A 48522-nucleotide genomic window follows, 5' to 3' on the forward strand; every position below is an offset into this window, starting at 1 on the left:
CCCATCCAGCACTCCTGGCCCCGGTGATTGTGGATCGCCGAGGCCTGCGCCGGCTCCCAGCCGATCGCCACGACCTCGAACAGGTCGTTGCGGAAGATCAGGTTGCGCGTGTAGTGACTGCGCCGGAAGAACAGGTATGGCCCGAGCGAACCGGGGTCGAGCACCGTCCGGCCGATCTCCCGCAGCACGCGTTCGCGCGTGAAGACGGCCCCCGGAATGCCGCGCAACCCGTCGACCAGCTGCTCGATGGTCCTCTCGGCCAACGCGTCAGGCTGTGGCGTCATCGAATGTCCCTCCTCTCTGGCAACCCCTCGAGACCGGCCAGCCTCCCCACCGGGTAGAGACCGAGACGCGGGTCCCACCACGGCGAGTGGCGGTAGAAGAATTCGAGACGCGCCTCGGGGCTGGCGGCGAACGCCTTGTCCTGGGCGAGGCGCCGCTCGAACTCCTCCCGGAGCTTCGGGTCCTTCGCGAGCATGTCGCGCGCCAGGCTCTCCATCACGTAGGGCTCGGCGTACTCCTTGCGCTCGAAGATCGCGTTGAAGAAGCCCCACGCCAGGAGCGAGTCGGGCGCCTGCGGCTCGAGCAGGTGGACCGCCACGCGCCCCGCCCTCTGATCGAGCGGGACGATCACCGAGCCGGCCGGGAACGGCAGCCGCGCGTGTACCAGGATGCATTCTCCCGGCGTCGCTCCCGGGCGCGCGCCCCCTTCCCCCGGGCTGAACAGAACCTGATGCCCCTCGAACGGCTTCTCGTTCCAGACGGCACCGTCGCAGCGGTAGGTCTCGACCTCCCCTTCCCAGGCTCGCTCCGTCGTCTGGAGGCGCAGGCCGTGCGCCCGCAGCACGTCGATCACCCCCTTCCACTGCGCCGGGACGAAGTACGCCCTTGGGGGTGCGGTCTCCACCGTGACCTTCAGCCCGATCTCGCGCGGCACGGTCATCTCGACCGGCTCCCGGGTGTACTCGATGCGCGCCGCACCCGAGACGTCGCTCGAAGTGGTGCGGGACTTGAACCCGCGGAACGTGAATGGCTCGGTCGTTCCGTCCGGTTGCAGGCGGAGCGGGACGCGCGCCGCCGGGTCATACAAACGGCCCGCGGCGATGGTCGCGGCGTCCGCTGCGCGGTTCATCTCGACGATCGTTCCGGCGTCCCGGTTGGCGATCTGGATGAGAGCGCGCAGGAACTCGTACGATCCCAGGACGCGCGTCCTGTAGTCCTTCAGCATGTGCGTCTCGAGCAGCACGGCGGGGCGGTTCTGCAGATTGATGTATCCCGTCGAGAAGCGCGGCTGGTCCTGGGCCGTCGTGATCCCCTCCGACGGGTCGGTGTCGCTCTTCAGATTGATGTACGGCGAGATGACGTGGCCGGCCTCGCCCACGACTTTCTCAAGATAGGGAGCCAGGACGTCCCGCTTCCAGGCCGCGAGGGCCGGGAAGACGTCCGGCCCGGTGTCGACCGAGTACGTCGTGTCGTACTGGAAGTCGGCGCCGTCGGTCACGTGGGTGTCGACGAACAGGTCGGGGAGCCACCTGGCCCACAGGCGCAGGAAGGCGCGCGTCTCGGGCGCGTCCGCCTTCATGTAGTCGCGGTTGAGATTCAGATTGCGCGCCTGCGTCCGCCAGCCGGTCTCCCGCGGCCCGTTCTGGTTGATGCGGTTGTGGGGTCCGAACCGTTCGTGGCCGTCCACGTTGTAGATCGGGATCACGACCAGCACGGCGCGGTCGATGAGCGCCGCCTTCTCCTTGGTGACGACGATGTCGCGCAGGAGGGCGAGGGAGGCGTCCTTGCCGTCCATCTCGCCGGCGTGGATGGCGTTCTGAACCAGGACGATCGGCCGGCCCGCCTTGTGGATCGCCGCCGGATCGAACACCCCGTCCTTGGAGACGACGAGGATGAACAGGTCGCGTCCCTCGCCGCTCCTGCCGAAGGTCTCCAGGCGGACCTGTCCGGGGGCCGCGGCCTGCAGCCGGCGCGCGTAGGCGATCGTTTCCGCGTCGCGCGGCGTCGTCGCGTAGTCGCTGATCTCCGCCGGCGTGTGCCAGTCGCCCGCAGGAGCCGTCTTCTTCGGCTGGGACTGGATCGGGCCCGCGGCCAGGAGTGCCATGGCGCAGACCGCCGCGAGCGCGTTCCGCCCGCCCGGACCGCTAGCCATAGGTCACCCCCGGGTGCAGGAGACGGTACAGGACCTCGAACGCGGGATGATAGAAGACATCCATGACCTGCCAGGCGATCATCAGGCCGACCAGGGACATCATCGGGTTGCGTCTCAGGCCCTCGATGAGACTCCCGTACCTGTCTGGCAGCAGGCCCTGCAGGATGCCGGCGCCGTCCAGCGGCGGCAGCGGCAGGAGGTTGAACAGGCAGAGCAGGACGTTCAGGCTCAGGGCCACCGACAGCAGAAACGCCAGCGGGTACAGAATCGACTCAGCCGGCGTTCCGACCCTCGGCTCGACCAGCCGCTGGAAATTGATCTGCTCGGGCGGCACCAACACCCCCGACGCCAGGAGCGTCTTCAGCGCGACGAAGGCGAGTGTCGCGATCAGCAGATTTCCAGCCGGGCCCGCCGCGGACATCGCCGCCAGGCGCTTCGGGTGCTGCCGGCCCCATTCCGGGTCGTACGGCGTCGAGGCCCAGCCCATCATCCAGCCGGACGTGATGAAGGTGAGGAGCGGAACGACCATGGTGCCCACCGGCTCGCGCCGGATGTGCGGCCACGGGTTGAGCGTCACCTGACCGCCGTGATAGGCCGTGCTGTCCCCCCCCAGCCAGGCGACGAGGCCGTGGCAGGCCTCGTGCACCGTCAGCGTGAACAGGAAGACGACGAACCAGACGATGAACTCCCCGACGTTCGGCAGCGCATCCACCGGCGTATTCTACAGCCCCTCTTCGTTCAGCGCAGGTCGAGAAGCGCGCACAGGATATGGGCCTGGTAGAGCGCGTCGTAGTCCGCGCGGTGCGCCTGCCTCAGGTCCTGCCGCGGCACGGACGGCAGCAGCGCCTCGAGGTTCTCCTTGCTCGTCTCGAACCAGCCGATGCGCAGACGGCCCATCGCCAGCGATTTGATGTCGAGCGCCTTGTAGCCGAACGGGTTGGGAATCTTGAACAGGGTGAAATAGTAGCTGATGTAGGACCAGTCGAAGGCGGCGTTGTGACCGACGAAGACGGCGCGCGCCTGACCCGGACCGCGCCTGGTCTCGACGAATTCGCGCAGGTCGCGCATCGCCCTGGACGCTTCCGCCCCCTGCTCCTCCAGGTGTTTGCGCGAAATGCCGTGGACCGCCATCGCCTCCTTCTCGAAGGCCCCGCCGATCGGCTTCAGCTCGACGTAGAAGCGATCCGTGTCTGGGCGGTGGGAGCCGCCCGTGAGGGTCACCGGCACGGCGCCGATCGACACGAGGTTGTACAGCCCTGGGACCGGTCCGGACGCCTCGACGTCCACGCTGAAGTAGACGATCTCCGGCCCGCTCCCGCCCGCCATCATCCCCTACGGTCCGAATCCCGGCGGCGCTTCCGACGCTTCGATCGTCAGCGCCCGGCCGTCCGCCACGTTCTGCGCCACCAGGACGATGGCGCGGTCCACGACCTGGAAGGTGACGGCGACCCGCGTCGATCGCCTGGGACCGGGAGGAAGGTCCGGGATGCGCACCCAGCCGAGCGAGCGATTCTGCGCCAGAGTGCCGGAGCGCCCGCGCAGGACGTGCAGCCGGATCTCCTTCTGGTCGTCGGCCCCCGTGCCGAACGTGACCGTCCGAGCGTAGCGGACCGGCGTCCCCCTCGCCAGGACCACCTGGAACTTGCCGCGCGGGGTCTCGATCCCGAGCCCCTCGCCCAGCGTCTCGTCGGGGGCGACGATCGGCGATTCCTGTTCGACGACGTAGAGGGCCGGGGTCTGCGGGACGGCGGGATACGCGGTGGAGGTCCCGGGCGCCGGTGCGGGGCCCGGAGAGGGGGCCGGCCTGCCCAGCGGCGTCGTCCACTCCCCCCACAGCTCGGACGGGTGGGCCGTCCGGAGCGGGCTCTGCGGCAGGACCACGGCCGCCATCGCGACGATCGCCACGACCAGGACGAGGAGCCCCGCCGCCCAGGGGGCGTATCTCACTTGATCCTCTTGATGATGTGCCAGCCGTACGGGCTGCGCGTCGCGTCGAGCTCGCACATGCCGATGCCTCCCGGCGCCAGGGAGAAAGACAGGTCGCCGAAGCAGGGGACCATTCCCTGCCTCGGGTACTCGTCGCGTCCCTGGGGACGCATCCCCCGGTTGAACATCGCGTAGATCCCGGGGTGCTGGTCGTCGGTATACTGCTTCACCAGCGCGTCGAAGTCCTCTCCCTTGCGCGCCCGCTCCAGGAGCTGCCCGGCCAGCTCGCGCGCCTCGCTCTCCGTCCGCGCACTCTTCTTGCCCGGGATCTTGTCCCCGAACGACACCAGGATGTGCTGCACCACCACCCGGTCCGGCTCGGGCGTCTTGGGGGCCGGTGAGGGTGAGGGCTCTGCAGAGGGGGACGGTGCCGGCGTGGGCGCCGGACTCGCCGTCGGCGCGGGCTGGGGCGATGCGGCGAGGTGCGCCATCGCCGCGCAGACCAGGATCAGGATCGTCGCAGGGGCTCGCATGCGCCGGTCATTTTAGAGTAGAACGCGGTCGCGTGGCGACCGGGGCCGGTTTTTCCGCCTTGAATTGGCCCTATAATAGGGCCATGTTATCCCCGGCAGGAGAACCTTGATGGAATCCATGGGCGACGAGGAAGTCAAGACCCGTATCCAGAAGATCCTGGACGAGATGATCAACCCGGCCGTGGCGTCGCACGGCGGCTGGGTCGAGCTCCTGGACGTCAAGGCGAACATCGCCTACCTGAAGCTCGGCGGCGGCTGCCAGGGATGCGGCATGGTCAACGTCACCCTGAAGCAGGGAATCGAGACGACGCTCAAGGAAGAGATCCCGCAGCTCGTCGGCGTCATCGACCAGACCGACCACGCCGGTGGATCCAACCCCTACTACCAGCCCGCGAAGTAGGCCGCCCGTGCTGCGCGCCCGGGGCGCGGTCGTCCTCCTCTCGACCTACGAGATGGGGCGCCAGCCGCTGTCGCTCGCGTCTCCTCTGGCGCTTCTGGAAGACGCCGGCTTCTCCCCCACCGTCATCGACCTCGCCGTGGAGCGCCTCGACCCGGAGGCGATCGCAGCCGCCCGCCTGGCCGCGATCGCCGTTCCGATGCACACCGCCCTGCGTCTGGGTGTGCAGGCGCTCGAGCGCATCCGCGCCATCAGTCCCGGCTGCCGCGTCCTCCTGTACGGGCTGTACGCGACGCTCAACGCCGAGGCGCTGTTCGACCGCGGCGCCGACTTCATCATCGGGGGGGAGTGCGAGGAGCCGCTGGTTCGCCTCGCGACCGACCTGGACCGCGGGGGATCGGGGAGGGGGATCGACGGGGTCAACGTCGCGCCGGCCGCCGCCGGAGCGGGCCCCCCGGCGGCTCCGTGGCTGCGCCGGATCGAGTTTGCGGTCCCGCGGCGCGCCTCGCTGCCGCCGCTGGACCGTTACGCTCTCCTTCTGCACGACGGCGCGACCCGCCTCGCCGGCCAGACCGAGGCGAGCCGCGGCTGCCTGCACTTCTGCCGGCATTGTCCGATCCCGCCGGTGTACGGCGGCCGCTTCTTCGTCGTGCCGCGCGAGGTGGTGCTGGCCGACATCCGCAACCAGGTCTCCGCCGGCGCCACGCATCTGACCTTCGGCGATCCGGACTTCCTGAACGGCCCCGGCCACTCCCTCGCGATCCTGCGGGCGGCGCGCGCCGAGTTTCCGGCGCTGACGTTCGACTTCACGGCCAAGATCGAGCACCTCCTGAAGCATCGCGACCTGCTGCCGGAGATGGCCCGCCTCGGCTGCCTGTTCGTCGTTTCGGCGGTCGAGTCGATCGACGACCGCGTGCTGGCGATCCTGGACAAGGGACACACCCGCGCCGACGTCGAGGAGGCGATCGAACTGACCCGGAGCGCCGGTCTGACGCTGCGGCCGTCGCTCGTGCCGTTCACCCCCTGGACCGGTCTCGACGATTACCTGGGCCTCCTGGCGTTCATCGAGCGCCACGATCTCGTCGATCACCTCGACCCGGTGCAGCTCGTGATCCGGCTCCTCCTCCCCCCCGGATCGCTGCTCCTGAATCACAAGGAGATGCGGCCCCACCTCGGTGGGCTCGACTCCGGGCGGTTCACCTACGACTGGCGGCATCCCGATCCACGCATGGACCTCCTGCACAGGGAGCTGAGCGTCCTGGTCGAGAAGGCGGCGCTCGACGGCGAGGACCCGCGGCTCACGTTCGATCGCATCGTGGCGCGCGCCGCGGCCCGTCCCCTTGGGACCCGCTCGCCGATCGTGCACGACAAGGGGCGCCCGCCGCGGCTGACCGAGCCGTGGTTCTGCTGAGCGGAGCCCACCGAGGGTCAGTTGGATCCTCTTCGCGCCATCGAAACACGCTTCTAGGGCGACCTGCTCCTTCCGAACCCCCAGAGCAGCCCGAAGATCAGCTGTCGGTCGTACTGGAGCCCCTGCTCCCTCCCCGATCGGTAGGTGATCGCGGGCTTGATCTCCGTCCCGGTGTCGTACTGGAGTGTCACCGTGCCGAGCGAGTCCCACTTTCTCTCCGGGCCTCCCGTGGGCTTCGAGCCGGCGTAGTCGGCCTGCAGGACCAGCGGACAGACCTTGTTCTCCCCTTCCCTTCTCCAGCACGCCGGGATCCGTAAGTCGCCCCGCAGGGCGACCTGGACGTGGTGGTCGACGATCCCGTCGGGAAGGTCGTTGGCGGGCTCGGAGCTGCGTGCCACGCCGTAGTAGGTGATATCGATTCGTGGATAGTCATTGAAGTAGCCGGTCCTGTTGGCGGCCTTCCTGTAGGCCTCGTACAGCGATGTGAGCTTGAATTCGACCCCCGCGCCGAGGATCGTCTGGTTCACGGACCGGACGCCACCCGAGATCGGATCCCTGAAGTCTCCCTTGCGCTGCCGGAAATCCAGGTGCGCGAAGAACCAGGCGCCGTGCGAAACCGGTCCACCCCCCTGTCGCCCGATTCTCTGGACGCCCACGGACGGCCGCAGGGTGAGCGAGGCATTGTCGAGCGCATCCCGGCGAGGACTCCAGTTCGCATCGGCCAGGACCGAGGCGTAGGGCGTGACGCGGGTCTTCCTGCCCCATCCGTCTGCGATGAGAAACGTGTCATCCCCCCGCAGGACGGCCCCCTCGGGTCCGATGGTGATCGAGAAGGGCTTCACCCGGTCCCGCCTCGACACATCCGGTTGCGCGCCCAGAAACTTCTCTTCCGGGGTCTCCGCCGGCTGCGCGCGCGCCACCTCGACCCCCGCCCATCCCCACATCGCGAGGATATGAGCGATGACCACACCCGGACGATGCCGGCGCCCGGGGGAGGCGCGCATCAGGAGAATTCCAGCGCCGGCGCCTTCGATCCGGGCGGCGCGGGGGTCGGGGCAGGGGTGAGATGACGGTAGCAGAGCCAGGCGAAATCGCGCACGGTCGTGATCGATTCGAAATCGGCGGCCGTCACGACGGCCCAGCGCCAGGCGGGATACGTGACCCCGACCCATTCAGCGACCGGCCCGTTCAGAAAGTCGGCGACGGTAGCCTTCTCTCCCGGCTCATCCAGCTGAGAGCTGATGTCGACCTCGGGCTCGAGCCCCGGGAACCTCCGCTGAGCGACTCGGACAGCGACCTGCTTCCTCTCCGCGTCGGAACCCGCTCCCGCTGGAGACCTGGCAGCGCGGCTCTTTCCCCGTTTCCTCGGCACAGGAGCCTCCCTCGACGCGAGCGGTTGGACGACGCCGGGTGACAGGCGGTTGCCCGGCATCTAACACTCGCATGTTGACGCTGTCAAGCCGGTGGGTCGTATAATTCCGTCCTCGATCCCCAGGAGGCTACGACGATGTTGCTCTACGACAGCGCGGTCTCGGGAAACTGTTACAAGGTCCGGCTCCTTCTCGCGCACCTCGGAAAACAGTACGAACGCCGCGAGCTCTCGGTCACCGACAGGTCGAAGCGTCCCGACATCCTCGGGGCGCTGAACCCGTCGCTCCGCGTGCCGACGCTGGTCCTCGACGACGGCCGGCCGCTCGCCGAGTCGAACGCGATCCTCTGGTACTTCGGCGACGGCACGCGTTACGTGCCGGAGGACCGCTACGAGCGCGCCCAGGTGCTGCAGTGGCAGTTCTTCGAGCAGTACGACCACGAGCCGAACATCGCGGTGGCGAGGTTCTGGCTCCACTACAGCGGCGCGCAGGTCGACCAGGCGGCGGTGGAGCGCCGGCAGGTCGCCGGCTACCGCGCGCTCGACGCGATGGAGAAGCACCTCGCCCGCAGGACCTTCTTCGTCGGCGAACGCTACAGTCTGGCGGACATCGCACTCTACGCCTACACGCACGTCGCCGGTGAAGGGGGCTTCGACCTGAAGCGCTATCCGGCCATCCGGGCCTGGCTCGACCGCGTCGCGTCCCAGCCCGGCCACGTCAAGATCGACGCGTAGCCCGTCGCCGGGGATTCGCCGAAGGCGTTCTCAGCGCGGCTTCGCGTCGCGCCGCTCGTATGTGGAGATCGTCTCCTCCTGCTGCAGGAGGAAGGACAGCTCGTCGATGCCGTTGAGCAGGCAGTAGCGAGGGAACGGCTCGATAGGGAAGGTCGTGCGCGTCCCGTCGGCCAAGGTGATCGTGCGGGCCTCGAGGTCGATGGTGACCGTCGGTGGCGCGCCGCCGCCCGCCGTCTCGATCATCTTCTTGTGATACGCCGGCTCGACGGCGATCGGCAGCAGACCGTTCTTCAGGCAGTTGTTCCGGAAGATCGACGCGAACGACGTGCTGACGACGGCGCGGAAGCCGAAATCGTGGAGCGCCCACGGCGCGTGCTCGCGCGACGAGCCGCAGCCGAAGTTGTCCCCCGCGACCAGGACGCGCGCCGCGGCCGCCTCCGGCCGGTTGAGCACGAAGTCCGCGCGCGGCGAGCCGTTCTCTGCGTACCGCCAGTTGGCGAACAGATGCCGCCCGAGCCCCGCCTTCCCGGTGACCTTCAGGAAGCGCGCCGGGATGATGATGTCCGTGTCGATGTTGTCGATCGGCAGGACGACGTAGCTCGACGCGATGGTGCGGATCGGGTCCATGGGCCCGATTCTACCGCGCCTCGAGGCCGAACGGCCCGCCGGAAGATGGAGTGGGTGTCGAGCTACGGCTCCGCGAGCTCGGACCGCTTCAATTTCAGCGTGCTACTCCAGGCTCTTCTTACCGATCGCCAGCAGGAGAACCAGAGTGAGGAATACCTTTGTCCCCGGGGCGGTCGGCGCATCGATCGGCCTCGAAGAAGCTCGCTGACAGGTAGAATGTGCCGGAACACGGGAGACTCCAAGTTGGCTGGAACGGATCTGGATCGGGTCGAGTGCGTCCCTGCGGCCGCGGCTGCGGACCTCGTGGCGTCCGGGTCCGTGCGCGTCCTGGACGTGCGTAATCCGGACGAATGGGCCGAGCTCGGGACCATCCCCGGCGCGATCCTACTGCCGCTCGATCTTCTGGCCTGCGCCGCGGCCACGCTGCTGCGCGAGGGGGCGCCGATCCTGGTCTGCTGCGAGCACGGCATCCGCAGCCGGACGGCGGCGCGCTTCCTGGCGACCGCCGGATTCCCGCGCGTGCTCGACATGACGGGCGGGATGTCCTGCTGGACCGGGCCGCGGCAGTTCGGGACGCACGACATCGACCCGGTCGTCGGACCGTCGTCGTGGCTCCTTCTCAATGCCGATCTGCTGCGACCGCCGCCCGACGTTCGTCACGGGGCTGCGACCCGTTCCCGTCGCGCCCTCGACGTCGCGTGCGGCCGTGGTCGGCACGCGCTGCTGCTCGCCGGCGCGGGTCTCGAGGTGCGCGCGCTCGATCGCGACGCCGAAGCCGTGGCGGGCCTGCGGCGGGCGGCCGCGCGCCTGGGGCTTCCGGTCGAAGCAGAGCTCGTCGATCTCGAGGCGCCGGGAACCGACCTGGGCGAGGGGCTCTACGACGTCGTCCTCGGCATCCACTACCTGCACCGGCCCCTGTTCCCGGCGCTGCTGCGGTCATTGAGGAATGGCGGCACTCTGATTTACGAGACGTTCACAACGGCGCAGGCCGCGCGCGGCAAGCCCACGAACCCGGACTTTCTCCTGCAGCCCGGAGAGCTGCGGCGGCTCGTGGCTCCGCTCGAAATCGTGCGCGAGCGCGAAGGAGAGTTCGAGGGACGCTGCGTCGCATCGGTCGCGGCGCGTCTTATCGGGTGAGGATCCACCGGCTCACTTCGTGATCATCTCGCGCGCGTCGGCGATCGCGCCCGCGACGGCGCTGGCCGCGGCGGTGAGCGGGCTGGCCAGGAAGGTCCGCCCGCCGGCCCCCTGCCGCCCCTCGAAGTTGCGGTTGCTGGTGCTGACGGCGTACTGCCCCGGCCGGAGCTGGTCGCCGTTCATGGCGATGCACATCGAGCAGCCGGCCTCGCGCCACTCGCCGCCAGCGTCGCGGAACACGCGGTCGAGCCCCTCCGCCTCCGCCTCCCTCTTCACCTGCTGCGAGCCCGGCACCACGAGCAGCCGCACGTTCGCCGCGACCTTGCGGCCGCGCAGGAGCGACGCCGCCAGCCGCAGGTCGCTGAGCCGCGCGTTCGTGCACGAGCCGATGAACACCACATCGATCGGATGCCCCAGGAGACGCTGCCCGGGGCGCAGCCCCATGTAGCCGAGCGCCCGCTCCATGGACGCCAGCCCGTCGGATGACGGCACGGCGCCGCGAACCGGCACCGCCATCCCTGGATTGGTGCCGTAGGTGATCATCGGCTCCAGCGCCGAGGCGTCGATGGAGACTTCGCGATCGAACGCCGCCCCCTCGTCGGTCGGCAGGCGCCTCCAGTCCGCGAGCGCCCGCTCCCACGCCTCCCCCTGCGGCGCGTGCGTTCGCCCCGCCAGGTACTCGAACGTCGTGTCGTCCGGCGCGATCATCCCGGCGCGCGCCCCCGCCTCGATCGACATGTTGCAGACCGTCATCCGCTGTTCCATCGACAGCACCCGGATCGCCGGACCCGCGTACTCGATCACGTGGCCGGTCCCGCCTCCCACGCCGATCTTCGCGATGATCCCCAGGATGAGGTCCTTCGCCGTCACCCCCGGATGGAGCCGCCCTTCGACCCTGACCGCCAGCGTGCTGGGCCGGGCTTGAAGGATAGATTGCGTCATCAGGACGTGCGCCACTTCGGTCGTGCCGATCCCGAACGCCAGCGCGCCGAAGGCGCCGTGCGTCGAGGTGTGGCTGTCGCCGCAGACGATCGTCATCCCCGGCTGCGTCAGCCCCAGCTCCGGACCGATGACGTGCACGATCCCCTGCCGCTCGCTCCCCAGAGCGTGCAGCCGGATCCCGAACTCCCGGCAGTTCGTCTCGAGCTGATCGATCTGCGCCGCGGCTTCCCTGTCGGTGACCGGTATCCGCCCGTCCGCCCCGCGCGGCGTCGTCGGCGTCGAGTGGTCCATCGTCGCGACCGTGAGCCCCGGGCGGCGCACTGTGCGGCCGCGCTCGCGCAGCATCGCGAACGCCTGGGGGGAAGTCACCTCGTGGACGAGATGCAGGTCGACGTAGAGGATCGCCGGCGTGTCGGCCGACTCGGGGCGCACCAAGTGGGCGTCCCAGACCTTGTCGAAGAGGGTGCGGGGCATGCCTTGAGGGCTCCTGAGAGCACGATTCTAGCGCGGTTCGGGGCGGTGATACGCAGGAAGCGGTCGCAGGAATTCCCGACGGATCATTCGACTTCCGTCAGCCGCCTACTGCATCACGACGACGGTCCTCCCCAGCATGTGACCCTTGTCCATCTCTCCGAGCGCCCCCGCGAGGTCCTGCAGCGAGGCGCGCTTCACCCGCGGTCGCACCCCGTGGGCCGCGGCGAACGCCAGAGTGTCGTGCAGGTCCTTCCGTGAGCCCGCCGGGGTGCCCATGAGACGCCGCCGGCCCATGATCAGGTCGAACGGGCTCACGGTGAGGGGCGCGAACGGAGCGCCGAGGACCATCATGGTGCCGTCGATGGCCAGTCCGGGGAACGCCGCCGTCATCGTTTCGGCGTCCGGCGCGGTCGCGAGCACCAGGTCGGGTCCGCCTTCCCATTCCTTCAGCGCCTCCGTCGGCTTCGACTTCTTGACGTTGATGAACCGTTCGGCGCCGAGTCGCTGCCCCTCGGCCTCCTTGTCGGCGCTCGTCGACAGCACGGCGACCCGACCTCCCATGGCCCTGGCGAAGAGCACGGCCATGTGCCCGAGCCCGCCGAGCCCGATCACGGCAACCTTGTGCCCCGGCCGGAAGCCGGCGTGACGCAGTCCGCTGTAGACGGTGAGCCCCGCGCACATCAGGGGGGCGGCGTCGGAGAATTCGAGTCCCTCAGGAAGCGACGCCACGTAAGCCGCGGGGGCCAGCATGTACTCCTGGTACCCGCCGTCCTTCGTGACTCCGGTGAACTCGAGCCTGGAGCAGAGGAACTCGTCGGCCCCGAGACATTGGGGGCAGGCGCCGCACGAGGAGTAGAGCGCCGACACCCCCACCCGCGCCCCGCGCGTCAGGGTGCCGACCCGCTCCCCCGTCGCCTCGACCGCGCCTGCGATCTCGTGACCGGGCACGATCGGATAGCGGACGAACGGGAAGTGTCCGTCGCGGACCATGAGGTCGCCGTGGCACACGCCGCAGGCGTGCACCCGGATCAGCACCTCGTCCGGTCCGGGCACCGGGCGCTCCCGCTCCTCGATCTCGATGCGTCCGCCGGCCTTGCTGATGACGGCTGCCTTCATGGTCTCCTCCGTGTGTGCCTGACGGACCCGGATGAATCTGTCCTATTTCCCGAGGGCAGCCTTGATCCGGTGTGTCTGCCAATCCCCCCGGCTGTTCGACAGCTTGATCACCCGCTGCCACGTCTCGGCTCCGAAAATCTCCTCCATCCTGTCCTGATTCCCCGTCAGCAGGGCTCCCAGGAACATGTCGACCGCTTCATCATGACTCTTCCCCGTTCGCTTGCCCATCTCATCGAGGACCAGGTCGATTCCCTTGCGCTCGATGGGATAGGTGTCCACGCGCCTCAGGGAGTACGCGGTCAGGAGGTCGTACTTCACGACCAGATACCTCGCGCCGATATCCGCGAGCCCCTCCTCCAAAGGAAGACCGAACACATCCCCTGTCTTGTTGTAGTGCAGGATCTCGTGCGTCAGTACCAGCTCGATTGGAATCGGCCAGTCGACCGAGACGAAAATCGAATCCGGGTAGAACGGGATGAACATCCCGGCGGTGAGGTCTCCCCTGTGCGCCTCGTCGAGAAAGACTTGCGGCGGAAGAAACACGACGTCCAGGGGCTTGTACGGCCACCCTTGCTCCTTGAAATGCTGTCTCAGGATCGAGTCCACCCGTTCGGCGGTCCGATGCGCGGTCTCCATGCGTTTTTCCGGAATAGGTACGAGCGCTGTCCTCACATGATGAATCCAAAGAATGGTCCAGGCTTTCACGTCCTGACTGATTCTTGCGTAGAGCTCGGGGTCCTCTTCTTTGATCTGCTCGGGACTGCGATTTCGATATTGCTCGAGCTCGTTGCGGGTCAGGACGCGCTGGAAGGTATGGTCGAACGAGCGCCACAATTCGTAGATGTTCCTGGGCTGGCGGTCCTCGCCGGTCTCGGGCGTCCTGCCCGCGTGGACGGAAGACGAGAGGCAGACGATCGCGCTCGCGACTGCCAGCAGACATCGAGCGCGCCTGATGTGAATCATGAACATGGGACTGTTCAACTCTGGCCGCACTCTAGCACACACGGGTTCGGGTAGCCCAGGCGACGCCGATGCATTCCGGCAGCGGCGCCGCTCGATGCGCCGCTGTGTTGGCGCGTCGAACGACGCATGGTCCGCGCCGGCGCAAGAAATTTCAGAGAAACTCATTGACTCCGCGATCGCCATCGCGTAAATTACACCCTGGATAGTGACGCTGCTCGATCGCACATTTCCGCCCCCGCGATCGAGCGTTGGATTCCCGATTATGACTGCTTTCCCTCTGCGCTCCGGCGCAGCGGAGGCGCGACGTGATCGAAGCCACGTCTGTCCTCGCGGATGCCGCGTCCGCAGTGCGGTACGGGACTTCTCGCTCGCCACGCAACAGGCAGGAGCACCGCTTCGAGCCGAGGGATTTCGCCTGCAGGGATGAGGCGAATGAGTCCTATCGGGCGCCTCGGCTCCAGCGGGGTGCGCGCTCGGCGGGCGGCGCTGTCGCGGAACCAAGGCCAGTCCCGAGATCCATAGATCGGTCGGGCGCTGCCGAAGAGGACCGCGCCCCTCGGGCCTATCTCGAGCGCGGCGCCCCTGCGACCTGCCCCGTCGAGCAGTCGTTCTTGCACGCCGATGGACTTGCGCTGTCGCTGCGGAGCGCGCTCGACCGGCTCGCGCCCCTTCTGGCCCGCGTCGCCGCGGCGTTCGTGCAGGCCGGGGCGTGGTCGGCGTTCGGGTTCGCGCGCCTGGACGATCACGCGCGGGAGCGGTTCGGCCGGTCGGGGCGCTGGGTCAGGGACCTTGCCGGCCTGGGGCACGCGCTGTCGTCGCTTCCCGGGCTGGCCGAGGCGCTCGCGGGCGAGGACGGTGCGGTGCCGCTCGGCCGGGTGGCGGCTCTCCTGATCGGACGCTCCGCCTCTCCCGCTTCGCTCGCAGCCTGGATCGCTCTCGCGCGCGCGGTCTCCATCCGCGAGCTCCGCGAGGCGGTGCGGCAGGCGCGCGACGCCGGCTCGGCATGGCCGCCGGGTGCGCAGGCTCCGACCACCGACCCTGCGCCCGCCGGCATGCCCGACGCGGGACCTGGTGGCGCCGACGCTCCCGACGACGACCCGGCCGATCGCTCGCTCGTGCGTATCCCCGTGCCGGCGCCGCTCGTTGCCGCGTTCGACGAGTCGGTCGACCTGTATCGTGCCGTTGAGGGGGCGCAGGCGAGCGTGACCTCGTTCGTCGAGGCGCTCGTCGCCGAGGCGTTCGCCGGCGCCTCGCCTCCGGAAGCGCCGGACGGACGGAAGGCCGACGCGGCCCGGCCGGACGGCGCCACCTCCGGCTCCTTCTTTGGCGACTTCGACCGGGTCGCGCTGCGGCGTAGTCCCGACGTCGTCCGGGTCGAGGCGGCTCTCGCCCGCTCGACCGGGAATTGGCATCATCTGTCCCGGTCCTCCCCCGCCTCGTGGGCCCTGCACCTCGCGGGCGCGGGCCTCGCGCGTCTTGACGATCTGTCCAGCACCGCCGGCAGCGGCGGCCCCGCCGATCTGGACGCGCAGGTCCGCGAGATCCTTCTCCTCGAGGATGATCTCGAGCGCCGTCTCGGCCGCCTGCTGGCGGAGCTGGCCGAGCGGGGCGCCTGGCCGCGCCTTCGCTTCGCGGGCGCCGGCCACTACGCCGAGGAACGGCTGGGCCTGACGCGCACCTACGCCGAAGACCGCGTCCGCGTCGCCCGCTCACTGCGACGCTTCCCACGCCTGCGCGCCGCCTACGATCAAGGCCGCGTCGGCCTCGAGGCGACCCTGACGGTGCTGCGCATCCTCGGCGACGGCCCCGTCGACGGCGCGACCGAGGCCGCCTGGCTGGCGCGCGCCGAGGAGGCGACGGTCAAGCGCCTCCGCGACGAGGCCCGCGCGCTCGGGCGTCGGAAGTTCATCGACCCGTCACGCCCCGCGCCCCACCCTCTCGACGACACCGAGTGGCACGCCTCCCTCCGCCGCGAGCCGGGGACGGCCCGCGCGCGCGTCCTTCGCTTCGGCGCCTTGGCGGTGGGGGGGCCGGGCGGGGCGCCGCCTTCCAGCCCGGACGTTTTCCTGCGCCTCCGCCTCCCGCACGAGCTCGCGGACGATCTGCTCGTCGTCATCGAATCGACGCGCCGTCGGCTGTCGGACGAAGTCGGACGCGTCCCTTGGGACGAGCCGTGGCCGGACGAGCAGGCGCGTCCGTCGACCCTCGCGGCCCGGACGTTTTCCACGCGCGGCCGCCGCGTCCCCGCCTGGGTCGGGTTGCTCTCGCTCCTCGAGGACTTCGTCTTCACCTGGGACGGCGAGGCCAGGTCAGAGACGCGCGAGCGTGCCGCGGCAGGTGTCCGGGGCGCTCCCTCCGGATCTGCGACGCCTCGACGGCACGGCGATGCCGTCTACATCCGCGACGGCTGGCGCTGCTCCGCCCCCGCCTGCACGTCGCGCCGCAATCTCGAGGACCATCACCTGATCTATCGCTCGCACCTGGGCGCCGACGATCTCTCGAACCGCGTCTGTCTCTGCCGCTTCCACCACGCCCGCGGCGAGCACGGCGGTCTCGCCAGGTGCCGGGGCACGGCGCCGATCGGGGTCCTCTGGCGCCTGGGCCGACCCGAGCTGGGTGCGTGGTATCGCAACGAACGGCGACTGGGAAAGGGGGAATTAGCCGCGCGGTGGTAGACTGACGGCAAACTTGGCTGAACTCATTCGTGGGGGCGTTCCATGACTCGAAACACGTTACGGGCCGTGCCGATCCTTGCATTCATCCTGACGATCGCCTGGATGGCGGGCGATTCGCCGGCCGGCGGCGCGGCGGCGGCCGCGCAACCGATCCGGCTGCGCGTCATGACCATCAACATCTTCTATGGCGGTAACGAGCTGAACCTGACGAACATGAACTTCTGCTCGCGTCCGCACGGCTGCCCGGAGACGCTGCTCCAGGTGATCGAGACGATCCGCGCCGCGAACCCGGACGTCGTGGGCATCGAAGAGGCGGAGCACGACACGCGGCCGATCGCGGAGGCGCTGGGCTATTACTACAGCGAGCGGATGCAGATCATCTCGCGCTACCCGCTGATCGATCCTCCGGGGGCCGCGGGCATCTACATTTTCGCGGCGCTGCAGCGGGGAAGGGTCGTGGCGCTCGCCAACGTGCACCTCCCGTCCGATCCGTACGGGCCGTACCTGGTGCGCGACGGCGCTCCGGCCGAGGAGGTCCGGGCGCTGGAGGAATCGCTCCGCCTGCCGGCGATCCAGGACCAGCTGGCGCGTCTGCCCGGGCTGGCGGCGGCCGGAATTCCGGTGTTCCTGACGGGGGACTTCAATACTCCGTCGCACCTCGACTGGACTCCCGAGGTCGCGGCGGTGCGCGACGTCGTGCACTACCCGTTCGTCTGGCCGGTGGGGGCCGCGCTCGCCGCCGCCGGGTTCCGCGACTCGTACCGCGTCGCGCATCCCGATCCGGTGGCCGTCCCCGGGTTCACCTGGACGCCGGGAGGCCCAGAGTCGGTCGCCAACGAGGTTCACGACCGCATCGACTGGGTGCTGTCGACCGGAACGGCGACGGCGGTCGGCAGCCAGATCGTCGGAGAGGTCGGCGGACCCGACGTCGACATCGCCATGAACCCCTACCCGACGGACCACCGCGGCGTCGTCTCGACCTTCGAGGTGACGCCGGGCACCTCCCCCGTCCTGGTCGCGGTGTCGAACCGGCGGCTGACGGTGGGGGACGACGTCACGATCACCTTCCACGCGCAGGGGAAGACCGGCGAGCGGGTCGGCATCGTCCCGGCGGGCGGCAGCGCGGCGACCGTCGTCGAGGCGCGCTCGACCGGGGCGGGGGCCCCCCTCGACGGCAGCGTGGTCTTCTCCACCGCCGGCCTTGCGCCGCGCGCCTACGAGGCGGTGCTTCTCGACACGCGTCGCGGCGTGGTGTCGCGCAGCCCGTTCTGGCTCTACGCTCCCGGCGCGCCGATCACGGTCGCCACGGACAAGAGCGTGTACGCCCCCGGCGAGCCGATCGGAGTCTCGTGGACCAACGCCCCCGGCATGCGCTGGGACTGGCTCGGCATCTTCTCGCCGGCCTCGGACACGAATCCCAACGATCCGACCTGTGAGGCCGGCTCGTGCGGCAACACGCACTACATGCTCTACGAGTACACGCACAACACCATCGAGGGGACGACCTTCTTCACCGCGAGCTCCCCCGTCGGATACGCGAGCTGGCCGCTGCCGCCGGGGACCTACGAGATCCGTATGATGCTGGATGACGGGTTCCGCTTGCTCGCCGCGTCGGCGCCGTTCAAGGTCGAGAAGAAGTAGGCGGGCTCACGCCGCCGGCGGCGTCTCGCGGCGCGCCAGGCGCAGGGTCATGATCACCAGAACCACGACCGCCGCGGAGAGCGCTGTCCAGAGCAGCGCGGTCTGGCGGTACCCCTGCCCCTTCAGCCGGGCGTGCAGGCTGTAATCCCGGTTCGCCTCGAGCGGCCCGGCCGCGATCGGCGCGGCCTTCACCGCCAGCACGACCTCGCGAACCCGCTCCAGCTCGTAGCGCGGCGGGTCCTCGTCGGGCGCGCCGAGCAGCAGGGCGTAGCGCCCCTCGGGGGCCGTGAGATACACCTCGGGCAGGACGACGCGCGCCTGAGCGGACCGGAATTCGAGGGGTGCGTCGTCACCATCCTCGACGACCAGATCGATCGACGCCAGGCGCACCGGCGGAACGGCGACGCTCACCGGACGCGGGTCGTCGACGGGACGCGTCAGGCGGCCGCGCAGGAGATTCGTCTCCTCCTTCTTGTCGGCGGTCTTCCCCTCGAGGCTGAACCCGCGGTCGAAGAACCCGGCGCCGGTATCGAGGATCAGGCGGTCGATGCGCATCGGTGAGACCGGCAGCCGAAGGGTGTAGCGCGACGTCCGGTCGCGGCTCTTCGGTCCGTCCACCTCGAGCGGCACCAGGTCGGTGGCCGCCTCGCGCTCGACGAGATACGGCCACTGTCGCGAGTCGTCGTCGGCGACCCGCAGGTCGGACAGGTCGTCGCTCAGGACGGCGAGGTCCGCCGGCCCCATCCGAAGCCGCGACAGCCCCTCGGCGGTGGCCGGGACCGTGAGGCTCCTCAGATGGCTGAACAGGCGCCGGTCGACCGCGGCGCCGGGACGCATGGCGAAGGCGAGCGCCGGGGCGCCGTCGTAGGCGGGATTCGGCCGGGTGTCGCCAAGGCGCGCCACATGGACGGCCGCGGGGTCGTACAGCAGAGCCGCCGCCTCGGCGCGCTTGCCGGTCACGGTGGCAGCAGGCGGCGGTAGGAGCCCGGCCAGATCGTAGCGCGGCGCGTGCGCGCGCCCGCCGCCGAAGCGCAGCGTGCCGAACGATTCGTTCCCGCGCCCCGCGCCGGCGGAGAAGATGAGCGACGGCTGCCGGATGACCGCCGCGAAGGCGAGGTCGTCCAGCGACGGGCTGTCGCCGTCGTCGATCTCGACGCGCAGCCGGTCTCCGCGCGCGGCCCGCAGCGCCACCTCCTGCTCGCCGACCGGGACGAGGGCCTCGACGCGGAAGATCGTCCCCGACCCGAGGACCGCGCCGCTGCCGCCCGGTCCGTCGTCCCGCACCTGGACTCTTCGGTCGAAGGTGCGCGTGGCCGTCTCGATGCGCAGCAGATCCGGCACGACCCCCCGCGCGCGGGCGAGATCGACGACCGTCCGCCCCTCGGCGCCGCGCGAGGACAGGACCTCCAGCGGAACGTCGATCTGCCCGCCGCGCTCGATCGCCCGGGCGCTCTCGAGCCTAAGCCCCGGCTCGAGCCAGAACGGGTGCTCGGTCTCGAAGACGACGCGCAGACGCGCTCCGCGGAACGGCGGCAGCGGCAGTCGCAGCTTCTCGGCCGAGCGCGCTCCGGAGAGCCGGAAGACCGATCCGTCGGCGATCAGGCCGGTCTTCTCTCCCGAAGCACCGATCCCCTCGACGTTGACCCGGGCCACGAACTCCCCCTGGCGGGGCTCCACCACCAGGACCCACGAGCCGGTCTGCGGTGAGGCGGCGGGCAGGCCGATCTCGAGCGTCTCCCGGCGCAGCGGCGGGCCGCTCTGCCGCCGGATCTCGGCGCGGGCGGCGTCGAGCACGCGCGGCTCGAAGCGCTGGGTGATCTCGACTCCGTCCGGCTTCCCCGCCCCGGCGTCCACCAGGAACGGGACCTCCTTCTCCTGCGCGTCGAACAGCCGGAGGTCGGACAGATCGGGCCGGCAGGCCGTCAGGATCGCCGGCGGCAGCACCAGCCGCGACAGGCCGCCGCCCGCGACCGTCACCTGCGCCTCCTGCGGGAAGAGACGGCGCAGCTCGACCGGCTGCGTCCCCTCGGAGAGCACCGGCCGCGCACCCGGGGCCGCCGCGAACACCAGGACGGCGGCGACCCAGGTCCGCTTCATGGTCTCTCCTGCGGCGCCTTGCGGAACACGAAGCGCTGGTACAGGAGCGACACCAGGATCAGCGACACGGCGAGCCCGACGAGCGACGCCACGCGATACAGATCCTGGAGCGCCCCGAGATCGTAGAGAAAGACCTTGCCGATCGTCACCAGCAGGAAGCACAGGCTGATCCAGCGCAGCCCGAGCGAGTCGCGCGCCATCCCGAAGCCGAGCAGGATGAGCGCGTAGATCCCCCAGGCGATCGACACCGTCAGCCGCTGCGCCGGCTCGTCGCCGAACCGCAGTGTCAGGACCTCGCCCGTGGCGAACCAGTCGGCGATGGCGAGATTGATCCACACGAAGATCACGATGATCGCCGCCAGCGCCGAGCCGATGGCGCCGACCTGGTGACCCCAGGAGTAGAGATCCTTCTCCCAGGGGCGCGTTCGTTTCATCTCGAGCGGCTTCAGCAGCACAGCAGCCGCCAGGAGCGCCGCCGCCGGGACGAAGTAGGTGTACATCAGCCAGTTGACGATCCGCACGCTCGAGCGCGGGTAGTACCCGAGGAGCGCGGGGTTGGCCACGAGGCGGACGCTCGTCGCGCCCAGGAGCGACAGGCCGAGATACTTGAGGCCGGGGTGATCCAGCCGCTTCCAGAGCACCAGCATGGCCAGCCCGTCCAGCGCCCAGCCGATCGTGATCCACTGCTTCTCGAGCTGCAGTGGAATGGCGACGGCGACGAAACCCAGCGCCACCGCCGAGAACCACACCAGGGCGCTGCGGCGGATCGGATCCGCGGCCGGCCAGGCCCGGCGGGCGCGGTCCGCCGCGACAAGGGACAAGGCGCCGAGCGCTATCGGCAAAGCACCGATCGCGGTGTCGCCGAAGGTCAGGACGAACAGACGTCTCAACGATGGGAACCAGAGCGGCCCGGCGAGGGCGGCTGCGTACCAGGCGAATCGATCGCCGGAGAACCGTCTCACGGCCAGATGCGGCCAGGCTGTGAACACGACCACGGCCCCCGCCTGCACCAGGAAGGCCATGAGCTCCCCGCCCGGCGGACCGCTCCACCATCCTCCGCGTCCGAACGTCCAGCTGACGTGTACAAGAAGTGTCGCGCCGACGGCGGCGGCATACCAGGCCCCCTTCGCCAGCCGCGTCGCGGCTGTCATCGCCAGGACGCCCAGGGTGAGTGCGCTCCCGAGCGCCGGCAGCGCCTCGAGAGTCAGCGCGAACCGCGCAAAGGCCAGGAACACCAGGAGCAGGAGCGGCAGGGTTCCCGCGGCCCGGTCGGCGAAGAGGCGCACCTCCTCGTCCCGGCGCAGCTGCGCGACCAGCTGCAGCAGGACCGAGAAGGTGACCAAGAGGGCGAGGAACATCCCGGCCGGCGGGAAGACGGGGCTTCCGTGGTGGCAGAGGTGCAGGATGGACAGGCCGAGCCCGAGACCGGCAGCGGCCGCGATCTGCAGGGCGCCCCGCTCCGGGAAGGCGGCGTGGCGGTACAGCAGGCCCGCGATCGCGGTCCAGCCCGCGACCCAGGGGACGATCGTCACCTCCGAACCACCCGCCGCGAACAGGAGGAGGATGAAGTAGCCGCCCGCCGCCAGGAGCGCGGCGGGCGCGGGGCCCGCGAGGTCGACCGGCTCCGGATCGATCTCGACGAAGATGTGGTAGATCGCCGACAGCCCCACCGTCACCCCGACCGTCTCCCAGGCGAGCGCCGTGGTCAGCGTGTGCTGCAGCAGCCACACGGCGGTCACCACGAGGCTCGCGGCGGCCGCCCCCGTCCCGAGGGAGCGCACGTTCTGCTCGCGTCCGACCCAGCAGGCCCCGGCGCTCAGGAGCCCCAGCAGGATCGCGATCGGGTAGAGGTGCGGCCCCATCTCGACACGGCCGGCGAAGTAGAGGGCGAAGACGAACGGGAACAGGATGGCGCCGACCTGGCTCCACAGCCAGCCTCCGCTCGGCGCGCGGCCGCCGACGAGACGACCGGCAACCACGAACAGCAACGCGAACACCGCCAGGATGACGAGACCCAGGAACAGCCGCTCCGGCCCCATGCGCGCGATGATCCAGAGCCCCTGCATGAGCACGGTCCCGAGAAGGCACAAAACGCCGAGCGATGGCCAGGCGCCCTTCCGCCCGACCGCGAGCAGACCGAGATCCAGGAGCAGGACGTACCCGAACAGTCCGATCGGCCGATCGGTGCCGCTGGCCAGCAGGATCGGTGTCGCGAACCCTCCGACCAGCCCGAGCACGGCGACGAGCAGCGACGAGTGGCGCACGGCCAGAAGGCAGCAGGCGGCGGTGACCAGCACCATCAGGCCGAACACCAGCGGCAGGCCGATGAGCCCGTAGAGAACGTGGGCCGCCCAGAACGCCGCGTACAGGATCACGACCCCCGCGCCGGAGATTCCCTCGGACGTCTGCCGGTAGCCGCGCGACCGCAGCCACTCCGATCCGACCAGGCACCCGAGCCCCGTGAACGTGCCGAACACGACACGCATCTCGGGCGTGATCAGCCCCTTCTCGATGGAGTACTTGAAGAACAGCAGCCCCGCCAGACCGAGGGCGACCGCGCCCACGACCGCCGCGCCGCGGATCCCGATCCAGCGCTCCCAGTCGATCGGCGCCGTGGGGGGCCTGGGCGGCGTGAAGGAAGGGGGCGCGCTCTCGTAGATGACCCGCTCCCGCGGCGTCGCGGGGCGCGAGGTCGCGCGCGGGACCGGTCCGGGCGGCGGCGCATCCGGCGGTCGACCGTCCAACGTCGGGGGGATGGCCGGCGGCCGTGACACGGGCGGCGGCATCGGGGCGGGGGCCGGTCTCGCCACGGCCGGCGCGGCACCCGTCCCGGCGCTCGCCGAGCGCTCGAGCGCCGCGACGCGCCTCGACAGCGTAGCCACCCGGGCGTCGATGGCGTCGAGATGCGCCTCCGTCCCGCTCTCCGGCTCGCGGAGCCCGGCCATCCGTCTGATCCGCGCCAGGGCCACAAGCGCCAGGATGGGACCGGCGAGCACGCAGCCGACGACGAACAGGATGAGGGGACCGATCGTGTCCATGATCACCCCATGTCATGGCGCGCCGGGCAGCAGACCACCACCGGCGTCGCGAATCAGAAAGTGAGGAGAACCGGAAACCGCGCGGCCAGACCCGCCCGGTTTCACGAAGTGTTGGGCGCAGCATGCCACATCCGGCGCAAAAATGCTTGCCGCGCGTCCGGGACGAGTCAGCCGTTGAACTTGTACCCCATCCCGTGCACGGTGACGAGGAAGCGGGGCTGGGCGGGTTTGTCTTCGATCTTCTTGCGCAGCTTGGCGACGTGCATGTCCACCGTGCGGGTGAGGGGGGCCGCGTCGTAGTCCCAGACGGCGTCGAGCAGCTGGTCGCGCCCGACGACCTCGCCGCGGTGCTCGACGAAATACTGCAGCAAGCGCAGCTCGCGCGCGGTGAGGTCGAGGAGCCTGCCGTTCCTTTTGACCTCCCCCTTCTTGAAGTCGGCCTTGACGCCCCCGAACTCGTACGCCTCGACGCGCGCCGCGCGGCCGGAGGCCCGGCGCAGGACGGCCTCGACGCGCGCCATCAGCTCGAGGAACCCGAACGGCTTGGTCACGTAGTCGTCCGCCCCCAGCTTCAGACCGAGCACCTTGTCGATCTCCTGGCCGCGTGCCGTGAGCATGATGATCGGGACGATGTTCCCCGCCTTGCGGATGTCGCGACAGACGTCCAGGCCGTTCATCTTCGGCAGCATCACGTCGAGGATGATGACGTCGGGGGCCGACTCGGTCGCCTGGCGCAGGCCGTCGGCGCCGTCGCGCGCCATCGCGACCGTGTACCCCTCGTACTCGAAGCCGTCGCGCAGCGCCGCGATCATCGAGTCGTCGTCCTCGACGATCAGCACCTTCGGCATCTCAGCCCTCCGTCCGCGGCGCCGGCGCGGTCCCGTGCTCCGCCGCGGGTGCCGTGCCGGCCGGGTCTTCCGTCCGGGCGGCGGCGACGGTCCGCCCGGCCCGCAGCGGCAGCACGATCGAGAACGTGCTCCCCTTCCCCGGCTCGCTCGCGACTTCGATGCGTCCGCCGTGCACCTGGACGATGTGCCTGACGATCGACAGCCCCAGCCCGCTCCCCTTCACCTCGTGCACCAGGCCGGTGCCCACGCGGTGGAAGCGGTCGAAGATCTTCTCCTGCTCGCCGCGCGGTATGCCGATGCCGCGGTCGGAGACCGACAGCACGATGGCGTCGCCCCGTCCCGCCAGCCGGACCGTGATCTCCTTCGAGTCGCCGGAGTACTTGACGGCGTTGTCGAGCAGGTTGTGCAGCGCCTGCGCCAGCGCATCCGAATCGATCGACATCGGCGGCAGCGGCCCGGCAAGCCCTTCGGCGGTGATGCGGAAGCCGCTGTGCTTCAGATGGGTCTCGAACGTGCGCAGCGTCGCCGCCACGACCTCGCGCAGGTCGGACTCCGCGAAACGGTACTCCTTCCGCCCCGACTCGATGCGCGAGAAGTCCAGGATGTTGTCGATGAGCCGCGACAGGCGGCGGCTCTCCGCCTCGATGTACTCCCCGTACTCCTGCACCTTCCCGGGGGCCTGCGCGCGCCCCAGCCGCAGCAGCTCCGCGAACACCCTTATCGACGCGAGCGGAGTGCGCAGCTCGTGCGACACGTTCGACACGAAGTCGGACTTCATCTCCGACAGGAGCATCGCCCGGTTCGCCGTGCGCAGCGCCAGCCCGATGCCCCCCATCAGGACGACGGCCAGGAGCACGGACAGCGTCACGTTGAACATGAAATTCGCGCTGGCCCACTGCTCGGGTGTCGATCCGGGGCTGTGCAGACTCATGGTCCAGTCGGTGAACACGAACGGAAAGCGGGAGGTCGCCGACTCCGCGTGGTCGGACTCCCCTGCCGTCGCCAGCACGGCCCGTCCCGAGGCGTCGCGCACCGTCACCGCCAGGTCGCCCATTCCCGTGCCCGGGAAGAACTCCGGCAGCGCCTTCTTGATGACCGCGGGCAGAAGCGTGTCCCGGAAGTAGGCCTCGTCCAGGATGAGACCGGCGATGCCGACCACGTGCGACGCGTCGTCCGTGATCGGATTGAAGATGATCCGGTACTCCGGGTTGCGCTCGTCCACCCGCAGCGCCTGCGAAGGCGCCACGCCCCCCCGGTAGCTCAGCACCTGGAGGGGGGTGCACGCCACGATGACCGCCAGCGCCTCGTCCGAGGCGGGAAAGGGGATGAGGCCTCCGCGCGCCGGCTCGTAGGCGTAGTAGTTCCCGAACCGATCCCGCGTGAAGTCGACGAGGAACAGGCGCCGCACCCCGTCGACCGGCTTCTTCTTCCAGAAGAGGGCCACCTCGTCGAGACGCCCCTGCCTGAACAGCGACGCCGGGATGTTGAGCGCGCGCTCGGCCGCCGAGCGGTAGTGGAACTGCACCTCCGTGCCGACCGCCTCGAGGTAGTTCGTGTGGGCCGCCTTCTGCGCCAGCGCCGAGACCTGCTTCAGGCGGGCCAGCCAGACGAACTGCAGTCCCAGCATGACGAGGAGCGGCGCCAGGACGGCCAGGAAGCCGACCCAGAGTGTGTGCTTCTTGAGGAAGGTTGCGGGCGATCCCATCTCCGCCTGTCCGGCAGAGCCCACTATACCCCGCCGGTCGGCCCGCAGGAGCACCGGGAGGAGGCGTTTACAATTGTTGACATTCGAGACATCCTTTTACCTCGACCTTGGCGACATTTACAGCCGTTCCCCGTACACTTCCGCGCGGTTGAGTCCTTGGAAGGGTGAAACAATGGACTGCCCAGGCCTTCGGTGGACAAGGTTACGATCGAGCGGTTCCCCCACTACGAATCCCACCGAGTACAGCAGTCGGCGACCATCGATCGCGGGGCAGTCCAGTTTCCCCTTCCGGAAGGTTTCCCCCTTTCCCATGGAGGTCCGTCCCATGCACCGTCATATCTGGCTGATTCTCGTCGCGGTAGCGATGATCGCCATCCTGCCGGCGTTCGCAGGTGACCACGGCAAGTGCACGATGAGCACGCAGGACTGCCTGGATCACATGGCCGCCAGCATGAAGAGCAGCGGCTGGGTCGGCGTCGAGCTCGACACCGACAAGGCCGAAGGGTACGCGGTCACCAAGGTCATCCCCGGCAGCCCGGCCGAGGCGGCGGGTATCGAGGCCGGCGACATCCTGGTGGCACTCAACGGGGTCGCGTTCAAGAAGGAGAACGACGACGCCTTGATGAAGGCGCGCAAGGACTGGAAGCCGGGACAGAACGTGTCCTACACCGTCAAGCGCAACGGCAGCGAGCGGCAGGTCTCGTTGACCCTCGCCTCCTGGCCCGCCGACGTCATCGCGCGGTCGATCGGCCAGCACATGCTCGAGCACGCGAGCGCCGAGGTCGCCTCGACGAAATAGGTTCCCGCGAACGGTTTTTTGGTACCCCGGCAGGGGGTGGGGCCGGCGGATCGTCCGCCGGCCCTCTTTTTTTGCCGGGAGCCGATCGCGTTATGATCCCCTCCCCAGGAGGCTCCTCATGAAACTCGAGACGCTGATGGTGCACGCCGGGGCGGAGCGCGATCCCGCGACCGGGTCGCTGGCACCGCCCATCCACCTGTCGACGACCTTCGAGCACGGCCCCGGCGGCGAGCGGCCGCACGGCCTGATCTACATCCGCGACGGCAACCCGACCGAGGCGCGGCTCGAGCCGGCGCTCGCCGCCGCCGAGGGGGGCGGCTCGGGGCTCGTCTTCGCCTCGGGTGTCGCGGCCGGCGCCGCCCTTCTGCAGGCGCTGCCGCCGGAGTCCCACGTCCTCTTCCCGGAGGACATCTATTTCGTCTTCCGCGTCATGGCCTCCCAGTACCTGCCGCGCTGGGGGCTGACACACACGTTTGTGGACATGCAGAATCTCGACGCGGTGCGCGCGGCGATCCGTCCCGGGACGCGCGCCGTCTGGACCGAGTCGCCGTCCAATCCCCTCATGCGCGTCACCGATCTCGCCGGCATCGCGGCGATCGCGCGGGACGCGGGCGCCCTCCTGGTCTGCGACAACACGTTCGCGACGCCGGTCCTGCAGCGGCCGCTGGAGCTGGGCGCGGACGTCGTCCTGCACTCGACGACCAAGTATCTCGGAGGCCACTCCGACGTGCAGGGCGGTGCCTTGATCTTCGCCGCGAAGCACGCTCCTCTGGCCGAGAAGACGCACTCCGTCCGCACGGTCACCGGCGGCGTGGCCTCGCCCTTCAACTCGTGGCTGGTCCTGCGCGGTCTGCGATCGCTTCCGTGCCGGATGGAGCGGCACGCCTCGAACGCCCTGGCGCTGGCGCGGGCCCTGCAGAACCACCCTTCGATCGAGACGGTCCATTACCCGGGTCTCGCGGACGACCCCGGGCACGAGGTGGCGCGCCGCCAGATGAAGGCGTTCGGCGGGATGCTGTCGATCCGGGTGAAGGGGGGTCGCGAGCGGGCCGTCGCGGTCGCCGCGCGTGTCCGGCTGTTCACCAACGCGACGAGTCTGGGCGGAACCGAGAGCCTGATCGAGCACCGCGCCTCGTCCGAGGGCCCCGCCACGACGACGCCGCAGAACCTGCTGCGGATCTCCGCCGGCCTGGAGCATCCGGACGACCTGGTCGCTGACCTGGAGCAGGCGCTGGCGGGGGGGTGAGGGGGGGCGCGCATGGGTCTGTCGCGCGACCGCGGATTCGCGCTAAGATACGCCCGCCTCGAAGGCTCCAGACCCGCGGACTCTCGGGACGGCGCAGTGAACCCCATTGTTGGAGCGGCTCTCATGAAGAAGCCCCTCGTCCTGGCTGTTGTCCTGTCCATCGCGGGTCTCGCGTGCGGCGCGAAAGCGCAGACCGCCGCGGTGGATCTCAAGACGGACGATCAGAAGACCCTGTACGCGCTCGGATTGGTGATGAGCGACAACCTGGCGACGTTCAACCTGAGCGACAGCGAGCTCGATCTCGTCAAGGCCGGGCTCACCGACGGGGTGCTCAAGCACACGCGTCAGGTGGATTTGGCGGTGTACGGGCCGAAGCTGGGCGCGATGGCCCAGGCGCGCGCCAGCGCCGGCGCCGTCACGGAGAAGGCCGCCGGCTCCGAGTTCCTGTCGAAGGCGGCCCTCGAGAAGGGGGCCGTGAAGACGGCGGCCGGGTTCGTCTATCAGGAGGTCGTCGCCGGCAAGGGGGCGGTTCCCGCCTCCACCGACACCGTGAAGGTGCACTACAAGGGCACGCTCACGGACGGCACGGTCTTCGACTCCTCGATCGATCGGGGCCAGCCGGCGGTGTTCCCGCTGAACCAGGTGATCCCGTGCTGGTCGCAGGGAGTGGCGATGATGAAGGTGGGCGGCAAGGCGCGCCTCGTCTGCCCGCCCGAGCTGGCCTACGGGGACCGCGGCGCGCCGCCGAAGATCAAGCCGGGCTCGACGCTGGTGTTCGAGGTGGAGCTCCTCGACATCGTGAAGAAGTAGCCTCCTTCAGGAGGCGGGCCGCGCCCGCGCCATGTCGTCGAGGAGCGCGCGCGGCGAGATCGGCCGGCCCAGGAATTCCTCGATGACCTGCCGGGACGGGCGCTCCAGGCCGAAACGGTACAGACGCCCCGACATCCACGCGTACCAGGCCGGGTCTCCCTCCGCGTACGGGCCGTGCAGCTCCTTGACGCGCGCCCGCAGGTCGGCCACCAGGATCGCCCCGATCGCGTAGTTGAGCATGTAGCCGGGCAGATTGATGAGCTGGCCGCGCAGCGCCCACCAGGACAGCTCGGGGTGGGGCCGGATGCGGAAGTAGCGCTCGGTGATCTCCGTCCAGACCCGGTTCGGATCGGCCTCCGGCGTTCTGTGCATGCGGATCTCGAACAGGGCCCAGGCCGTGTCCATGACGATCCCCGAATATTTGGAGCCGATCGAGTCGGGCAGCGGCACCTCGGTCCCGAGGTAGCGGCGCTGCCACTCCGGCTCGAACATCTCGAGCGCCGCGACGTCGGCGATCGCCTCGGTGAACAGATCGCTGTCCGGCCATTCCATGAACGCCGGCCGGGTGCGGATGGCGGCGATGTGCACCGCGTGGCCCGACTCGTGCAGGAGCTCGTTGAGATTGTCCACGCTCCCGACCTTGTAGGACGCGAACACCCACGGCTCCCCCGGGACCCAGGCCCCGTCCACGAGACGCGGCCGCGCCCCGAACGTGGTGAACGCCACCGGGTCCTTGCCGTCCCGCGGCTCCAGATCGTAGTGGACCCCGAGTGCTGTGATGTCGGCCCCCAGGTCCTTGTAGAACCTGTCGTTGACGGCCCGCAGGCTCTCGAGAGGGATGGCGGCGCGCAGGGCGCGGCTCGCCTTCCCCGCGCGGTACGCGAAGTCCCACGGCTCGATCGCCCCATCGGGCGAGATGCGACGCCAGGTCTCGAGGACGGAGGTGAGCCACGTCTCGACGGCGCCCGCGGCGATCCCGAGGTCCGCGGCGCCGGCCTCGATCGACGACTTGTCGGAAAGGAGCCGCGCGGCGGTCAGACGCACGAGCTGCCGGTACGGGCTCGTCGCCGGATTGTCGTCGCCGTTGATCGAGGTCCAGACCGGTCCGAAGGCGAGGAAGAGGCGCCGGCGGCGCGCCGCGTCGTCCGTGACCGGCAGGAGGCTGAAGACGGTCAGGCGATCGAGGGTCGTCCCCTCGAACGGCAAGGCGTGCGCCGCCCTGCCGAAACAGGCGTACATCCTCTCGCCGAGAAGGCGCGTGCCGTCCCGGCTGCGCGCCAGCGCCGCGGCATCGTAGTCGCAGTCGATCGCCCCGGGCGGTCCCGGTGCGGCCGCGGGCTCGTCCTCCTCGCGCAGATCCTTCGCAAGCGTGCGTCTCATCACGTCGAGCGCACGGCCGTCCTCGTCCCCGGTCATTCCGATCCGGTCCGAAGGAAGTGCCGCAGCCAGCCTGGCCCGGGCGGCGCGGTACTGCGCCAGGAGATCGCTCAGCGCGACGCCACGCGGCGAGGTCTGCGCGCCGCGCGCCCGCGTCACATCGATCTGGTCCTTGAGCCAGCGCGTCTCCTGGTAGGCGGCCTCGGCGGCCGCCAGCGGGGCGGGCGGCTTCCGGACGCAGGCCGCAAGGAGGACGGCGGCCAGGGCCGCGGGCACAAGAGACCAGTGTGTCCGGATGCCCGTCACTCAGAGTCGTCGGCCTGAGGCCAGCGGCTCGGGCGGCTCGAGGGATGAACCGGAAGGGTGAAGAAGAACGCGGCTCCGCCGCCCGGAGCGGACTCGACCCAGATCCGCCCGCCCAGACGATCGACGATGCGCTCGCAGATCGCCAGATCGCGGCCGGCTCCCGGGCGCCCGTCGCCGCCGGCGACGAGGCCCCGGTCGGTGACGGAGATGAGCCAGTCGCTCCCGGAGCGTCGGGCGGCGATCTCGATCCAGGTCGTGCTCCCGACGCGGTGCTCGAGGGCGTGGCCGATGAGGTTCTCGAACAGCCGGACCAGCGGAACATGCTCCGCCGCGACCATCGGCATGTCCCCGCGCACGATCTCGGTTTCGGAAAGCCGGATCACCGCGCGCAGGTTCGCCAGAGCCTGATCGAGGGCCGCCCCGGCGCTCGCACCCAGGGGACCGCGCGCGCGCTCCACTTCCCGGTCCACCATGACGATGCCGCCCGAGCCGCCGAGGACCATCCCGACGTCGGAGGAGAGCTGTCGCCGCGACGAGGCGGGTTCCGGCGGGGCACCCGCCGCCAGGTTCGCGAACAGGGCGCCCGTGAACGGCCCGGGACCCGCCGGGGCGCACCGTCCCGCCGCGGTCATGTACCTGACGATGGAATCCACCACCGCGCCGAAGTCAGCCAGGGGCTTCACGAAATAGGCCGCCGCCTGCAGCTCGTAGGCGCGGGCGACCTCCCCCGGTCTGCGGGAGCCGCTGAGCACGATCACGGGGATGCCGCGCAGATCCGGGTCGGTCTTGAGGTCGCCGAGGATCTCGAGACCGCTCCGGCGCGGCAGGTTCAGGTCCAGCAGGATGTAATCGGGACGCGCGGGACCGGCGCTCCTCGCCTGCGTCTGGAGAAATTCCAGCGCCCTTTCTCCGTCGCTGGTCACGGACAGCTCGATCGACGCCGGCAGAGTTGCCAGCGCCATCTTGAAGAGGGTGACGTCCGTGGCGTTGTCCTCGACCAGCAACGTCTTCATGCGCTCACCGTGCCCGGTCGACTCAGGGGCGGAGGGTTGCATCGTCAGTCCTGGATGTTTGGCGCCGGGAGTCTAGCCAGCGGGCCGATCCGAGTCAAGCGGATCCAAGTCCCCGGGCGGCCATTGTACCCTGCCCCCCGGGGCTGTATCATCCTTGGCCTCATGGACATCGTCATCCGCTGCCGCGATCTGCGCAAGGTGTACGACGGGAAGCCTCCCGTCGAGGCGCTGCGCGGTCTCGACCTGGAGGTGGGGGCCGGCGAGTGCTTCGGCATCCTCGGTCCGAACGGCGCCGGCAAGACGACGACGGTCGAGATCCTCGAGGGGATCCTGGCGGCCTCGAGCGGCGACGTGGAGGTCCTGGGGCTGCGCTGGGGGCGGAGCAACCGGACGCTGCGCGAGCGGATCGGCGTGTCGCTCCAGGAGACGCGGCTCGCCGACAAGCTGACCGTCGAGGAGACGGTGGAGCTGTTCGCCTCGTTCTACAGGAAGGGGCGGCCCGCCGAAGAGGTGATGGCGGAGGTCGGGCTGACGGAGAAGCGCTCGTCCTGGGTCGTCAAGCTGTCCGGCGGGCAGAGGCAGCGGCTCGCGGTCGCCTGTGCGCTCACCGGCGACCCGGATCTGCTGTTCCTGGACGAGCCGACGACCGGTCTCGACCCGCAGTCGCGCCGCCAGATCTGGGACATCGTCCGCGACCTGCGCCGTCGCGGCCGGACCATCCTGCTCACGACGCATTACATGGACGAGGCCGAGCGGCTGTGCGACCGGCTCGCGGTCGTGGACCACGGCCGGGTGATCGCCCTCGGCACGCCCGCCGGGCTGATCGCGTCGCTCAAGGGGGAGCATGTCGTCGAGTTCGCCGTGAACGGAGACGGTGTCGGGTCCGGGCACCCGGAGCCGGGCCGCCTGGACCCGCAGACCCTGCTCGCCCTCCCGTCGGTCAAGTCCGTGCGGGCGGAGTCGGACGGCATCCTCCTGACCGTCGACGAGCCGCACGTCGCCATCCCGGCGCTCCTCGAGGGACTCAAGAGCGGCGGGCATGCCCTGTCGCGCCTCACGACCCGCCACGCCAGCCTCGAGGACGTCTTCGTCGCGCTCACCGGCAGGCACTTGCGCGATGAGTAGACGTCACCCGTTCCTGCTCCTGGTCCTCGCGCGGCTGCGCGAGCTGATGCGCGAGCCCGAGGTCGTGTTCTGGGTGTTCCTCTTCCCGATCCTCCTGGCCGTCGGCCTCGGCGTGGCCTTCCGCAACAAGCCGCCTGATCAGATCATCGTCGGCGTGGTCGAGGCCGAGGGCTCCGAAAAGGTCGCGGCCGCCCTGTCGTCCTCGGGAGGCTTCCGCGTCGAGACCGTCCTCCCCTCCGAGGCCGCCGACCGGCTGCGTCTCGGCAAGGTCGCCCTCCTCGTGGTGCCGGGCCGCTCGTACGAGTACCGCTACGACCCGACGCGCCCCGACAGCGTGCTGGCGCGCCAGAAGGTGCACGACGCGCTCGAGCGCGCCGCCGGCCGCGCCGACCCCGTCGAGGTCAGGGAGACCCTGGTCACCGAGCCCGGGGCGCGCTACATCGATTTCCTGATCCCCGGCCTGCTCGGCATGAACATCATGAGCGGCGGTATGTGGGGGGTCGGGTTCCTGCTGGTCGACATGCGCTCGCGCAGGCTCCTGAAGCGGCTCGTCGCCACCCCGATGCGGCGCACCGACTTCCTGGGGGCGATCATGACCAGCCGCATGATCCTCGTCTTCGGCGAGATGGTCCTCCTGCTGTTCTTCGGCTGGCTCGTCTTCGGCCTGGTGATCAGGGGCTCTCTCGTGAGCATCACCCTGCTGGCCGTCCTCGGGGCCTTCGTGTTTGCCGGCATGGGCCTTCTCGTCGCCTGCCGCACGGCCAAGATCGAGACCGCCTCCGGTCTCATGAACCTGGTGATGCTTCCGATGTTCGTCTGCTCGGGGATTTTCTTCTCTCCGAACCGCTTCCCGCTCGCCGTCCAGCCACTGATCAAGGCGCTCCCCTTGACCGCCCTCAACGACGCCCTGCGCGCCACGATCCTGGAAGGGGCGGACCTGCCGTCCCAGGCGGCGCGCATCGCAGTCATGCTGGCGTGGGGCGTGGCCTCGTTCGTGGTGGCGCTCCGGATCTTCCGCTGGAACTGACCGGCGGGGCGTCCGTGCGGCCCCCTCAGGAGCCGCGCACCTCGCTCATCAGCGCCAGGACGTTTCCTTCCGGATCGCGGCAGAACGCCATCCAGAGCTCGTGGTCCGGCATGCGCGCGATCAGGTGCGGCTCGCCGTCGAACGGCACGCCGCGCCCGCTCAGGGCGGCATGCGCCGCCTGGATGTCGTCCACCTTGTAATAGATGACCGAGGCGGCGTGATCGAATTCCGGCGTTTCGGGCGGCGACAGCATGAGCCTGATGCCGCCGCAGTCGAAGAACGCCAGCTTCGGCACCTGGAACAGCGGCCGCATCCCCAGGACGTCGCGGTAGAACTCCACCGCCCGATTGAGGTCTTTCACGTTGACGGAGATCTGTCCGATCCGATCGAGTCCGAATTGCTTCTCGGTGGTCATCTCGAGTCCTCCCTGGCCCCATCCTCCCACGAGGACCTGCGGAGTTTTTCTCCGTTGTTGCGATTCGCGGCCGACGCCCGGCGATAGGTCAGGGGCGGGAGCCCGTAGCTTCGCCGGAACAGGGCGCTGAACGAGCCGAGACTCTCGAAGCCCGAGCGGTGGCAGACCACCGTCACCGGAAGGGCGCTCTTCACGAGCAGGTCCCGCGCGATCTCCAGGCGCCGGCGACGGACGTATTCGTGCGGCGTCTCGCGGAACGCCTCGGAGAATCGTCGGTGGAAGTGGTACGGCGACAGGCACGCCGCCCGGGCCATCGCGTTGAGATCGACCGGTTGCGCCAGGGATCCCTCGACGAAGTCCAGAGCCCTCCGCAGGCGCCGGTAGATCTCGGCGCGCGTGGCCGGGCGGGCCGCGGGGATGCGGGCCATTTCCCGCCGCACCTCCGTCTGAGCGCGCAACAGGGCGCCCGCCAGGCCGGCGATCCGGTCCTCGATCCACTCACCCGGTGGACGGCCGCGGGACAGGTGAAGGTGCGTTTCCTTCAAGAGCGACATCACGCCTGGGTCCCGGGCGTGGCAGGTCTCGAACAGAGTGGTGTCGCGCATCTCGAGCCCGGGCTCGTCCAGGAGGAGGTCTTCACGCCCGGCGAGGACGGCGCGCGCCTCCTCGACGAACCCGCGCCGGAAGCCGCACCCAGGCGCGATTCGTCCACCCGGAACCCGCTCACCTGGCGTATAAACACCGAACGCGGAGGCCGTGAATGAACGATCGGCGCCCACCCGGAGAGCGGACGCTCGACCCGGACGACTGGGACGAGTTCCGGGACCTCGCCCACCGCATGGTGGACGACACCCTCGCCCACCTCGCAACCCTGCGCGAGCGCCCCGCCTGGCGGCCGATGCCCGACGCCGTGCGCGCGTCGTTCGGCGGTCCGGTTCCGCTCGAAGGGGAAGGGGCCGGGGCGGCGTACCGGGAGTTCGTCGAACGCGTCCTCCCCTACCCCAGCGGCAATCTCCACCCGCGCTTCTGGGGCTGGGTGCAGGGGACCGGCACGCCCCTGGCCGCGCTGGCCGAGATGCTCGCCGCCGCGCTGAACCCGCATCTGGCCGGGTTCAACCAGGCGCCGGCGCTGGTCGAGCACCAGGTGCTCGGCTGGCTCGCGGAGCTGATGGGGATGCCCGGAGCCAGCGGCGTCCTGGTCGGCGGAGGATCGATGGCCAACCTGCTCGGCCTCGCCGTGGGCCGCCATGCGCGGGCCGGGTTCGACGTCCGCGAAGAGGGGCTGCAGGGGGGCCGGCCGCGGCTGATGCTGTATGGATCGGTCGAGACGCACGGCTGGGCGAAGAAGGCGGCGGAGGTCCTCGGGCTTGGCAACAAGTCCTTCCGTCGGATTCCCGTCGACGCCGACTATCGCATCGACACGGCGGCGCTCCGGACGGCGGTGAAGGACGATCGGAACGCCGGGCGCCGGCCCTTCTGCGTCATCGGGACGGCGGGCACGGTCAACACGGGCGCCATCGACGATCTCTCCTCCCTGGCCTCCTTCTGCCGGAGCGAGGATCTCTGGTTTCACGTGGACGGCGCCTTCGGGGCCCTCGCGCGCCTCCCGGAAAGCCTCCGCCCGCTCGTCTCGGGGCTGGAGCAGGCCGACTCCCTCGCCTTCGATCTCCACAAATGGATGTACTTGCCGTTCGAGGCCGCCTGCGTCCTGGTCCGCGACAAGGCGGCGCACCGCGACGCTTTCTCGGTGAGCGCCAGCTACCTGGCGGAGACCACGCGCGGCGTGGTCGCCGGCGGCCTCCCCTTCGCCGAGCGCGGCATCGATCTCACGCGTTCCTTCCGGGCGCTCAAGGTCTGGATGTCCCTCAAGGCGCACGGCGTGAACGCCTTCGCGCGCCTGATCGAGCAGAACGTCGAGCAGGCGCGCCACCTTGCGGCGCTCGTCGAGACGCACCCCGATCTCGAGCTCCTCGCGCCCGTGCCCCTCAACGTCGTCTGCTTTCGCTACGCTCCATCCGGTCTGCCGGAACAGCGGCGGAACGCCGTCAACGAGGAAATCCTCCTGCGCATCCAGGAGGAAGGGGTCGCCGTCCCGTCGGGGACGGTGCTGGCCGGCCGCTACGCGATCCGTGTCGCCAACGTCAACCATCGCAGCCGAAGAGAGGACTTCGACCTCCTGGTGTCGGCGGTGGCACGGATCGGCGCGGAGGTGGCGGGCGCGGGGCCCGGCTTCTAGCGCGAGGTCATCGTTTCCATTCGAACGGGAAGTAGCCGCCCGCCGGTCAGCCGGCGGGCTCGATGTCGAACGCCAGCCGTGCGTGCGCCCGGCGCAGGGCCGCCTCGACGAGCGCCGGGGTCTTCGCGCGCGCGAAGATGAAGCCGAGGTACGACGCCCCTTCCGGGAGCGGCACGAGCGGCCTGCCGATCGTGGCGCTGACTGTGACGTCCTCGATGCCGGGGACGAGGCGGGCAGCCGTAAGACCGCTGACCCCGCGGAGCACACCGGCGCGCGGGATCGGGATCATCATGACGCCGGCGGGGCGCGGCTGCCGCCGGAGCGCACGGACGTCCCGGCCGAGGGCGTGCATCAGGACGACCTCCTCGAGCGACAGACCGGTGCCGAAGCGGAGGGTGCGCGAGCACAGGCCGCCGATGGAGCGCGCGGCGACCTCGATGAGCCAGGGGCCGCGGTCGTTGACGCGCAGCTCGGCATGCACGGGACCCTCGCGCAGTCCGAGGGCGCGGGCGGCGGAGGCGGTGGTGGCGGCGATCGCCTTCTGGACGCGAGCGCTCAGCCGGGACGGTGTGACGTAGATCGTCTCCTCGAAGAAAGGACCGTCGAGCGGGTCCGGCTTGTCGAACAAGGCCAATACCTTGAGGCGGGAGGCGAGCAGGATCCCTTCCAGGGCGACCTCGACGCCGGGCACGAACTCTTCGACCAGCACGAGGCGGCCGGCGTCGCCGCCGTGCTCCTTGACGTCCGACTGGCCGAGCAGGGCGGCGATGCGCCGGAAGGCGGCGACGAACTGTTCCGCGTCGTCGGCGCGTATGACGCCCCGGCTGGCGGCCAGGAACGTCGGCTTGAGCACCACGGGGAAGATCTGCTTCCGGGCGGCGGCGCCGGGATCGTCTTCGAGGGTCATCAGACTGAAGCGCGGCGTCGGGACGTGCGCGTCGTGGAGGACGCGGCGCAGCACGTCCTTGCGGCGGGCGGCGCGCGCCGCCTCGGGCGGGTTGTGCGGCAGGCCCAGACGGGCCGACGCGGCGGCGCTCACGACCGCGGTCTCGTCGTCGGTGGGGATGACGGCGCTCAGGTGGTGCTTCGCGTCGAAGGCGGCGATCTGGCCGGCCGCCTTTTCGGGATCGCGCAGCTCGAGCGTCACGCCGCGCGTCGGCTGCAGGTCCTGCAAGGCCTGCTTCCGGTCGGACCCCACGACCGTCTCGACGCCCAGGTGCCCGGCCGCCCGGATGAAATCGTGCGCGCGGTAGGTCGTGGTCGGAAGGAGGAGCAGGACGCGCTTCCCTTCCAATCTCAGGGGATCACATCCTCTCGTCCATCGTGCGGTAGTCGCGGCGCGGGGAGCCGATGTAGATCTGGCGCGGACGGGCGATCCTCTGCTCCGGGTCGAGCAGCATCTCCTCCCACTGCGCCAGCCAGCCCGAGGTGCGCGGGATGGCGAACAGCACCGGGAAGGTCTCCACCGGAAACTTCATGCTCTGGTAGATGAGACCGGAGTAGAAGTCCACATTGGGGTAGAGCTTGCGGCTGACGAAATAGTCGTCCTGCAGGGCGATGCGCTCGAGCTCCAGGGCGATGTCGAGGAGCGGATTGCGCCCGGTGACCTCGAACACCTGGTCGGCGATCTGCTTGATGATCCGGGCGCGGGGGTCGTAGTTCTTGTACACGCGATGACCGAAGCCCATCAGGCGCACCTGACCCTGCTTGACGCGCTTGATGTACTCGGGAACGTTGCGCACCGACCCGATCTCCTTGAGCATGCGCAGGACCATCTCGTTCGCGCCCCCGTGCAGCGGGCCGTAGAGCGCGGCGACGGCGGCCGCGACGGCGGAGTACGGATCGGGGTGCGAGGAACCGACCGCGCGCATGGCCAGGGTCGAGCAGTTCTGCTCGTGGTCGGCGTGCAGGATGAACAGCACGTCGAGGGCGCGCTCGAGAACCGGGTTCGGACGGTATTTCGACTCGGCCATCTTGAACAGCATGGCGAGGAAATTTCCGGTGTACGACAGGTCGTTGTCGGGATAGACGAACGGCAGACCGACGCTGGCGCGGTAGGCGAACGCTGCGAGGGTCGGCATCTTGGCGATGAGGCGCACCGCCTGCTGGCGGCGCGCGATCGGGTCGAAGATGTTCTTCGCCTCGCTGTAGAAGGTGGAGAGCGCCCCCACCGTGCTCACGAGGATCCCCATCGGGTGCGCGTCGTACCGGAACGCCTCGATGAGACGCTTCATGTTCTCGTGCAGGAAGGTGTGGTGCGTGATGTCGTGCACCCAGTCCTCGTGCTGCCGCCGGGTGGGCAGCTCGCCGTTCACGATGAGGTAGGCGGTCTCGAGGTAGGTGCTGTGCTCGGCGAGCTGCTCGATCGGATAGCCGCGGTAGTTGAGGATCCCCTTGTCCCCGTCGATCATCGTGATGCGGCTCTTGCAGTGCGCCGTGTTGGTGAACGCCGGATCGTAGGTCATCAGCCCGAAGTCGTCCGGTCCCGTGTTGATCTCGCGCAGCTCGATCGCCTTGATGGTGCCGCTGTCGATCGGGATGTCGTACGACTTGCCGGTGCGGTTGTCGACGACACTCAGCGAGTTCCTGCCGGCCGCGGCGGCCGGGGTGGTCTTGGCGGTGTCGGAGTCGGCCGAGCGGGGCATGGGGGGCCTCCGATTCGTCGAGTACGGCTTAAGGATACTTCAAGACTTGCCCGCCGCCACACCCCCGCGCAGCGTCTTGATCAGACGCCGCATGTCGCGCGGCAGGGGGGACTGGAAGGCGACCTGCTTGCGCGTGACCGGATGGATGAAGCGCAGCGTGCGGGCGTGCAGCGCGGTCCGGCCGATGAGGGGAGTCGCCTTGCCGTAGCTGCGGTCGCCGACCAGCGGATGTCCCGCCTCGGCCAGGTGGACGCGGATCTGGTTCCGGCGGCCGGTGCGCAGGCGGACCGACAGCACCGTGGCGGACGGCAGGCGCTCGGTCACCTGGTACTCGGTGATGGCCTCCTTCCCCTCGCCCGGCCGGCGCGTCGAGCGCACCTTGAGGGTCCTCGGATCCTCCAGAAGACGGCTCTCGAAGCGCCCCTCGTCGGGCTCGACGCGTCCCGCGGCCACCGCGGTGTAGAGGCGCTCGATCGTGCGCGTCTGGAACTGCGCCTCGAGCGCCTCGTAGGCGCGTCGCGATCGGGCGAACAGCAGCAGGCCGCTCGTGTCCCAGTCGAGACGGTGCAGGGCGTACAGCGCCGGTCGGCGCACTCCCCTCGCCCGCTCCGACTCGAGGAGTCGTTCGACCAGGCTGTCCTCCTCCTTGCGCAGCGGGGTCGGGACGCTCAGGAGGCGGGGCTGCTTTTCGACCACCAGCAGGTCGCGCTCCTCGTGGATGACCTTGTACCCGGCGCCGGGGCGGGGCGGCGGCTTGGGCCGGTAGCGGCGGTCGGGATCGACGCGCACCTCGTAACGCTCGCCGGCGGCGACGCGCTGGGCGTACTGGCCGGGGCGGACGCCCCGCACCGCCCCGGCGTCGATGAGCCCGCGCGCGGCGCGGTGCGTGAAGCCGCCGCGATCGTGCAGCACGGCGGGCAGGGTCCGCCCGGCGTCCTCGAGCGGGACCACGATGATGAGGGTGTTCAGGGCGGACGGCACCCGCGCGGTTCAGGACGCGAAGGCCCGCACGGCCTTGGCTTCGTCCTGATGGATGTCGAAGATCAGGTGCAGGGACAGCATCGAGAGCACGTTGTACACGGTCTGGTTCGGCATCAGGAGCTTCACGTCCCCCTTCTTCTCGACGGCCCGCTTCTTGGCGGCCACGAGCTCGCCGATGCCGGCGCTGTCCACGTACTCGACGCCCTTGAGGCTGACGACGATCTTGTTGTGCCCCTCGTCGATCAGCCCCTTCGTGGTCTTTCCAAGCGTGTCCACCGGCTCACCAAGCACGAGCTTGCCGCTCAGTTCGAGGATGCGCACGTCTCCTGAATCCCGGGTCTTCAGCTTCATGACTCTCTCCTCCAGCGTGCCGGTGACATCCGGCCTGATGGCCCGAGCATTCTAAGGCAGCCGGGCCGCGCCGGTGTAAAGTATCGCGCGGCGGCGCGGGTCCGCCGCACCGGAGGAGGCCGGGGCATGGAGCTTGCGGGAGCGAGACAGCGCGGCCTCCCGGTTGCGGGTCTCGGGGTCCTCGTCCTGGCTGCCGGGGCGCTCGGCGCCGCCGGCTGCCGGGCGCCCGCCGCCGGCGGCACCGCCTCGCCGCCGAATCCCTTCGCGGCGGACGTGCTCTGGGACGACGGGCGCGCCGAGATCGACGCGTACGAAGCCACGATCAAGCGATACGGGATCCTCCGACCGCTCACCGCCTACCTCGTCGTGGTCAAGGAAGACCTCTCGAAGACCCAGCTGGTCAAGGCGGACCCGGGCCACGACCCCGGCGATCTCCGGACCGTCCTGAAGCTGAACCACGTCCTCAACTACCCGACCGGCATCTACTCCTACCACCAGATGGCCTCCTGCTTCTTCGACCGCGGCACGATGGACCTGATGAAGCTGTCGCTGACCTCCAACGAATGGTGCGGCAACACCTACAAGGAATACACGCGGCGGGACGGCCGGGGGACGCTGCACGTGCACACGTACTGGGACAACCAGGCGGAGGCGACCTACGACCTCCCGACCGGCCCGGACGTCGTGTTCTACGACGCCCTGCCGCTGTGGATCCGATCGCTGCCGCAGAGCGCCGGAACGGAGCGCGCGCTCCGCCTGCTGCCGTCGCAGATCGAGAGCAAGGGTCCGAGACCGGAGGCGCAGGCGGCGACACTCGTCGCCGCCAGGGAGGAAGGGATCGTCGTGCCCGCCGGCCGATTCCAGGCGCTGCGGTGGGAGCTCCGGACCGCCGGAGGGCCGCCGGACGTCTACTGGACGGCGGGCGACGCGCCGCATCTCCTTGTGGCCTGGGACCGCGGCGACGGCGGCGCCTATCGGCTGAAGTGGACGCAGCGTCTGGCCTACTGGACGCTGAACCGGCCGGGGGACGAACGATTCCTCCAGGGGCCGCCCCCCGCCGGGACGCGTTCGACCGGTTCCCGTTAGGGCGTCTGTTCCTTCGGATCGCCGGCGCCCCCCGAGGCGATCTCGGCCAGGCGCACCGGGTCGCCGAGCCGGGCGATCTCCACCGGACGGCCTACGACGATGAGCCCGTCCCCGGCCTTGAGGTCCGTGGAAGGGTCGGGGATGATGCGGCGCTCCTGGCCGCCCGGCATGCGCCGCTTCAGCTCGATGACGTTGACTCCGAAGCGCTGGCGGCAGCCGAGCTCGCGCAGGGTCATGCCGGGGAACGACTCGGGGAGGGTGACGAGGGCGACCACGTACTCGCCCGGCAATTCGACGAACGTCGTCTCCGGACGCCCGCCGGCGCGCGGCTTGTCGAAGCGCGCCAGCCGCGCTTCCTTGTGCAGGATCTCCTGGCTGTACAACGCCATGATGTCTCCCGCCGAGAGCTCGCCGACGATGTGACGCGTGTCGAGTGAATCGACGACCGGCAGCCGGTCCCGGCTGACCTGCGACCACCGCCCGATCGCCTCGCTCATCCGGTCGTTCTCCGTCAGGACCGGGACGTTGGGGTACATGACGTCCTTGGCGCGCAGAGTCTGCGCGGCTTCGGGGTTGCGGACGGGATCCGCCAGGTCCCCGAGGGTGATGGCGCCGCTCAGGCGGCCGTCCTCGCCGACGACGAACAGCTCCTTGCGCCCCTCCTCCAGCATCCGTTTCATGACCACGCCCACGGTCTCGAGCTCGTTCACGGGAGCGGCGCTCGAGCGCATGACGTCGCGCACCTGGATCGTGTCCATCACCAGTTCTTCCATCCGTCCGCCCAGCCTCACGCCCCGCTCGACCAGCGGTTCCGTGTAGATCGACTCGCGGTGCAGGAGGCGCGACGCCACGACCGCACCGGTGCAGGCCACCATGAGAGGCAGGATGATCTGGTAGTCCCCCGTCAGCTCGAAGATGATCATGATGGCGGAGAGCGGCACCTGCGTCGTGCCCGCCACCATCGCCCCCATGCCGACCAGCGCGTACGCTCCGGGAGTCGACGTGGTCAGCGGGAAGGTCTCGTGGCACCAGGCGCCATAGGTGTAACCGAGCGCCGAGCCCATGAACAGGGTCGGCGTGAACAGACCGCCCGCGCCCCCCGAGCCGGCGGTCAGGGCCGTCGCGACGAGCTTCAGGACAGGCAGGACGATGATCAGCTGCAGCGGCAGCTCCTCGCGCAGGAGCGCGTTGGTCGTGTCGTAGCCGTTGCCGAAGACGTGCGGATAGAACACGCCGATGAGCCCGACCAGGGCGAAGCCCACGACCGGCTTGACCCAGGCCGGGATCGGCAGCCGCTTGAATCCCCTTTCCGTATCGCGCAGCACCACGATGCACAGGGCCGACGCGACGCCGATGCCGATTCCCATCGCCAGGTAGTGTCCGAGCTCCCAGCCGTTCACGAGCGTCGCGTGCTGCGGCGGCGTGTAGGCGGGGTAGGTGCTGATCAGACTGCGCGAGATGACGGTGCCGATCGCCGAGGCGACGACGATCGGGCCGAACGACTCGAGGGCGAAGTTTCCGAGGACCACCTCGAGCGCGAACAGGGCGCCGCCGATCGGGGCGTTGTAGGCGGCGGCGATGCCGGCGGCGGCCCCGCATCCGACCAGGATGTTGAGTCGATTGCCGCCCAGGCGGAACCGGCGTCCGAGCAGGGATCCGATGGAGGCGCCCACCCGGACGAGCGGCCCCTCGCGGCCGAGCGAGCCGCCGGTGGCGACCGTGCAGATGGTCGCGAGCGCCTTGATCAGGCTGCGGCCGAATGGGATGTAGCCGCCGCGCTGCGCCACGGCCTCGATGATGCCCGCGGTGCCGTGCCCGCCGACCGGCTGCCGGGTGATCAAGATGATGAGGCCGACGAGCGCCCCTCCGAGCGTCGGTATGGCGAAGCGCTGCCAGGCCGGGAGAGCGAGGGCGTGGCTCAGGAGCTCGTGGCGGGATCCCCAGAAGAACCCCTGCACGAGACCGAGCAGGCGGACCAGGGCAATCGCCGCGAAGCCGGTGGCGGCCCCCGTCAGCGGGACCATGACGAGGAAGCGCTTTTCGCCCGGCGGCCGGGTCCGAAGCGAGGCGAACGGCCGCCAGTCGGCGAACTGCCTGAGCCAGATCATCCGCGCTCCATTCTAATGCCTGGGGAGGCGCGAGGCCGCTCTGCTAGAATATCCGGCTTCGATGACTTCGCGGCAATCTTCCCCTCCCTACCCCTCCATCCTGAGGATGGCCGCCCCCCTGGTCCTGTCGTTCGGAATGCGCTCGCTGTTCACCTTCGTGGACATCGCCTTCGCCTCGAGGCTGGGGGACGCGGCCATCGCGGCGGTCGGAGGGCTGTCGTTCCCCTACGAGATCCTGATGATCGCCTGCTGGGTGGGCGTTTCGACAGGACTGACCTCGAACCTGTCGCAGGCCATGGGGAAGAGACAGGGGGCTCGCATCGAGCAGATCCTGTCGGTGTCGCGCGGAATCGTCTGGTCGCTCGTGCCGCTGTTCTCGGCCATCGCCGTGTACATCTACTTCGGCGCCTACCACATGGGCCTCGACCCGGTGCTGGCGCGCCAGTTCTCGATCTACGGCGGCGTCCTGATCGGCGGTTCGGCCTTCACCGCGTTCTGGTCGATCATTCCCGACTCGATCGTCAAGGCGCACCACGACACCAAATCGACGATGTGGGCCGGCATCTGGTCGAACCTGATCAACGTCGGTCTCAACACCCTGTTCCTGTTCGTGTTCCACTGGGGAGTCTTCGGAATCGCCCTCTCGACCGTCCTCGGAAGATTCGGCGGGCTGGTGTATGCGCTGCGCAAGGCGGCCCGCCATGAGGCGGCGCGCCAGGCGAGCGGCCTCGACACCGACCCGACCCTCGACCCCCACCCGCTGCGATCGTTTCTATCGCTCGCGCTCCCCTCCTCCATGACGTACGGGCTCATGGCGGTGGAGACGGGTCTGGTGAACTGGCTCCTGGCCCGGCAGCCGAACGCGACCGAGTCGATCGCCGCCTACGGTATCTACTCGCGCGTCCTGCAGTTCGCGGCCATGCCGATCATCGCCGCCGCGGTCGCCGTCCTCCCCTACGTGGCGCGCCGCTTCGGCGAGGGGAACATCCGGGCGATCCGTGACGGGATGCGCCAGATCCTCCTGGTCGCTGTGGTGTATTGCGTCGGCCTCGTCACCCCCGCCCTGCTCGTCGGAGGCCCGTGGCTCGCCCGCGCCCTGGCCGAGTCGCCATTGACCGCGGAGCTCGCCACCATGGCACTCGCCCTCTGCCCTCTCGCCTGCCTGGCGATGGTCCCGTTCTCGCTCTGCCGTCCCGCCTTCGAGGGTCTGCAGCGCGGCCGCCCGGGGCTGGCGATGGCGGTGTTCCGCTACACCATCCTGACGATCCCGTTCGCCTTCGCCGGCATGAAGGCGGCCGACCTCCTGGGCCGGCCCCCCTTGCACGGGCTCATCGCCGGACTCATCGGCGCGAGCGGCCTCGCCTCGGCGGTCTTTTTCATCTGGATGCGGAGGTTCCTGGGTGATCTCGAGGCGCAGGAGCGCGCCGCGGCCCCGCAACCGCGTCCCGCCGGTCAGCCCGGCGCCGCACGCTTCTCCGCCCCCGCAACGCTCCCCTCCGAGCCGACTGCGCCGCTCTCCGCTCGACAGGACGCCCCCGAGGACTAAATTGTAGGTCGTGCGGGATCGAGCGGTCTTCCCGGGGCTCCTGATCTGCCTCTTCGTGTCGGGGGCGAGCGGTCTCATCTACGAGGTCGCCTGGGTCCGCTCCCTCGAGCTGGTGTTCGGCGCCACGTCGTTCGCCGTCGCGACCGTCCTGGCCGCCTTCATGGGAGGGCTGGCGCTCGGGTCCTGGCTCATGGGGGTGGCGGCGGCCCGGCTCGACCGGTTCCATCCCCTGCGGGTCTATGCCGCCATCGAGCTGCTGATCGGCGTGGCCGGCTCGCTCGTGCCGTCGGCGCTGCGCGCCCTGGTCCCAGTGTACCAGTCGATCTGGAGCCACTTCCACTCCTCCTTCGCCGTCTTCAGCCTGTGGCGCTTCCTGCTGTGCGGCGCCGTCCTCCTGGTGCCGACCCTCCTCATGGGCGCGACGCTGCCGATCGCCAGCCGGCTGGCGGTGGGGGGGGCGCCCGGCGCGCGGGAAGACGCCCGGCCGGCGGGCGACGGATGGAGCGTCGGGCTGCTGTACGCCTGCAACACGCTCGGCGCCGTGGTCGGCTGCGCCGCCGCCGGGCTGTCGCTGCTCCCCGCCCTCGGACTGCGCAGCACGGAGTGGCTCGCGGTCGGGCTGAACCTTCTCGCGGCGGCGGGCGCCTTCCTCGTGGCGGAACGGAGCGCGCTCCGGCCGCGGGGGCCGGAACAGCCGCGCGATCGGCACCCCGACGAAGCGGCCTCGACGATCGGACGCGCCGCCACGGTCCTCGTCTTCCTGTACGCGGTCTCGGGGGGCGTCGCCATGGTGTACGAAGTGGCCTGGAGCCGTCTCCTCGTCCTGGTCCTCGGGTCGTCCACCTACTCCTACACGGTCATGTTGACGACATTCCTGGCGGGCCTGGCGCTCGGCGCCTGGCTCGGCGCGCGTCTCCTCAAGAACTTGCCCGACCCTCTGCTGGCGGCGGCGCTCTGCCAGGTCCTCGTCGCGCTGTCGACGTACCTCGGCCTGTTCCTGATACGGGATCTGCCGTTTCTGTACGTCGTGGCGCACAATCGTCTGCAACCATCCCCCCGGGGGCTCATCCTGGTGCAGTTGGCCCTCGCCGCGGGACTGATGATCCTGCCGACGCTGGGTCTCGGGGCGATGTTCCCGGTCACCATCGGCGGGCTCCGTCCCAGGGGCGACAGGGCGCCGCGCGTCGTCGGCCGCGCCTACTCCTGGAACACCCTGGGAGCGATCCTCGGCTCGGTCGCCGCCGGCTTCTGGCTCGTGCCGCGCTGGGGGAGCCGCAACGCGCTTCTGTTCGGCGTCGCCGTGAGCGCGCTGCTCGGTCTCCTGGGTCTGATGCAGGCGCGCGTCGCGGCGGGGCGCCGCCTGCGCCTCCTTCTCGCCGTCGCGATCGTGGCCTTCCTCGCCAACCTGACGGTGGCCGCTCCCCTGCTGCCCGAGGAGGTCCTGTCGAGCGGCGTGTTCCGCTACGCCGATCGCTACCAGGGACTCGATCGAGCGTCGTTCTTCGAGCGTGTGAAGGAGAGCCACGGCGAGATCCTGATGTTCAAGGAGGGGCTGACCTGCACCGTCACAGTCTTCCGCACCACCGCGGCGCGCACCCTGACGGTGAACGGCAAGCCCGACGCCTCGGTGCCCCCCGGCCTGCCCGAGCCCCCGGTGCGCCACACGAAGGCCCGGCCCGGGGATCTGCCGACGCAGGTGCTGGTGGCGCAGGTGCCGCTGCTCCTGGCGCCCCGGACGGATCGCGTCCTGGTCGTCGGTCTGGGGAGCGGAGTCACGCTGGGGTCGGTCCTGACCCACCCGGTCAAGGAGGTCGAGTGCGTCGAGCTGGAGGACGCCGTCGTGCAGGCGAGCCGCTTCTTCGACGACGTGAGCGGATCGCCGCTGCGGGACCCGCGCGTGCGGCTGGTGGTGAACGACGCGCGCAACCACCTGCTGGTGACGCAGGAGCGCTACGACGTCATCGTCTCCGAGCCGTCGAACCCCTGGGTCGCGGGCGCCGCCAGCCTGTTCACCAGGGACTTCTTCGACCTCGCCGCCAGGCGCCTCGCCCCGGACGGCCTGTTCTGCCAGTGGCTGCAGCTCTATGAGACGACCCCGGACGATTTCAGCGCCATCCTGCGCAGCTTCGCCGCCGTGTTTCCCGACGTCCACGTGTTCCGGGTCGATACCGATGCCATCCTGGTCGGATCGAAGGGCGGTTCAGGGGTCAGGCTCGATGCGCTGCTGGCCCGCCCCGGCGAAGGGCCCGCCCGGGACCTCGAGCGCATCGGCATCGGCGACCCCGGAGGCCTGCTGGCGCACTACTGGATCGGCGGCGCCGAGCTCCGCTCCTTTCTCGCGCCCGGCCCGTTGAACACGGACGACAACATGCTGATCGAGTTCGCGGCGCCGCTGCGGATGCTGTCCCGCCGTCCGGAGGCTCAGGCGGCGCAGTCCGGGGAGCTGGCGCGGCTGTTCGCCGGAAGGACCACCGGTGTCCTGACCCATCTCGGCCCGCAGGCCGCTGAGCCGCACGCACAGGCTCTGTTCTGGGCAGGCATGGCCGGCTCCACGCTTTCCGGCGGCTATCCCGACCTCGCCGCAGAGTACGCCACGCGCTCGCTGCGCGCGGAGCGCAACCCCGGCGCGGCGCGTGTCTACGGCGCGTGCCTGGCGCGCTCCGGGAATCTCGGCGCGGCGCGGTCGTGGCTCGGCGACGCGGCCCGCGAATTTCCGAGGGACGCGGCGCTGCTGCGCTCTCTCATCGAGCTGGAGCGCGGCGAGCGGGACTGGCGCGCCGTCCGGGCCGATGCGCGGAGACTCGTCGCGCTCCTCCCCGACGACCGGCTGGCACGCTACTGGGAGGGGGAAAGCCTCTACTCCCTCGGCGAGCGCCGGGCCGCCTACTCCATGCTCGCTGCTCTCCGGCCGGCCGGCCCGGCGGGGGGTGCCGCGCAGAGCGCCCTGTCGCGGGGAACGGCGGCGCAGGCGCCGGCGGCGGACGAACCCTTCCCGGATCTCGGCCTCTATCTCGGCTCGCTGCACAGCGCCGCGGCCCGCCCCGCCGACGCCGTGGCGCCGCTGCGGGAGTACCTCCTCCTCAACCCGGCCGATCGCGAGGCGCGCGCGCTTCTGGCCGGAGCGCTGGAGTCGACGGGGAGGACGCGGGAGGCGATCGCCGAAAGGCGGCGCCTCAGTCCCGCCGCCCCGCAGCAGGCGCAGGCCCGTCTCGAGGAGGTCGAGGCCGGCTGGGACTCGGCTCCGCGCGGCCGCACCCAGGCACTCCTGGAGGAGGCCCGCGAGTACGATCCCGACGACGACGCCGTCGCCTTCCTCCTGGCGCGCTCGCGCGTCCGTCAGGGGGACCTCCAGGGCGCCATCCGCCTGCTCGAGGAGGTTCTCGACGCGCATCCCGATCACCCGTGGGCGGTCGGGTACCTCGGCCAGCTCGATGCGGCGGCCGGCAACGCCGCGCGCGCCGGGATCCTGGCGCAGCGCTACCTGGCGCTGACCGGCCGGTCCTGGGAGACCGTCACCGACCCCTAGGAGCCCGTCCGAGTAATCGTTTTTGATTGCACAGGTTCACACCGGCGCGTGGATAATACGCGCATGAAGATCTTCCGACCGTACGAACCCGATCAGATGTTGTTGCTGCCGCCGTCGCTTTCGGACTGGGTGCCGG

40 protein-coding genes are annotated in these 48522 nt (G+C 70.0%); 15 read left to right on the forward strand and 25 right to left on the reverse strand.

Translation table 11 applies throughout. From position 1 onward, the window contains the following. The 6 genes from VEW47_03135 to VEW47_03160 all read right to left on the reverse strand — a co-directional run. The coding region (locus VEW47_03135) for a cysteine dioxygenase (protein HYS04163.1) at positions 1-284 on the reverse strand (284 nt) is incomplete at its 3' end. Then, the gene (locus tag VEW47_03140) at positions 281-2155 is read right to left on the reverse strand and encodes a M14 family metallopeptidase (GenBank protein HYS04164.1); all 1875 of its coding nucleotides are present in this window, start codon (positions 2153-2155) and stop codon (positions 281-283) included. The genes VEW47_03140 and VEW47_03135, both read right to left, overlap by 4 nt. Continuing rightward, positions 2148-2867, reverse strand: a complete 720-nt coding sequence (locus VEW47_03145; protein HYS04165.1) for a site-2 protease family protein — start codon at positions 2865-2867, stop codon at positions 2148-2150. Before VEW47_03145 ends, VEW47_03140 begins: the two co-directional genes overlap by 8 nt. Positions 2868-2893: 26 nt before the next feature. After that, entirely contained in the window at positions 2894-3481 is a 588-nt protein-coding gene (locus VEW47_03150; protein HYS04166.1) for a 3'-5' exonuclease, read from the reverse strand. A 6-nt stretch (positions 3482-3487) separates the two neighbouring features. Continuing rightward, positions 3488-4102: an Hsp70 family protein gene (locus VEW47_03155; protein ID HYS04167.1), complete on the reverse strand. Its 615-nt coding sequence runs from the start codon at positions 4100-4102 to the stop codon at positions 3488-3490. Beyond that, the gene (locus VEW47_03160) at positions 4099-4614 is read right to left on the reverse strand and encodes a peptidylprolyl isomerase (GenBank protein HYS04168.1); all 516 of its coding nucleotides are present in this window, start codon (positions 4612-4614) and stop codon (positions 4099-4101) included. Before VEW47_03160 ends, VEW47_03155 begins: the two co-directional genes overlap by 4 nt. Before the next feature lie 109 nt (positions 4615-4723). On the opposite strand from VEW47_03160, the gene VEW47_03165 reads away from it, so the two are divergent. Continuing rightward, on the forward strand, positions 4724-5014 hold the full coding sequence (locus tag VEW47_03165; GenBank protein ID HYS04169.1) for a NifU family protein: 291 nt from the start codon (positions 4724-4726) through the stop codon (positions 5012-5014). 10 nt (positions 5015-5024) lie between these two features. After that, positions 5025-6422 (forward strand): CUAEP/CCAEP-tail radical SAM protein, encoded by a 1398-nt coding sequence (locus VEW47_03170; protein ID HYS04170.1) that lies wholly within the window; start codon positions 5025-5027, stop codon positions 6420-6422. 53 nt (positions 6423-6475) lie between these two features. Here VEW47_03170 and VEW47_03175 read toward each other — a convergent pair whose 3' ends face one another. After that, a complete protein-coding gene (locus VEW47_03175; protein ID HYS04171.1) occupies positions 6476-7426 on the reverse strand; it encodes a hypothetical protein in 951 nt (316 codons plus the stop codon). After that, complete coding sequence (locus tag VEW47_03180) at positions 7426-7794, reverse strand: hypothetical protein (protein HYS04172.1); 369 nt, start codon at positions 7792-7794, stop codon at positions 7426-7428. The genes VEW47_03175 and VEW47_03180 overlap by 1 nt, the downstream gene beginning before the upstream one ends. 135 nt (positions 7795-7929) lie before the next feature. Between VEW47_03180 and VEW47_03185 the strand changes: the two genes are divergently transcribed. Continuing rightward, positions 7930-8526, forward strand: a complete 597-nt coding sequence (locus VEW47_03185; GenBank protein ID HYS04173.1) for a glutathione S-transferase family protein — start codon at positions 7930-7932, stop codon at positions 8524-8526. 30 nt (positions 8527-8556) lie between these two features. Here the strand turns inward: VEW47_03185 and leuD are convergent, their stop codons facing one another. Next, complete coding sequence (gene leuD / locus VEW47_03190; protein HYS04174.1) at positions 8557-9153, reverse strand: 3-isopropylmalate dehydratase small subunit; 597 nt, start codon at positions 9151-9153, stop codon at positions 8557-8559. 243 nt (positions 9154-9396) lie between these two features. On the opposite strand from leuD, the gene VEW47_03195 reads away from it, so the two are divergent. After that, positions 9397-10290, forward strand: coding sequence for a rhodanese-like domain-containing protein (locus VEW47_03195; protein ID HYS04175.1), 894 nt, complete (start codon positions 9397-9399; stop codon positions 10288-10290). 12 nt (positions 10291-10302) lie between these two features. On the opposite strand, the gene leuC is transcribed toward VEW47_03195, so the two are convergent. The 3 genes from leuC to VEW47_03210 form a co-directional block, all read right to left on the reverse strand. Continuing rightward, the gene (gene leuC, locus VEW47_03200; protein ID HYS04176.1) at positions 10303-11706 is read right to left on the reverse strand and encodes a 3-isopropylmalate dehydratase large subunit; all 1404 of its coding nucleotides are present in this window, start codon (positions 11704-11706) and stop codon (positions 10303-10305) included. 105 nt (positions 11707-11811) lie between these two features. Further along, positions 11812-12822 (reverse strand): alcohol dehydrogenase catalytic domain-containing protein, encoded by a 1011-nt coding sequence (locus VEW47_03205; GenBank protein HYS04177.1) that lies wholly within the window; start codon positions 12820-12822, stop codon positions 11812-11814. 42 nt (positions 12823-12864) lie between these two features. Beyond that, the gene (locus VEW47_03210; GenBank protein ID HYS04178.1) at positions 12865-13968 is read right to left on the reverse strand and encodes a hypothetical protein; all 1104 of its coding nucleotides are present in this window, start codon (positions 13966-13968) and stop codon (positions 12865-12867) included. A gap of 428 nt (positions 13969-14396) precedes the next feature. Here VEW47_03210 and VEW47_03215 point away from each other — a divergent pair, with 428 nt between their 5' ends. Next, entirely contained in the window at positions 14397-16460 is a 2064-nt protein-coding gene (locus VEW47_03215) for a hypothetical protein (GenBank protein ID HYS04179.1), read from the forward strand. A 42-nt stretch (positions 16461-16502) separates the two neighbouring features. Further along, positions 16503-18101, forward strand: coding sequence for an endonuclease/exonuclease/phosphatase family protein (locus VEW47_03220; GenBank protein HYS04180.1), 1599 nt, complete (start codon positions 16503-16505; stop codon positions 18099-18101). A 6-nt stretch (positions 18102-18107) separates the two neighbouring features. Here VEW47_03220 and VEW47_03225 read toward each other — a convergent pair whose 3' ends face one another. The 4 genes from VEW47_03225 to VEW47_03240 form a co-directional block, all read right to left on the reverse strand. Then, entirely contained in the window at positions 18108-20198 is a 2091-nt protein-coding gene (locus tag VEW47_03225; protein HYS04181.1) for a hypothetical protein, read from the reverse strand. Next, positions 20195-23236, reverse strand: a complete 3042-nt coding sequence (locus tag VEW47_03230; GenBank protein ID HYS04182.1) for a DUF2339 domain-containing protein — start codon at positions 23234-23236, stop codon at positions 20195-20197. The genes VEW47_03225 and VEW47_03230 overlap by 4 nt, the downstream gene beginning before the upstream one ends. 167 nt (positions 23237-23403) lie before the next feature. Next, positions 23404-24084 (reverse strand): response regulator transcription factor, encoded by a 681-nt coding sequence (locus tag VEW47_03235; GenBank protein ID HYS04183.1) that lies wholly within the window; start codon positions 24082-24084, stop codon positions 23404-23406. A gap of 1 nt (position 24085) precedes the next feature. Next, positions 24086-25789, reverse strand: a complete 1704-nt coding sequence (locus tag VEW47_03240; GenBank protein ID HYS04184.1) for a HAMP domain-containing sensor histidine kinase — start codon at positions 25787-25789, stop codon at positions 24086-24088. A gap of 325 nt (positions 25790-26114) precedes the next feature. Here VEW47_03240 and VEW47_03245 point away from each other — a divergent pair, with 325 nt between their 5' ends. From VEW47_03245 to VEW47_03255, 3 genes are all read left to right on the forward strand, one after another. Next, entirely contained in the window at positions 26115-26588 is a 474-nt protein-coding gene (locus tag VEW47_03245; protein ID HYS04185.1) for a PDZ domain-containing protein, read from the forward strand. 118 nt (positions 26589-26706) lie between these two features. After that, positions 26707-27834 carry a PLP-dependent transferase gene (locus VEW47_03250; protein ID HYS04186.1) on the forward strand — a complete coding sequence of 376 codons (1128 nt, stop codon included), beginning with the start codon at positions 26707-26709 and terminating at the stop codon, positions 27832-27834. A 123-nt stretch (positions 27835-27957) separates the two neighbouring features. Next, positions 27958-28644, forward strand: coding sequence for an FKBP-type peptidyl-prolyl cis-trans isomerase (locus VEW47_03255; GenBank protein HYS04187.1), 687 nt, complete (start codon positions 27958-27960; stop codon positions 28642-28644). A gap of 6 nt (positions 28645-28650) precedes the next feature. Here VEW47_03255 and VEW47_03260 read toward each other — a convergent pair whose 3' ends face one another. After that, positions 28651-30327: a hypothetical protein gene (locus tag VEW47_03260; protein ID HYS04188.1), complete on the reverse strand. Its 1677-nt coding sequence runs from the start codon at positions 30325-30327 to the stop codon at positions 28651-28653. Continuing rightward, on the reverse strand, positions 30324-31340 hold the full coding sequence (locus tag VEW47_03265; GenBank protein HYS04189.1) for a response regulator: 1017 nt from the start codon (positions 31338-31340) through the stop codon (positions 30324-30326). Before VEW47_03265 ends, VEW47_03260 begins: the two co-directional genes overlap by 4 nt. Positions 31341-31502: 162 nt before the next feature. On the opposite strand from VEW47_03265, the gene VEW47_03270 reads away from it, so the two are divergent. Both VEW47_03270 and VEW47_03275 read left to right on the forward strand, forming a co-directional pair. After that, positions 31503-32465 (forward strand): ABC transporter ATP-binding protein, encoded by a 963-nt coding sequence (locus tag VEW47_03270; protein HYS04190.1) that lies wholly within the window; start codon positions 31503-31505, stop codon positions 32463-32465. Next, a complete protein-coding gene (locus VEW47_03275; GenBank protein ID HYS04191.1) occupies positions 32458-33492 on the forward strand; it encodes an ABC transporter permease in 1035 nt (344 codons plus the stop codon). The genes VEW47_03270 and VEW47_03275 overlap by 8 nt, the downstream gene beginning before the upstream one ends. 25 nt (positions 33493-33517) lie before the next feature. Here VEW47_03275 and VEW47_03280 read toward each other — a convergent pair whose 3' ends face one another. Both VEW47_03280 and VEW47_03285 read right to left on the reverse strand, forming a co-directional pair. Further along, complete coding sequence (locus VEW47_03280) at positions 33518-33907, reverse strand: VOC family protein (GenBank protein ID HYS04192.1); 390 nt, start codon at positions 33905-33907, stop codon at positions 33518-33520. Continuing rightward, complete coding sequence (locus VEW47_03285) at positions 33904-34686, reverse strand: AraC family transcriptional regulator (protein HYS04193.1); 783 nt, start codon at positions 34684-34686, stop codon at positions 33904-33906. Before VEW47_03285 ends, VEW47_03280 begins: the two co-directional genes overlap by 4 nt. Between VEW47_03285 and VEW47_03290 the strand changes: the two genes are divergently transcribed. After that, positions 34668-36143 carry a pyridoxal-dependent decarboxylase gene (locus VEW47_03290; protein HYS04194.1) on the forward strand — a complete coding sequence of 492 codons (1476 nt, stop codon included), beginning with the start codon at positions 34668-34670 and terminating at the stop codon, positions 36141-36143. The genes VEW47_03285 and VEW47_03290 overlap by 19 nt on opposite strands. A 46-nt stretch (positions 36144-36189) precedes the next feature. Here VEW47_03290 and VEW47_03295 read toward each other — a convergent pair whose 3' ends face one another. The 4 genes from VEW47_03295 to VEW47_03310 are packed head-to-tail and all read right to left on the reverse strand — an operon-like array spanning position 36190 to position 40120. After that, the gene (locus VEW47_03295) at positions 36190-37437 is read right to left on the reverse strand and encodes an ATP-grasp domain-containing protein (protein ID HYS04195.1); all 1248 of its coding nucleotides are present in this window, start codon (positions 37435-37437) and stop codon (positions 36190-36192) included. A gap of 10 nt (positions 37438-37447) precedes the next feature. Continuing rightward, positions 37448-38788, reverse strand: a complete 1341-nt coding sequence (locus VEW47_03300) for a citrate synthase (protein ID HYS04196.1) — start codon at positions 38786-38788, stop codon at positions 37448-37450. Positions 38789-38827: 39 nt separating this feature from the next. Next, positions 38828-39769, reverse strand: coding sequence for an RluA family pseudouridine synthase (locus VEW47_03305; protein HYS04197.1), 942 nt, complete (start codon positions 39767-39769; stop codon positions 38828-38830). A 9-nt stretch (positions 39770-39778) separates the two neighbouring features. Beyond that, the gene (locus tag VEW47_03310) at positions 39779-40120 is read right to left on the reverse strand and encodes an STAS domain-containing protein (protein HYS04198.1); all 342 of its coding nucleotides are present in this window, start codon (positions 40118-40120) and stop codon (positions 39779-39781) included. A gap of 126 nt (positions 40121-40246) precedes the next feature. Here VEW47_03310 and VEW47_03315 point away from each other — a divergent pair, with 126 nt between their 5' ends. Next, the gene (locus VEW47_03315) at positions 40247-41206 is read left to right on the forward strand and encodes a hypothetical protein (protein ID HYS04199.1); all 960 of its coding nucleotides are present in this window, start codon (positions 40247-40249) and stop codon (positions 41204-41206) included. Here the strand turns inward: VEW47_03315 and VEW47_03320 are convergent. Next, on the reverse strand, positions 41203-43314 hold the full coding sequence (locus tag VEW47_03320; GenBank protein ID HYS04200.1) for a chloride channel protein: 2112 nt from the start codon (positions 43312-43314) through the stop codon (positions 41203-41205). The genes VEW47_03315 and VEW47_03320 overlap by 4 nt on opposite strands. Positions 43315-43375: 61 nt before the next feature. Here VEW47_03320 and VEW47_03325 point away from each other — a divergent pair, with 61 nt between their 5' ends. Both VEW47_03325 and VEW47_03330 read left to right on the forward strand, forming a co-directional pair. Further along, on the forward strand, positions 43376-44860 hold the full coding sequence (locus tag VEW47_03325) for an MATE family efflux transporter (GenBank protein ID HYS04201.1): 1485 nt from the start codon (positions 43376-43378) through the stop codon (positions 44858-44860). Between the two features lie 10 nt (positions 44861-44870). After that, positions 44871-48386, forward strand: a complete 3516-nt coding sequence (locus VEW47_03330; GenBank protein HYS04202.1) for a fused MFS/spermidine synthase — start codon at positions 44871-44873, stop codon at positions 48384-48386. Positions 48387-48522 lie beyond the last annotated feature (136 nt).

The sequence above is a fragment of the Candidatus Dormiibacterota bacterium genome, assembly GCA_035635555.1.
Taxonomy (GTDB): Bacteria; Acidobacteriota; Polarisedimenticolia; order Gp22-AA2; family Gp22-AA2; genus Gp22-AA3.

Bases quoted from the DNA above. Each gene is read 5' to 3' on its own strand.
- VEW47_03245 (HYS04185.1), top strand. From the start codon at position 26,115: ATGCACCGTCATATCTGGCTGATTCTCGTCGCGGTAGCGATGATCGCC.
- VEW47_03300 (HYS04196.1), bottom strand. From the start codon at position 38,788: ATGCCCCGCTCGGCCGACTCCGACACCGCCAAGACCACCCCGGCCGCC.
- VEW47_03175 (HYS04171.1), bottom strand. From the start codon at position 7,426: ATGCGCGCCTCCCCCGGGCGCCGGCATCGTCCGGGTGTGGTCATCGCT.
- VEW47_03220 (HYS04180.1), top strand. From the start codon at position 16,503: ATGACTCGAAACACGTTACGGGCCGTGCCGATCCTTGCATTCATCCTG.
- VEW47_03320 (HYS04200.1), bottom strand. From the start codon at position 43,314: ATGATCTGGCTCAGGCAGTTCGCCGACTGGCGGCCGTTCGCCTCGCTT.
- VEW47_03250 (HYS04186.1), top strand. From the start codon at position 26,707: ATGAAACTCGAGACGCTGATGGTGCACGCCGGGGCGGAGCGCGATCCC.
- VEW47_03150 (HYS04166.1), bottom strand. From the start codon at position 3,481: ATGGCGGGCGGGAGCGGGCCGGAGATCGTCTACTTCAGCGTGGACGTC.
- leuC (HYS04176.1), bottom strand. From the start codon at position 11,706: ATGCCCCGCACCCTCTTCGACAAGGTCTGGGACGCCCACTTGGTGCGC.
- VEW47_03235 (HYS04183.1), bottom strand. From the start codon at position 24,084: ATGCCGAAGGTGCTGATCGTCGAGGACGACGACTCGATGATCGCGGCG.
- VEW47_03210 (HYS04178.1), bottom strand. From the start codon at position 13,968: ATGGCGATCGCGGAGTCAATGAGTTTCTCTGAAATTTCTTGCGCCGGC.
- VEW47_03265 (HYS04189.1), bottom strand. From the start codon at position 31,340: ATGAAGACGTTGCTGGTCGAGGACAACGCCACGGACGTCACCCTCTTC.
- leuD (HYS04174.1), bottom strand. From the start codon at position 9,153: ATGGACCCGATCCGCACCATCGCGTCGAGCTACGTCGTCCTGCCGATC.
- VEW47_03290 (HYS04194.1), top strand. From the start codon at position 34,668: ATGAACGATCGGCGCCCACCCGGAGAGCGGACGCTCGACCCGGACGAC.
- VEW47_03315 (HYS04199.1), top strand. From the start codon at position 40,247: ATGGAGCTTGCGGGAGCGAGACAGCGCGGCCTCCCGGTTGCGGGTCTC.
- VEW47_03230 (HYS04182.1), bottom strand. From the start codon at position 23,236: ATGGACACGATCGGTCCCCTCATCCTGTTCGTCGTCGGCTGCGTGCTC.
- VEW47_03240 (HYS04184.1), bottom strand. From the start codon at position 25,789: ATGGGATCGCCCGCAACCTTCCTCAAGAAGCACACACTCTGGGTCGGC.
- VEW47_03160 (HYS04168.1), bottom strand. From the start codon at position 4,614: ATGCGAGCCCCTGCGACGATCCTGATCCTGGTCTGCGCGGCGATGGCG.
- VEW47_03165 (HYS04169.1), top strand. From the start codon at position 4,724: ATGGAATCCATGGGCGACGAGGAAGTCAAGACCCGTATCCAGAAGATC.
- VEW47_03205 (HYS04177.1), bottom strand. From the start codon at position 12,822: ATGAAGGCAGCCGTCATCAGCAAGGCCGGCGGACGCATCGAGATCGAG.
- VEW47_03280 (HYS04192.1), bottom strand. From the start codon at position 33,907: ATGACCACCGAGAAGCAATTCGGACTCGATCGGATCGGACAGATCTCC.
- VEW47_03325 (HYS04201.1), top strand. From the start codon at position 43,376: ATGACTTCGCGGCAATCTTCCCCTCCCTACCCCTCCATCCTGAGGATG.
- VEW47_03275 (HYS04191.1), top strand. From the start codon at position 32,458: ATGAGTAGACGTCACCCGTTCCTGCTCCTGGTCCTCGCGCGGCTGCGC.
- VEW47_03255 (HYS04187.1), top strand. From the start codon at position 27,958: ATGAAGAAGCCCCTCGTCCTGGCTGTTGTCCTGTCCATCGCGGGTCTC.
- VEW47_03225 (HYS04181.1), bottom strand. From the start codon at position 20,198: ATGAAGCGGACCTGGGTCGCCGCCGTCCTGGTGTTCGCGGCGGCCCCG.
- VEW47_03310 (HYS04198.1), bottom strand. From the start codon at position 40,120: ATGAAGCTGAAGACCCGGGATTCAGGAGACGTGCGCATCCTCGAACTG.
- VEW47_03185 (HYS04173.1), top strand. From the start codon at position 7,930: ATGTTGCTCTACGACAGCGCGGTCTCGGGAAACTGTTACAAGGTCCGG.
- VEW47_03270 (HYS04190.1), top strand. From the start codon at position 31,503: ATGGACATCGTCATCCGCTGCCGCGATCTGCGCAAGGTGTACGACGGG.
- VEW47_03140 (HYS04164.1), bottom strand. From the start codon at position 2,155: ATGGCTAGCGGTCCGGGCGGGCGGAACGCGCTCGCGGCGGTCTGCGCC.